General features: G+C 33.4%; 65 protein-coding genes and 3 pseudogenes (1 of these 68 cut by a window edge). 25 read left to right on the top strand and 43 right to left on the bottom strand.

Annotated elements, in window-relative coordinates:
* The first annotated feature begins 232 nt into the window (after positions 1 to 232).
* Positions 233 to 643 (top strand): hypothetical protein, encoded by a 411-nt coding sequence (locus FA727_RS19995; protein ID WP_126410119.1) that lies wholly within the window; start codon positions 233 to 235, stop codon positions 641 to 643.
* 22 nt (positions 644 to 665) lie between these two features.
* Positions 666 to 2,123, top strand: coding sequence for an FtsZ/tubulin family protein (locus tag FA727_RS19990; protein WP_126410120.1), 1,458 nt, complete (start codon positions 666 to 668; stop codon positions 2,121 to 2,123).
* A 56-nt stretch (positions 2,124 to 2,179) separates the two neighbouring features.
* Here FA727_RS19990 and FA727_RS19985 read toward each other — a convergent pair whose 3' ends face one another.
* Positions 2,180 to 2,320, bottom strand: coding sequence for a helix-turn-helix domain-containing protein (locus tag FA727_RS19985; RefSeq protein WP_136833245.1), 141 nt, complete (start codon positions 2,318 to 2,320; stop codon positions 2,180 to 2,182).
* A 133-nt stretch (positions 2,321 to 2,453) separates the two neighbouring features.
* Entirely contained in the window at positions 2,454 to 2,831 is a 378-nt protein-coding gene (locus FA727_RS19980; RefSeq protein ID WP_170209295.1) for a hypothetical protein, read from the bottom strand.
* A gap of 493 nt (positions 2,832 to 3,324) precedes the next feature.
* Between FA727_RS19980 and FA727_RS19975 the strand changes: the two genes are divergently transcribed.
* From FA727_RS19975 to FA727_RS19935, 8 genes are all read left to right on the top strand, one after another.
* Positions 3,325 to 4,251: a hypothetical protein gene (locus FA727_RS19975; protein WP_126410121.1), complete on the top strand. Its 927-nt coding sequence runs from the start codon at positions 3,325 to 3,327 to the stop codon at positions 4,249 to 4,251.
* A gap of 835 nt (positions 4,252 to 5,086) precedes the next feature.
* On the top strand, positions 5,087 to 5,845 hold the full coding sequence (gene tatC / locus FA727_RS19965) for a twin-arginine translocase subunit TatC (protein WP_126410122.1): 759 nt from the start codon (positions 5,087 to 5,089) through the stop codon (positions 5,843 to 5,845).
* A 13-nt stretch (positions 5,846 to 5,858) separates the two neighbouring features.
* On the top strand, positions 5,859 to 6,080 hold the full coding sequence (locus tag FA727_RS19960) for a twin-arginine translocase TatA/TatE family subunit (RefSeq protein WP_126410123.1): 222 nt from the start codon (positions 5,859 to 5,861) through the stop codon (positions 6,078 to 6,080).
* Positions 6,080 to 6,598, top strand: coding sequence for a MauE/DoxX family redox-associated membrane protein (locus FA727_RS19955; RefSeq protein ID WP_170972244.1), 519 nt, complete (start codon positions 6,080 to 6,082; stop codon positions 6,596 to 6,598). The genes FA727_RS19960 and FA727_RS19955 overlap by 1 nt, the downstream gene beginning before the upstream one ends.
* A 13-nt stretch (positions 6,599 to 6,611) precedes the next feature.
* Positions 6,612 to 7,202, top strand: a complete 591-nt coding sequence (locus FA727_RS19950) for a TlpA family protein disulfide reductase (RefSeq protein WP_246010432.1) — start codon at positions 6,612 to 6,614, stop codon at positions 7,200 to 7,202.
* Positions 7,202 to 7,615: a hypothetical protein gene (locus FA727_RS19945; RefSeq protein WP_126410125.1), complete on the top strand. Its 414-nt coding sequence runs from the start codon at positions 7,202 to 7,204 to the stop codon at positions 7,613 to 7,615. The genes FA727_RS19950 and FA727_RS19945 overlap by 1 nt, the downstream gene beginning before the upstream one ends.
* 188 nt (positions 7,616 to 7,803) lie before the next feature.
* Positions 7,804 to 8,412 (top strand): hypothetical protein, encoded by a 609-nt coding sequence (locus FA727_RS19940; protein ID WP_126410126.1) that lies wholly within the window; start codon positions 7,804 to 7,806, stop codon positions 8,410 to 8,412.
* Positions 8,413 to 8,500: 88 nt separating this feature from the next.
* Positions 8,501 to 9,073: a DUF4871 domain-containing protein gene (locus FA727_RS19935; RefSeq protein WP_246010433.1), complete on the top strand. Its 573-nt coding sequence runs from the start codon at positions 8,501 to 8,503 to the stop codon at positions 9,071 to 9,073.
* Positions 9,074 to 9,338: 265 nt separating this feature from the next.
* On the opposite strand, the gene xerS is transcribed toward FA727_RS19935, so the two are convergent.
* The 11 genes from xerS to FA727_RS19880 form a co-directional block, all read right to left on the bottom strand.
* Positions 9,339 to 10,406: a tyrosine recombinase XerS gene (gene xerS / locus FA727_RS19930; protein WP_126410128.1), complete on the bottom strand. Its 1,068-nt coding sequence runs from the start codon at positions 10,404 to 10,406 to the stop codon at positions 9,339 to 9,341.
* 151 nt (positions 10,407 to 10,557) lie between these two features.
* Positions 10,558 to 11,169, bottom strand: coding sequence for a UCP028583 family protein (locus FA727_RS19925; RefSeq protein ID WP_126410129.1), 612 nt, complete (start codon positions 11,167 to 11,169; stop codon positions 10,558 to 10,560).
* Positions 11,170 to 12,245: 1,076 nt separating this feature from the next.
* On the bottom strand, positions 12,246 to 12,635 hold the full coding sequence (locus tag FA727_RS19920) for a DUF3221 domain-containing protein (protein WP_126410130.1): 390 nt from the start codon (positions 12,633 to 12,635) through the stop codon (positions 12,246 to 12,248).
* Between the two features lie 47 nt (positions 12,636 to 12,682).
* On the bottom strand, positions 12,683 to 13,657 hold the full coding sequence (locus tag FA727_RS19915; protein ID WP_126410131.1) for a trypsin-like serine peptidase: 975 nt from the start codon (positions 13,655 to 13,657) through the stop codon (positions 12,683 to 12,685).
* Positions 13,658 to 13,893: 236 nt separating this feature from the next.
* Complete coding sequence (locus FA727_RS19910; protein WP_126410132.1) at positions 13,894 to 14,520, bottom strand: hypothetical protein; 627 nt, start codon at positions 14,518 to 14,520, stop codon at positions 13,894 to 13,896.
* 78 nt (positions 14,521 to 14,598) lie between these two features.
* Positions 14,599 to 16,587: a peptidoglycan DD-metalloendopeptidase family protein gene (locus FA727_RS19905; protein WP_126410133.1), complete on the bottom strand. Its 1,989-nt coding sequence runs from the start codon at positions 16,585 to 16,587 to the stop codon at positions 14,599 to 14,601.
* Positions 16,588 to 16,613: 26 nt separating this feature from the next.
* Positions 16,614 to 18,635 carry a hypothetical protein gene (locus FA727_RS19900; protein WP_136833243.1) on the bottom strand — a complete coding sequence of 674 codons (2,022 nt, stop codon included), beginning with the start codon at positions 18,633 to 18,635 and terminating at the stop codon, positions 16,614 to 16,616.
* Positions 18,632 to 20,785, bottom strand: coding sequence for a VirB4 family type IV secretion system protein (locus FA727_RS19895; RefSeq protein WP_136833241.1), 2,154 nt, complete (start codon positions 20,783 to 20,785; stop codon positions 18,632 to 18,634). The genes FA727_RS19900 and FA727_RS19895 overlap by 4 nt, the downstream gene beginning before the upstream one ends.
* Positions 20,775 to 21,641, bottom strand: coding sequence for a hypothetical protein (locus tag FA727_RS19890; protein WP_136833240.1), 867 nt, complete (start codon positions 21,639 to 21,641; stop codon positions 20,775 to 20,777). Before FA727_RS19890 ends, FA727_RS19895 begins: the two co-directional genes overlap by 11 nt.
* Positions 21,642 to 21,644: 3 nt before the next feature.
* Positions 21,645 to 21,947 (bottom strand): PrgI family mobile element protein, encoded by a 303-nt coding sequence (locus tag FA727_RS19885; RefSeq protein ID WP_136833239.1) that lies wholly within the window; start codon positions 21,945 to 21,947, stop codon positions 21,645 to 21,647.
* An 89-nt stretch (positions 21,948 to 22,036) separates the two neighbouring features.
* Positions 22,037 to 22,405 (bottom strand): TrbC/VirB2 family protein, encoded by a 369-nt coding sequence (locus FA727_RS19880; protein WP_136833237.1) that lies wholly within the window; start codon positions 22,403 to 22,405, stop codon positions 22,037 to 22,039.
* A gap of 281 nt (positions 22,406 to 22,686) precedes the next feature.
* Between FA727_RS19880 and FA727_RS19875 the strand changes: the two genes are divergently transcribed.
* Positions 22,687 to 23,244, top strand: coding sequence for a hypothetical protein (locus tag FA727_RS19875; protein WP_136833236.1), 558 nt, complete (start codon positions 22,687 to 22,689; stop codon positions 23,242 to 23,244).
* Between the two features lie 18 nt (positions 23,245 to 23,262).
* The gene (locus tag FA727_RS19870; protein ID WP_136833234.1) at positions 23,263 to 23,670 is read left to right on the top strand and encodes a hypothetical protein; all 408 of its coding nucleotides are present in this window, start codon (positions 23,263 to 23,265) and stop codon (positions 23,668 to 23,670) included.
* A gap of 150 nt (positions 23,671 to 23,820) precedes the next feature.
* Here the strand turns inward: FA727_RS19870 and FA727_RS25005 are convergent, their stop codons facing one another.
* Together FA727_RS25005 and FA727_RS19855 are read right to left on the bottom strand one after the other, a co-directional pair.
* Positions 23,821 to 24,309 carry a D-alanyl-D-alanine carboxypeptidase family protein gene (locus FA727_RS25005; RefSeq protein WP_281280928.1) on the bottom strand — a complete coding sequence of 163 codons (489 nt, stop codon included), beginning with the start codon at positions 24,307 to 24,309 and terminating at the stop codon, positions 23,821 to 23,823.
* A gap of 142 nt (positions 24,310 to 24,451) precedes the next feature.
* Positions 24,452 to 24,662, bottom strand: a pseudogene (locus FA727_RS19855) (ZIP family metal transporter); the annotation flags it as partial.
* 780 nt (positions 24,663 to 25,442) lie between these two features.
* On the opposite strand from FA727_RS19855, the gene FA727_RS19850 reads away from it, so the two are divergent.
* The 4 genes from FA727_RS19850 to FA727_RS19835 all read left to right on the top strand — a co-directional run bounded on the left by FA727_RS19850 (position 25,443) and on the right by FA727_RS19835 (position 28,382).
* Entirely contained in the window at positions 25,443 to 26,219 is a 777-nt protein-coding gene (locus FA727_RS19850; RefSeq protein WP_136833232.1) for an amino acid ABC transporter substrate-binding protein, read from the top strand.
* Between the two features lie 102 nt (positions 26,220 to 26,321).
* Positions 26,322 to 26,981: an amino acid ABC transporter permease gene (locus tag FA727_RS19845; RefSeq protein ID WP_136833230.1), complete on the top strand. Its 660-nt coding sequence runs from the start codon at positions 26,322 to 26,324 to the stop codon at positions 26,979 to 26,981.
* A 14-nt stretch (positions 26,982 to 26,995) separates the two neighbouring features.
* Positions 26,996 to 27,739: an amino acid ABC transporter ATP-binding protein gene (locus FA727_RS19840; RefSeq protein WP_136833229.1), complete on the top strand. Its 744-nt coding sequence runs from the start codon at positions 26,996 to 26,998 to the stop codon at positions 27,737 to 27,739.
* A gap of 130 nt (positions 27,740 to 27,869) precedes the next feature.
* Positions 27,870 to 28,382 (top strand): hypothetical protein, encoded by a 513-nt coding sequence (locus FA727_RS19835; protein ID WP_136833227.1) that lies wholly within the window; start codon positions 27,870 to 27,872, stop codon positions 28,380 to 28,382.
* 426 nt (positions 28,383 to 28,808) lie between these two features.
* Here FA727_RS19835 and motB read toward each other — a convergent pair whose 3' ends face one another.
* Entirely contained in the window at positions 28,809 to 29,588 is a 780-nt protein-coding gene (gene motB / locus FA727_RS19830; protein WP_136833225.1) for a flagellar motor protein MotB, read from the bottom strand.
* 343 nt (positions 29,589 to 29,931) lie between these two features.
* Here motB and FA727_RS19825 point away from each other — a divergent pair, with 343 nt between their 5' ends.
* From FA727_RS19825 to FA727_RS19810, 3 genes are all read left to right on the top strand, one after another.
* The gene (locus FA727_RS19825; RefSeq protein WP_136833224.1) at positions 29,932 to 31,281 is read left to right on the top strand and encodes an IS1182 family transposase; all 1,350 of its coding nucleotides are present in this window, start codon (positions 29,932 to 29,934) and stop codon (positions 31,279 to 31,281) included.
* A gap of 1,150 nt (positions 31,282 to 32,431) precedes the next feature.
* A complete protein-coding gene (gene spoIIP, locus FA727_RS19815; protein WP_158318927.1) occupies positions 32,432 to 33,406 on the top strand; it encodes a stage II sporulation protein P in 975 nt (324 codons plus the stop codon).
* A 452-nt stretch (positions 33,407 to 33,858) separates the two neighbouring features.
* Positions 33,859 to 34,161 carry an SRPBCC family protein gene (locus tag FA727_RS19810; protein WP_434801644.1) on the top strand — a complete coding sequence of 101 codons (303 nt, stop codon included), beginning with the start codon at positions 33,859 to 33,861 and terminating at the stop codon, positions 34,159 to 34,161.
* Positions 34,162 to 34,376: 215 nt separating this feature from the next.
* On the opposite strand, the gene FA727_RS19805 is transcribed toward FA727_RS19810, so the two are convergent.
* The 8 genes from FA727_RS19805 to FA727_RS19770 all read right to left on the bottom strand — a co-directional run bounded on the left by FA727_RS19805 (position 34,377) and on the right by FA727_RS19770 (position 38,878).
* Positions 34,377 to 35,153: a sulfite exporter TauE/SafE family protein gene (locus FA727_RS19805; protein ID WP_136833220.1), complete on the bottom strand. Its 777-nt coding sequence runs from the start codon at positions 35,151 to 35,153 to the stop codon at positions 34,377 to 34,379.
* Between the two features lie 59 nt (positions 35,154 to 35,212).
* Positions 35,213 to 35,440, bottom strand: coding sequence for a sulfurtransferase TusA family protein (locus tag FA727_RS19800; protein ID WP_136833219.1), 228 nt, complete (start codon positions 35,438 to 35,440; stop codon positions 35,213 to 35,215).
* 22 nt (positions 35,441 to 35,462) lie between these two features.
* A complete protein-coding gene (locus tag FA727_RS19795) occupies positions 35,463 to 36,590 on the bottom strand; it encodes an MBL fold metallo-hydrolase (RefSeq protein WP_136833217.1) in 1,128 nt (375 codons plus the stop codon).
* Between the two features lie 65 nt (positions 36,591 to 36,655).
* Positions 36,656 to 37,216 (bottom strand): sulfurtransferase TusA family protein, encoded by a 561-nt coding sequence (locus tag FA727_RS19790; RefSeq protein ID WP_136833216.1) that lies wholly within the window; start codon positions 37,214 to 37,216, stop codon positions 36,656 to 36,658.
* Positions 37,217 to 37,270: 54 nt separating this feature from the next.
* Positions 37,271 to 37,567: a rhodanese-like domain-containing protein gene (locus FA727_RS19785; RefSeq protein WP_136833214.1), complete on the bottom strand. Its 297-nt coding sequence runs from the start codon at positions 37,565 to 37,567 to the stop codon at positions 37,271 to 37,273.
* A gap of 28 nt (positions 37,568 to 37,595) precedes the next feature.
* Positions 37,596 to 37,955, bottom strand: coding sequence for a rhodanese-like domain-containing protein (locus FA727_RS19780; protein ID WP_136833212.1), 360 nt, complete (start codon positions 37,953 to 37,955; stop codon positions 37,596 to 37,598).
* 44 nt (positions 37,956 to 37,999) lie between these two features.
* Positions 38,000 to 38,482: a DsrE/DsrF/DrsH-like family protein gene (locus FA727_RS19775; protein WP_194138550.1), complete on the bottom strand. Its 483-nt coding sequence runs from the start codon at positions 38,480 to 38,482 to the stop codon at positions 38,000 to 38,002.
* 135 nt (positions 38,483 to 38,617) lie between these two features.
* On the bottom strand, positions 38,618 to 38,878 hold the full coding sequence (locus FA727_RS19770) for a metal-sensitive transcriptional regulator (protein ID WP_136833209.1): 261 nt from the start codon (positions 38,876 to 38,878) through the stop codon (positions 38,618 to 38,620).
* Positions 38,879 to 39,120: 242 nt separating this feature from the next.
* Between FA727_RS19770 and FA727_RS19765 the strand changes: the two are divergent.
* The 3 genes and pseudogenes from FA727_RS19765 to FA727_RS19755 all read left to right on the top strand — a co-directional run.
* Positions 39,121 to 39,496 (top strand): annotated as a pseudogene (locus tag FA727_RS19765) (ATP-binding protein); the annotation flags it as partial.
* Positions 39,497 to 40,006: 510 nt separating this feature from the next.
* A complete protein-coding gene (locus FA727_RS19760; RefSeq protein WP_136833208.1) occupies positions 40,007 to 41,464 on the top strand; it encodes a UDP-N-acetylmuramoyl-L-alanyl-D-glutamate--2,6-diaminopimelate ligase in 1,458 nt (485 codons plus the stop codon).
* 166 nt (positions 41,465 to 41,630) lie between these two features.
* Entirely contained in the window at positions 41,631 to 41,966 is a 336-nt protein-coding gene (locus FA727_RS19755) for a hypothetical protein (RefSeq protein WP_136833206.1), read from the top strand.
* Positions 41,967 to 42,648: 682 nt separating this feature from the next.
* Here the strand turns inward: FA727_RS19755 and FA727_RS24170 are convergent.
* From FA727_RS24170 to FA727_RS19715, 8 genes are all read right to left on the bottom strand, one after another.
* On the bottom strand, positions 42,649 to 42,786 hold the full coding sequence (locus FA727_RS24170; protein ID WP_158318926.1) for a hypothetical protein: 138 nt from the start codon (positions 42,784 to 42,786) through the stop codon (positions 42,649 to 42,651).
* A 294-nt stretch (positions 42,787 to 43,080) separates the two neighbouring features.
* Positions 43,081 to 43,932 carry an ArdC family protein gene (locus FA727_RS19740; RefSeq protein ID WP_136833205.1) on the bottom strand — a complete coding sequence of 284 codons (852 nt, stop codon included), beginning with the start codon at positions 43,930 to 43,932 and terminating at the stop codon, positions 43,081 to 43,083.
* Positions 43,933 to 44,024: 92 nt separating this feature from the next.
* Positions 44,025 to 44,303 carry a hypothetical protein gene (locus FA727_RS24165; RefSeq protein WP_158318925.1) on the bottom strand — a complete coding sequence of 93 codons (279 nt, stop codon included), beginning with the start codon at positions 44,301 to 44,303 and terminating at the stop codon, positions 44,025 to 44,027.
* A gap of 24 nt (positions 44,304 to 44,327) precedes the next feature.
* Positions 44,328 to 45,179 carry a hypothetical protein gene (locus FA727_RS19735; RefSeq protein ID WP_136833204.1) on the bottom strand — a complete coding sequence of 284 codons (852 nt, stop codon included), beginning with the start codon at positions 45,177 to 45,179 and terminating at the stop codon, positions 44,328 to 44,330.
* Between the two features lie 65 nt (positions 45,180 to 45,244).
* Positions 45,245 to 45,706, bottom strand: coding sequence for a single-stranded DNA-binding protein (locus FA727_RS19730; RefSeq protein ID WP_136833203.1), 462 nt, complete (start codon positions 45,704 to 45,706; stop codon positions 45,245 to 45,247).
* A 50-nt stretch (positions 45,707 to 45,756) separates the two neighbouring features.
* Positions 45,757 to 46,611: a Rad52/Rad22 family DNA repair protein gene (locus tag FA727_RS19725; RefSeq protein ID WP_136833202.1), complete on the bottom strand. Its 855-nt coding sequence runs from the start codon at positions 46,609 to 46,611 to the stop codon at positions 45,757 to 45,759.
* Positions 46,612 to 46,831: 220 nt separating this feature from the next.
* The gene (locus tag FA727_RS19720; RefSeq protein WP_136833201.1) at positions 46,832 to 47,494 is read right to left on the bottom strand and encodes a hypothetical protein; all 663 of its coding nucleotides are present in this window, start codon (positions 47,492 to 47,494) and stop codon (positions 46,832 to 46,834) included.
* Positions 47,457 to 47,966 (bottom strand): hypothetical protein, encoded by a 510-nt coding sequence (locus FA727_RS19715; protein ID WP_136833199.1) that lies wholly within the window; start codon positions 47,964 to 47,966, stop codon positions 47,457 to 47,459. The genes FA727_RS19720 and FA727_RS19715 overlap by 38 nt, the downstream gene beginning before the upstream one ends.
* A gap of 381 nt (positions 47,967 to 48,347) precedes the next feature.
* Between FA727_RS19715 and FA727_RS19710 the strand changes: the two genes are divergently transcribed.
* Positions 48,348 to 48,677, top strand: a complete 330-nt coding sequence (locus FA727_RS19710; RefSeq protein WP_126410189.1) for a YolD-like family protein — start codon at positions 48,348 to 48,350, stop codon at positions 48,675 to 48,677.
* 78 nt (positions 48,678 to 48,755) lie between these two features.
* Here the strand turns inward: FA727_RS19710 and FA727_RS19705 are convergent, their stop codons facing one another.
* From FA727_RS19705 to FA727_RS19670, 11 genes and pseudogenes are all read right to left on the bottom strand, one after another.
* The gene (locus tag FA727_RS19705; RefSeq protein WP_158318924.1) at positions 48,756 to 49,448 is read right to left on the bottom strand and encodes a hypothetical protein; all 693 of its coding nucleotides are present in this window, start codon (positions 49,446 to 49,448) and stop codon (positions 48,756 to 48,758) included.
* A 74-nt stretch (positions 49,449 to 49,522) separates the two neighbouring features.
* Positions 49,523 to 49,663 (bottom strand): hypothetical protein, encoded by a 141-nt coding sequence (locus FA727_RS24485; protein ID WP_170209294.1) that lies wholly within the window; start codon positions 49,661 to 49,663, stop codon positions 49,523 to 49,525.
* Positions 49,664 to 49,672: 9 nt separating this feature from the next.
* Positions 49,673 to 49,810 (bottom strand): hypothetical protein, encoded by a 138-nt coding sequence (locus tag FA727_RS24160; protein ID WP_158318923.1) that lies wholly within the window; start codon positions 49,808 to 49,810, stop codon positions 49,673 to 49,675.
* Positions 49,811 to 50,016: 206 nt separating this feature from the next.
* Entirely contained in the window at positions 50,017 to 50,346 is a 330-nt protein-coding gene (locus tag FA727_RS19700) for a hypothetical protein (RefSeq protein ID WP_136833198.1), read from the bottom strand.
* Positions 50,347 to 50,411: 65 nt separating this feature from the next.
* Positions 50,412 to 50,585 carry a hypothetical protein gene (locus FA727_RS24155; protein WP_158318922.1) on the bottom strand — a complete coding sequence of 58 codons (174 nt, stop codon included), beginning with the start codon at positions 50,583 to 50,585 and terminating at the stop codon, positions 50,412 to 50,414.
* Between the two features lie 12 nt (positions 50,586 to 50,597).
* Entirely contained in the window at positions 50,598 to 50,990 is a 393-nt protein-coding gene (locus FA727_RS19695; RefSeq protein ID WP_126410191.1) for a PadR family transcriptional regulator, read from the bottom strand.
* A gap of 117 nt (positions 50,991 to 51,107) precedes the next feature.
* Complete coding sequence (locus FA727_RS19690) at positions 51,108 to 51,707, bottom strand: thermonuclease family protein (protein ID WP_136833197.1); 600 nt, start codon at positions 51,705 to 51,707, stop codon at positions 51,108 to 51,110.
* Positions 51,708 to 51,718: 11 nt separating this feature from the next.
* Positions 51,719 to 52,363, bottom strand: a complete 645-nt coding sequence (locus tag FA727_RS19685; RefSeq protein ID WP_126410193.1) for an HD-GYP domain-containing protein — start codon at positions 52,361 to 52,363, stop codon at positions 51,719 to 51,721.
* A 430-nt stretch (positions 52,364 to 52,793) separates the two neighbouring features.
* Complete coding sequence (locus tag FA727_RS24830) at positions 52,794 to 53,156, bottom strand: hypothetical protein (protein ID WP_246010437.1); 363 nt, start codon at positions 53,154 to 53,156, stop codon at positions 52,794 to 52,796.
* Positions 53,157 to 53,318: 162 nt separating this feature from the next.
* Entirely contained in the window at positions 53,319 to 54,179 is an 861-nt protein-coding gene (locus FA727_RS19675; protein ID WP_126410194.1) for an ATP-dependent DNA ligase, read from the bottom strand.
* Between the two features lie 85 nt (positions 54,180 to 54,264).
* Positions 54,265 to 55,008: pseudogene (locus FA727_RS19670) on the bottom strand (Tn3 family transposase); the annotation flags it as partial.
* A gap of 85 nt (positions 55,009 to 55,093) precedes the next feature.
* Here FA727_RS19670 and FA727_RS19665 point away from each other — a divergent pair.
* Entirely contained in the window at positions 55,094 to 56,185 is a 1,092-nt protein-coding gene (locus FA727_RS19665) for a phage lytic cycle repressor MrpR family protein (protein WP_126411071.1), read from the top strand.
* A 173-nt stretch (positions 56,186 to 56,358) separates the two neighbouring features.
* A protein-coding gene (locus FA727_RS19660) for a tyrosine-type recombinase/integrase (RefSeq protein ID WP_246010485.1) crosses the window boundary here: on the top strand, positions 56,359 to 57,671 show its 5' portion. It continues 550 nt past the right edge of the window; 1,313 of the gene's 1,863 nt are visible here — the first part of the coding sequence; the start codon lies at positions 56,359 to 56,361; its stop codon lies beyond the right edge, outside the window.

The raw sequence follows: 57,671 nt of genomic DNA, 5'->3' as shown, positions 1-57,671 counted from the left end.
CATTTTTGAGAAATTTGCTAGAAAATGAACAGATTTTATATTTGAATTTTGAATGTAATCACCATTTAATCTTATATAGAATCTTAATATAGAGTCTATATTTAAAGCTAATATTATCAATGAAATAATGGATATTTATAAAACAAAAATATTTTACATTATTTAAAATAGAGTCTAGAATTAGACTCTAATATATTGTATGATAGAAAAAAATACTAAAGGAGGATAATTATTGGATATTACTCTTCACAAGAAACATAACACGATACATTTTCAACCTGAAGTAATTCAAATGTTTGCTGATATAGTTGAAGCCGATGAATCCACTAGAAAGATTCTTCTTTTTATCGGCAAAATGGAAAAACAAAGAAAAACAGATAATAGCAGCTTTAAAGGAATCACTATCAAAGAGATCGTTGAAAACGTTGAAGTTGAAAGAAAAACAAAAATCAGGAAGAAACAAAACTCCAAATACGAAGTGACTAAAACTAACCTACATAGAAAGACAGCTGAACACCAAATTGATAAGTTATCTGATATGTCACTACTCTTCCACGAATCAATCAAACCTTATAAGTTGCTATTTCTTACGGGTAGAGGTTGGCAAGTCATCGAAGAATTGGTTAAAAGAAGGCAAAAATAAAAACACACGGAGGTAGAATGATATGTTGTTTACAAATAACTCCCCTGCAATAAATATGACAATGGTTGGTTTTGGACAAGCTGGAACAAGAATGGCTGATGTATTTGCAGGTATTAAGAAAAATGATGGAACACCTGTTTATAATTGTTTAGCTTTAAATAGTAATGATGGTGACTTAAAGGGATTAAAAAATATTCCTGCTAGTAATCAAGTTTCTTTGGATTTAGGTGGTCTAGGCAAAAATCCTGAAAAGGCTATGAGAATCCTAGATGAGAATGGAAATGCAAAGGAAAAACTAAAGCAGTTCATTACAGAGAGAGTTCGCCCAAGCGATGATCTAGTTTTATTCTTTGCTGGACTTGGTGGAGGAACTGGAACATCGACCATTATAAAAGCTATTGAAGAATTTAACGATTTTCATAATAAGCCAATCATTAAAGAAGAGTTAATTAAGATTCAAAAGAAAACAGATCCAGCCGAATTTAAGAATAATCTTAAGAAGTATATGGCACAAGCGGTTAAAAATGCAGAAGAAAAGTCAGTCAAAATAGGTGTTGTTGTTACCTTACCTGTTCGTGAAGATGGACCGGATGTATTAAGACAAGTAAACGATTTTACTCAAACAATTTGGAAATTAGCAAAGGATAAGTCAAAAGGGATTGCGTTCGTTATTTTTGCTGACAATCAGAAGTTTGCAGATGAATTTGATAGTCTACCCGATAATATTAAGCATGGTTTAAAGATTGATAATTATAGAGATTATTCTAATATCCAAATACGTAATGTTATTCATGAATTAAACACAGCTACTACTGGTGGTGGAACTTCGGTCACTTTTGATAAAGAAGATTTCAAACGTGTAATTTTAGAACATCAAGGATGCCTGGTTATTAATAGAATCGAGGCCGATATTCAGAGTGTTAACAATGAACATGATATAAAGAAAATGTTTACTGATTCTATCAAAGATAGCCTACTTCATGAACCTGTTCAATTAGTAGAAAAACAAGAAAATGGAGAGTTAGCGGCTTCAAAAGTACATCATTTAGGATTGCTTGCAGTTATTTCGCCAGATAAAAAGATCCCTAGCTCGTTTATGGATCAATCGAAGAAAGCTGTTATTGAAGAGATTCCTTTAAGTGGTACGGTATTTAATGGTTACCTTGAAGAAAAAAATAATCGTAAGGCTATTGTTTATACGTTTTTCAAAACAGAAGGACTTCCATCAAGATTGGTTAAAGGGTTAGTCGAGGAATATAAGGAATATCGTGAAAAACAACAAAAATTCGCTTTTAAAAACTCTTCAATCGAATCCATTGCAGCAACTATTGAAGAAGATGATAATTTTGATTTTGATATGGATATTGATCTATCTGATTTAGGGATTGTCTTAGACGGTGAGTCAACTAAGGAAGAAGTAAAAAAAGATGAAGAACATTTTGTTGATATTGATGCATTAGACTTTGATAATATAGATTAATTGTTTAAGGAGAGCAAAGGAGAGCAAAGGAGAGCTCTCCTCTTTTTGTTTATACATTACTTCTCTCTATGTTCATTAACGACCTTCCATACATAGTTTGTTCTGGTTTTTAATTTACGAGCAATTGCAGCCTGTGTCATACCTTTACTGTACAATCTTAAAATTTGCTCTTTTAATGTCATTTTTTCGTATAGCATATGAAACTCCCCTTTTACTAGTTTTCCAAATTATAGCTTGTTATTCAATTTTGTGTAAGTAATTGGAGTGTTGTGTTCTTATGTTGTGATTGAAGTGAATAAACAAAAAAAGCCTATCCTAAGATAGGTCATTCTACTTTAAATGCTCATTTACTAGTTCTTGAATTACCTCTATTTCGGATTTTTTTAGAAACTCTTCTAACTTGTTAGTCATACCATCAATTGATTTAAATGTATGTTCTTTCATATAAGATTCTAAATCTTTAGCACTCCGTTTTCTCGATTCCCAAAAGATGAACTCTTTATGTTCATCGAGGAGCTGTTCAAATTCCTCATCCCTGCTTTCATCTAAGTATTTTTGTATCCTACCGGGTGTTAATCCAAGAGCATCCATTAAACCGACACCCTTTTCTCCTAAGATTAGTTTTTCCATGCTGTTTGTTACTTTTTTGATTTCTGGATCTTTATCCATTTGCGTATACTTGATGTTTGTTATTTTATTTTCATCCACATTATCAACCTCTTTTCATGAATACACTAGTATAATTCCCAAAATATTAATCTATTATACATTCTATTCTATCTATAATGGCCATTTACCGGGCTACGAAGTTTTTTTTTTTTGATGTTTTTCGTGAGTTTTCGTGAGTTTTCGCAATAACTAGATTCATCCAATCTTACTATCCACAAGATATTCAATGATTCTTATGAATTTCAACGAATTTTTTCGTTACACTTCGTTCGTTTAACTAACATTAACGAAGTGTAACGAATTATAATTTAGTTAGAATTAGATAATCTTCATTTAACTTGTTTTTTAACTAAGTTAAATTTCGTTGCTCTTGGATATATTGTATTTTTCGTTAATTTTCGTGATTTGGTATATTTTTTTAAAATAATTTGCTATTATTTTAGTAACTAGTCACATTTGTGAGTGATTTTGAACGAAAATATTAGTTTGGATTCGTTTCGAACAAATTCGTGGAGATTGGAGGGGGATCGTAATGGCAAATGAAATTAAAATAATCGAAAATGAATCAGATTTCATATTAAAAATAGAAGAAGATCTAAAGTTTGATAGTCTATATCAATTAATCGTAGAAAGAGATCAATTAAAAAAGGAGTTATTCTCTGAGAGCTTTCTTTCAATATTAGAGAAGGACATTCATAGATGGTATAGTGTTGCAGAAGCAGGGAAGGTATTAGGCGGGGACAAGCCAATTCCTCCAAGTTCTTTGACATATTACATTGATAGCTTAAGAGAATATATAATTCCTGAAGATGCTCCATCAAATAAGTATATTAGATTGAATTACTTATCATTATTAAAAATGAAAATGGTATTGCTACTTAAAGATGAATTTAGACTGAATGGTTTAAGAGCAGAATTGGGGTTAGTAGGGAATCCAAAGCAAGTAGTATCTCGTAACAATAGTAATATACCATCAACAGAGGTAAACGGGAGCCTGGAAGAAAGACTGGAAAAGCTTGAAATGATGAATGAGTTTCTATTCAATTTATTAATTGAAAAAGGAGAAGGGGACCAGCTGCAATTAAAAGGGGCACTTGAATCCTTGTTAAACTCTGAAACAAAGTTACTCGAAGACCAAAGCTCACTTTTTCAAAAATTAGAAGATCAAGAGGAAACAATAGAGCAACTCTTTGAAAGTAACAGAAAGTTGACTGAAATCATTGAGAATACAGAGAAGAAGACTAATAGTATAGTAGAAAAAATAGAAGTAAGCGAAAAAGATAGAGAAAAAATCCAAGAAAGTGAAAAGCAACTTACATTATTAAAGGAAACCTTGAAAGCTCGACAGCAAGCGGAAATGGAGTTTGAATCTAAAGGATTTCTTAAGAGGCTTAAAATAAATAGAAGTGAATTTATAGATGCAAGAGTAAGGGAACTTCTAACAGAATGGATTAAATAAGAGGAGGGGAAGGCATATAATCAATATACTTCATTTTCCATTGCAAATTTTTTCAAAAATTGATAGTATCTTTACAGGGAATGAATATCCTCGTATTCATTCTTCCTAAGTGTGTGTGAAAGCCAGGATCAGATTTATCTGTTCCTGGCTTTCCTTATTTGTATTGAACGCCCGTTGTTAGGGTACTAGTAGACCTGGTATAAAGTTCATTTAATGTAGAGGGAACTGTTCCTTCTTAAAGGAAACTCACTTTTACTGAACTGTATTAAGAAAATAATTTTTAAAAAAATTAGATAATTAGATTTTCATTACTATTCGAGCCGGCAAATTTAAATATAGCAAAAAGTGAGATAACCACTACTGGAAAAGTCCAAATGGTGCGTATCATTTTCCTTCTATAACTCAATTTATAATGAAAAAAACAGATACTTTATCTTATAACCTTCAAGTCTGGCTCATCGTATACGATTTATGAATACCTAAGTTTCTTACAAAAGGAGAAATTGAATACTTACGCGAATCTTGCTTCACGCCAATGGAAAAAGCCTAATTCGAAATTATGTTTTTAACTGGATGTAGTATTGGAGAAATTTCTTTAGAGAAAAACAGCATTAATTGGTCAAATCGATCAGCTGTTGTCAGTGGAAAAGGAGATAAGGAAAGGGAAGATGCACTCACACTCGGAAGTTTCCATAATTTCCACCATTAGCTTTAACGATAGATAGTTTATGAAATAGGAAAAAAGAACTAAATTCTAAATATTCAAAAAATATGTTTGATTTAAATATAGTTTCTATTATAATGTGAAATTAGAATATATGTAAATTAATAGGAGGTGATAGAGATTGAGTTTGAAATTGAAAAGGAAGTAGAGGATACTAATCAGACTTTTTTAGAACATGCTCAAGAATTTCGAAAAAGAATGCTTTATGTACTAGGCTGCTTTATATCATTTTTCGTTATTACATATTTTACTTCTCCTTATTTTATTGATCTCATAAAAAAATCCGCAACAGGTTACAATGTTACCTTAAATATCTTCAAAGTCACCGAGTCCGTCTCAATCTATATAAAGACAATGCTTTTTCAATCCATTTGTATAACACTCCCTATGTTATTTTTCCAACTATATTTATTTATCAAACCAACATTAAATAGACAAACTCGAAGAATAGTTCTAATGACAATTCCATTTGTGTCAGCACTTTTTTTTATTGGAGCTTTATTGAGTTATAAATTAGTTCTACCTCTTTTATTTTCATTCTTTTTTAGCGCATCTGACTCTCTTGGCATGAATACAGTTTATAGTTTTTCGGATTTCTTTCTATTTACATTTTCTATTTGTGTTATATTTGGCGTAATTTTTGAACTTCCTGCAATTTTACTGTTTTTAACAATGATTAATATTGTCACACCACAAATGTTAAAAAAATATAGAAAGTTTTGTTATCCCATTCTAAGTTTATTTGCGGTAGTTGTGACTCCACCAGATTTTGTATCTGATTTAATCGTCATATGCATACTTTTCTTTTTATATGAAATCAGTATCATGTTGAGTAAATTTATTTACTCTAAAAAAAGATTTTCTAAATAGAGGAGGTGTTAAATTGCTGGGACAGATAGGAATACCAGGGATTATTATCTTATTAGTCATTTGCCTTATAGCCTTTGGTTCGAAGAACTTACCAAACATTGGTCGTTCTTTAGGAGAATCTCTTCAAGAATTTAAAAGGGGGATATCCGGATTGAAGGAGGGTATTCAATTAAAGGAAAATGAAAACTCTCAACAGACAAGATCTGCAATTTCAGAAGAAAGGAAGGAATTGTAGTGCAACTATTATATAACATTTTGGTACATTTACTTCTAATCGTACTAATAGTCTCCTCTATTCCCAAAATAATAAATTTAAAAGATTTTCTTAATTTAGTTAAAGAGTATGATTTTCTTCCCTTGCCAATTCTAAAACTCTACGGAACTATTTTGCCTTTCACGGAATTAGCAGGAGCATTTCTTCTCCCTATCAAAGGAATGTTAGTATACGCTAGTATCCTAATCTTTACAGTATTCTTAAGTATTACCATAGGGGTTGTATATATGCTAAAAACTAACAAAACTATAACATGTGGTTGTTATGGTAAATTTTTAGATTCTGATGTCTCTCAATTCACATTGATAAAATTGCTATTTTTATCATCAATTAGTTTAATGTTGGCATTTTTTCATAATCAAATTCAAGTTGAAATCGAACTGTTTTCTCTATTGGCTGGATTATTCTTAGCTACAATCTTAATTTCTACAGAAAAAATATGGAACAATCATAAAGATGTAATTAAAAATTTGAGTTAAGGGAGTGCTTTTTTTGGGGCAGGATATATTACTTTATTCAAACATTCTTCTATGGGTGTTTCAGGTGTTTATGGTATTTTTGATTATCTTGATCTTTAGACAATTCGGAACTGTATACTTAGCCAAATCGGATGCAATCGAAAGAGATGGAATTCCAATAGGTAATTTTATGGGCAAACTTGAAGGTTTATCCTATTTTTCAAACGAGCTAATTACAAACGAAACTTTTATGGGTAAACCTACTTTGCTCGGTTTCATATCACCTGGGTGTGCTCCATGCAAGGAATTGATCCCTGAATGGAATAGAGCATATCAAAAATATAACAACGAAATAAATTTTGTTTTAATTGGAGTTGGAGATAAAGAAAGTTTTTCAAAAGTAAAAGAAATTAAAAAATTGAAAGGCGAGTTATTATTAGATCCTGACAGAAATAATCTTCAAAAATGTAAAGTTAGAGTAACACCTTTCGCCTTTATATTAGATAACGAGGGTGAGGTTAAAGGGAAGGGGTTATGTAATGATATGGGCCATATTAATGGCTTGATTTCTTCACTTAAAAGTAATGTTGAAATCATTGAAAATATAGGGGAGGTAGCTCACTAATGTTTAAGTTGTTAGAGAAAATTGATAATTTCACAAAGTCAATTGCCGAAAATTTAGAAAGAAAGGTTAGTCGATCTACATTTATAAAAACATCTATGTCTACATTATTTCTTTCTATAATGGGGTTAGCCACTACTAAATCAGTTTTTGCTGCAGATATTAGTTGGTGTGAGACTTGGTATCCTCCAGAAACTGGTTGTACATTCCCTAATGGTGGAAGAGTTTGTTCGGGATGTAGTTCATCTCAATCAACTAAATGTCCTACAGGTCATACTAGCTATAAGTATTGGTATCCTACTACAGGTTGTTGGTGTGTAAATTATAGTTGGGGGGCAATGACATGTTGCGATTGTATGCCAAATGGAAAATCTGGTAATTCTAATGCCTGTGGCTGTGCCACTATATTAAGGTAAATTAAAGCTACGAAACTTTATTAGGTTTCGTAGCTTCTTATAGGCTACATTTGTTTTTATGATCTATCATAATATGATTGTAGAAATAAATATAAGGAGGTGTTCTTATGTTTCTTACAGTTGTATTATTAGGCCTACTAGCTATAGTTGCAGGAACTACAAAGATTAGTACAAATTGAGGAATGAATGTGACCTTAGAGGTCAGTCTCTTAGGTGAAGAGACGTTCAAGAAAAAGATAAAAGTTTGTTGTCACTATTTATTGGCTTCTATAATCTCAGGTGCAATTTCTGGCTTTTTTTACACTTTAATTATCTTTGTTTTTTTCTCTTGGATTCCGCATCTTATTAAGATGGCAATATTCACCTTAATGTTAGGTTTATATACTCTTGACCACTTTAATATAATAAAAGTGAAAGTTCCGGAAAGAAAGTGGCAAATACCTGTGGAATGGGTAAAGGGAAAAACGGTTCACAATATGTGGATCTGGGGTCTAATATTAGGTGCTGGTATATTCACATATTTGCCGTATGCAACTTTTTATATTCTTTACATTTATATTGGATTGTTTTTAAACCCAGTAATAGGTTTATTATTTGGAATAATATATGCCTTTTCAAGAGCACTTCCAACTATTCTGGTTGCTTTAAAAAATAAAGAATTAGAACTGATACAAATTAAAAAATTGTACCAAAATAAAACAAAAAAATACAAATATTTTAATGGTTTTTCTTTGTTAATATTTTTCGTTTTTATGATGTATGTATTTTTCAAACAATATATCATTAACCTAATATAAATGATATGTAGTGTAAGAGACACACCTCCAATATTTAGCTGATAGTAAACTATTTTCTTATTAGACCTCAAAGAAAAACTTTCATGTTATGAAAAAATTTAGATATCAACGTCATAGAAAAAAATGGACTTATAAAGGGAAGTGTTATGAAGTGAAAAAGTTTTTAGTGTTTATCATTTGTCTTATTATTTTAAGTACTGCTTGTTCAAATAAGGATACTAAAGGTGTAAATTCTAATAATAATGTTTATGCTGAAGATATTTCTGGTTGGAGTGAGAGCGCTACTTTAATAAGGAAGATCGCAACAACAGAAAATGGTGATACTGAAGAATCAGTATTTCGTATAGGGGATAATGGTAAATTAGGAATCGGTGAGTATGGACCATTTATAACTGGAAAATCCCAAAAATATATGTGGCATTTTTGGGGAAATGAAAAAACATTACTCAAGCCATTTAAGGTAGTTGGAATAAGTAAAGATAGTGATACAAAAATTACACTCTTTGAATTGCCTAAATCAACTTCACTTGCACCAGTAAATGGAGCAAGTCATTCGCTTCCTTCTACATTAAAATTACCTGAACCAGGATTATGGAAATTAGAAGCATATTTTGGAGAAGAATTATTTGGAAGTATAACCGTTTTAGTAAAAGATAAGTAAGGGTAAGATTCACTGGTATCGGCAATGGTTTCAATATTGAAAATATATTGTATTGTAAATTACTGAGTCTATTGATAATTTGGCCAATATTAAAAAACGATCCCAATTAAATCAGAGACGTTTGATAATAGATCATTCCAAGAGGCAACTATACAGGATGGACGTTATTTAAAATCCCAATATTTGCTGAATATATAATTGATAAATGAAAATTAAGAGGAAGAGAGTCTTCCTCTTAATTTTACAATGAATTGTTTAATCATCTTTATTCTTCATCAGCATGGTCTATACTTTCTTGGATATCTGTATCGAATAAATTATTGTATAACATAGTTGTACTTGGGCTTGCGTGGTCTAATATTTTTTGTAAAATCGGTATACTGTTTACTTTTTTCATATGGTTCGTTGCAAAGGTGTGACGAAGTTTATGAGCTGAAATTTGAGGCTTTCCAAAATAAACCGCATACTTTTCAATTAATTTTTGCATAGCCCTTTTAGTTAATGGCTGTGCGTTTCCTTTATAGATGCCCAAAAACAAAGCTTTGTCATCTTTTGTTGCTTTGTATCTTGAATTGCGTATTTCAAGGTAGTTGATCAGGTCCTTTGAAGCAGCTTTTGAATAGCTAACGGATCGTTTTGAACCACTTTTTCTAGATACCATGATTTTACGAGATTGAGTGTCTATATTATCAATGTCAATATCAGCTAATTCCGCGATTCTTAACCCTGTTCCGAGCAACATACTAACTATTGCGGTATCTCGCTCTCGGTTACTCTTCCAACGATTTAGCATCCTAATATTATTTTTTATTTCATCTTTCTCCCCATAATCTTCAGCGACAAACTTTCGAAAGTTCTTTATTTCCTCATCTACAAGAATATTATTCTGTACATACTCAATACGCGTATCGTCGGAATTTTCTACTGCTATAAGAGAAACTTGTGTCATTACATTTCGGTCAATATATGGCTTCCTTGTTTTCTTTATCATAGTCTTATTGAGATAATCAAATAATGACTTTAAGGCTGATAATTTTCTATTAACTGTAGTGTTTGCTAACTTTTTACCCATAAGATAGCTACGAAAATCTTCAACATCATCGAGGAAAAGGTCATTCAAAACAGATACTTTTATGTCCTTAATATCTGTCGTATTTGAATAGCCTTCCCGCTGTATCCAATAAAGAAATTCCCTAATATCACTTGAATAGGAAAGTAACGTTGTAGGTTGTAGGACACCTTTGTGTGATTCTAAAAATCTAATAATATAATACGGGAAATCTTCAATTTTTTTATCAAGAATACCTTGGCTGTATTCCCTTTGAGTTCTCATAAAAACACCCTTTCGACATTTTTCAACAAAAATTCACAGAAAAAAGTATCTATGAACAAATATTAATTACTCAAAAACTAGAATCTCCTTAAAATATATAACAATCTCAAAATCCTATTAAATATTAGATTCATTAATAGGATAGGGGGGATTATCCGAAGAAGGAGTCTATTTCTTTTTTATTTAGTAATTGATTTAAATTATTAAAACTAAAGTTTCTAAGTGTTTGATTGTTTTGTCTCAATTCTGAAATCATCTGTTGTAAAGTTCTTTGTTTTTTATCATGTTTGATAATTGTATTAATAGTTTTTATCTTTGATAAGTGTGGCTCCTTATCTGGGTTTTTCTCTAATTCTCTTTTTATATCACCAACAAACCCTTTAATAGTGGTATTCCAACAAATTACCAATAAATTTATTGCATTATGTAATTCTTTAGCAGTTGGATTCCAACTAACACTAGTAGAGGTAGGAGAATTTCCATTATTCCCACCAGCTGCTATGCTTGAAAGTGGGTTAAATTGACGTAATGATGCATGACCTAGTAAAGATAAAAAATGTGTTGCTGCGTGTGTTCCGCAAAGTAGAGAGCCTTCGGATTTTGTCACTTTATTTTTATATGTAAAACAATAATAACTATCAGTTAGAATATCTCCGGTACAACTTTTTTTTGTTTGTCCATTAAGTAACTTAACGTGTGCTACGGGTTTCAATTGATAATCATTAACAAGCTTAATTCTACTTTCTTCACCGCGGCATTTCATTTATAACGATCCCCCTAAGTTTTTACTCAACTATTGTAGTGTGACAACTCAATCATGACCTAGATGGCCCACAAGTGCCTATTGTATAGTGACTTAATTAGACATCTAACTCAAGATTGACCTGGTATTTAGTCAATGGCGCTTGTTGGGGATAACTTGCTATGACTTATTAAGAGTATAAATGATTGAGAGCCTTGATTTAATAAGGATTAGTAAAGCCACGACCAAGTTGTTTAGGTCATAATTAAGTTGTTATAGTCAGTATTGAATTGTTTGGGTCACTACTGAGTTGTTCGATGACAACTATTAAAGTTGTTTTATATTATACCATTCCTTAATCTAATGTTCATCAAATTAACATTATGTGAACATATGTAAGTTTGTTGAATTAAGAGAAGTAATTTCTCTTGTTGTTTTAAAAGTAAGTTGTACTCTGTTAAAAGTAAGTACTTCCCTCTTTAAAAGTAAGTTGTATTCTGAAAAATCAGCTAAGCTAATTAATGGGTTAAAAAATATATCTAGAGTACAACTTAGTTTTAAATCATTATCGTTTCTTAAAGTTAGAGTAATACTTACTTTTAAAGATAATAAAGGGTTTTCGGTCAGTATCAGAGAACAACTTAGTTTTAAACAAATACTCCTGAGTGTTTTATTGAAACTAAGTTGTACTCTATTTAAAATACGAATTAATTATTGAAAATCAAAAAGTAAAAAAATGGAATTTCAAGTTCTTTTTTTAGTGTACCAGGCATTGTTCTCTTGGATTTAATTCCCGAATCGAAAAGGCAGTCGTACTGTTAGATAAAGACTAGGGTTTCTGAAGTGACTTGGAATGTGAAGGAAGTCAACGGCAAATCCTCTAAACTGCGCCAATGCCTTCTACTATTCCTTTTTTTATACATCCATAAATTTTTAGATGTTCTTTTTATTTTCGTTATTTAAGTGAGACGGGGACATAGGTGAAAAAATCTTTGAAACTGGTTTAAGGCATGAAAGCAAAAAAGCATGAAATCAAGATTTTTTAAATTTGATTTCATGCTTTTTTATGATTTCTACTGGTTTTTGTCTCAGCCACTTTATTCTATTACTTCAATATAGTAGGCATAAGTAATTGGAGGATTTGATTCTCGAATAAAGTCCACATAAATTCTTAATTTTTGATTGTATTTAAGGTTCTTTAAGAGATTTGGATTTGCAGCTTTATTATGCTTTTTTACGATAATATATCGATTTTCATAATTCGAAGTGATATATCCTGTTGCTATTTTCCAGAATTGTAAGGGCTCTTCTGAAATTAATATCTTTCCCACCCGTTTAGAAATCACATAACCCTCTATGACCATTGTATTTTCATGGTCTACATTAGAAAAGTGTCTTCCTTTATCTTCATGGTTAAATATTAATGAAAAAAATAGAGTCAGGAGAGAGGCAATCATCAATCGAACATAAGGTGTGGTTGTATTCAACTTATGACACCCCTTTATCAACTTTAGACGTATTTACTAGAAACAGGTTAATTGTTCAACATCAAATTATAAAGATTAGTAAAATCTCTCCTTATCTTAGGTCCTCCATTAACAAGTCTACTTGTATTATTAGCTGTAAGTGTATAACTACCATTATGAACAGCAATCATACGATGATACATATTTAATATAGGTGAACCAGATTGCCCCCCAAAAGTGTCCATATTGTGGAATAATAAATTAGAATGAATATACGAGTCTGACCGTCCTTCCATCCCCCACATTGACACTAAACCAGTTTCCTCCATTTTATCTCCTGGGTATCCATAAGTACTTAAAATACTATTTGCATTAATTGTTCCAGCTTCCTGCCAGGATAAGATCCCCGCTCTATTTCCTATATGGTTTCCAGAAGAGTCCGTTGAAACTCTTAAAATAGCATAGTCATAGTCAGATGAACCATTAGTCGATGTCCATTGTTCGGGATAAATAATTTCTGTTATAGTGTAGTATCCGTAGGAATAAGTAGAGTCATTTAAGCCTGGGAAAACAGTTCCCACTAATATATCTGCTTCGGTTACACAATGTGCGTTTGTTACAACCAAATCTTGTGCTATAACTCCACCCGAACAGCTCCACGCATTAAATAAATTTTCAAATTGAATATAGGTTAATGCACGATAAGGCATAGAAGCCGTACTAATCACTTTCTGTCTACCATCAGATCCTATTACTTCAAATGGCTTAATTTGATTATTTAGTTCCTCACCCGTTAATGGATCTACCCAAGTCTTATTAGGACTTTTAAAATCTTCAAGGTTCACCTTTTCTAATTCTCCATATCCAATTTTCCCTTGTGAAATGAATGGTTTATCTCCTAATTTAGTAGGATTCTCATTTTTTATCAAGGATTTGGTTTGTGAACCTAAATCGTACTTAATATATTTGAAGTCTTTCTCTACAGAATGCGCTTCTACGTGAGTATTCTCAGCTGCAAAAACATTGCTTGTTGGTATAAACAATGCTAATACTAGAATTAATACGATGATTTTTTTTCAAAAATAAAACCTCCTAAAATTTTCTATTACTCTTTTATATTAAGAAAATATAGATTTTTCTGTAAATAGTACTTTTGTCTCATTTTGGAAAAATGTTCTAATTTATCCCGTAATATGTATTTTTTAATCTATCTTATAATTCTTTTATTCTACTAAAAAAAACACTAGCAATAGATATTGCCAGCGTAAATGAGATACTATTATTTAGTTTGCTCTTTAATTTCTTTTATCATATCCAGGACACTGTTCTCAATATAATAGATATTATCTTTATTGCTATGTTCAGACCCCATCAGAACCAATTTGAGCTTGATTGTGGCCTCTTTTTCATCCGAGTAGACCAGTGTTAAGGAAACGGCCGAATCTTCTCTAGTGGTCTTGTAGCCGTCCATAGTACTTGTATCGTATCGAGCTGAAACTAGCGTGCCATTTCGATTTAAAGCGTGGATAAACTTGATATTCACATTTTCAATGAAAGGATCGTCTGAATACTCCCACATATCTTTTGAATACTGTTCAGGAACAAACATATCTGTAAAGGCTTGCTGATTTTCTTCTTTTAAAGAAGCAACAAAAAATTCTACATTGTTTTCTATATTCTGGAATGTTGTCACCATTTCTTGTTCATATCCATATTCATGTTCGTGAGAGTGCTCTTGTTCTTGACTAAAATCGTCTTCAGTTGAAGATGAATTTTCAATTTTACTTATGAGTGCATTTCCTTCATCAATGTTAACATCCTTACCGTCATATAGAAGTTTATAAGCAACAAATCCCGCAATTATTAATACACCATATACGAGACTCCCGATAATAATTTTCCTCATTCAAATCACCTCGCTTATAAGGTAATAAACTGAAATCCGTAGTAAGTAACCACGGATTTCATATAGTAAATAAAATACTTACCATTTAATAATACCGGATGCTACGGGATCAATCGGCTTTCCGGAACCTCTACCTCCTGGCCAAACTTCAAAATGAAGATGAACTCCCGTCGCTCCCCCAGTCATACCCATTAACCCAAGCACTTGTCCTTTTTCTACCAAATCTCCTTTTTTGACACGTCTTGAACCTGTAACCATATGTGCATATACCGTCTCCCATACTTCTCCGTCAATTGTATGTTTAATATAGACTACTTCACCAAAAGAAGAGGAAACCTCTGAACGAGAAACAACTCCAGTGGCGGCAGCAACAATAGGTGTAACCGATCCGCTTTTTCCTATATCTACGCCTTGGTGTAGTTTGCGTTTTTTGGTTATTGGATGAATTCGGTAACCAAAGTTTGAAGTGATAGGTCCAAGTGTAGGGCGCATAAATGTTCCATCTGTGATAGGTGGAATCCCTCCCGCTGTTGCACTAAATAACTCTGCATAATGAACAACATCGGCAACATATTTTTGTGACTTGTTATAAGAATAGATTGCACCTTTAGGGTCTGAAGCAAAACCATTTCGACTTAATAAGTTAGCTGCGGAATATATCGCATCCTCTAAGTCCCAAGGATCACTTTTTCCGTCGCCTTGCGCATCTTGTCCCAGACCACGGTACTTCTTTATAAGTGAAGGATTGGTTAAATCACTCATAGGAATATTCCCTTTTCCTTTTCCTGAACAAGAATCGTGGGCCCATCCAAGCCACGTACAAGGCATAAATTGCATATGACCGACAGCACCGACCGTTGAGACCATAATTTCAATAGAAGAGAACTTGGTTTCAACATAGTGAATAGCAGCAAGATAGTTCCATTTCACTCCGTATTTTTTTTCTGCTGCTTGATAATATTTGAGGTATTCAGCAGGAACCATCATTCCCGCTCCACCTTCAAGGAAGGTATCAAAGAACGTCCCCATATATCCATCTAGTGGAATATTATTTTCTTTTAGTGATTCAACAAGTAATTGTATAGCCGATTCCTCTAAAGCTAAATCAGTTAAAACTTGATCAAACTTGGTGTAGTTATATTCAAAGTCTTTATGATCAAATACCCACTCTTTAGTTTTACGTTTGTAAATTTCTATCTTTTTATTTCCTTCTTGCTTGGTACTAACTAATTCAAATTCAGTCTTTAATTCAACTTCCTTATAATAAAAAGTTTCAAATTTATTCCACGCATGAGCCGTTTTGAGATGTGAAACTTCTTTCTTTTCTTCTTTAACTTCTTCATCTACTTCCGTAACAGTCTCGGTGACTGGGTGAAGTCCTGTTTTTGTTTTAACCACATCTTCATAAACGGGTACTTGTTTCCAACAACGAATCTCCACTAAGTTCCAGGGCATAACGGAAGCTTCTTCTTCATCACAAATGAATTCCCTCTTAGTTCCTACCTGCTCTCTTACGGTGTAGGTTTCTGTTTTAGTTTCTTCTTTTGTCACTTCGGTTGTTGTAGTTGTTACTGTTTTTATTTCGTACGTATCATCGTAAGATTCATAAGTAAACTCAGGAGTCAAAGTATCGACTATAGGCTTATAATTAACATCTTCCGGCTCTTTGTCCTCTTGAATAATTCTCATCATATCAATAGAGGCAACCAACTCGAAAGGAGGTCGATAATTAGGTTCTTTACTCGATTCTTTTATTAGCGTTTGTAACTCTTGTCTCATTTCTTGCTGTTTAGCTTGATCATCAACTAACCCTAGGTTGGGAGCAAGAATAAACATTGCTCCCCCGATGATTAACACAATCCCTAAGATAATTGCTATTGGAACACCAAGTATTCCAACAAGCCAAGCTACTGCTGCAGCAATCGCTTTTGCGATTGCCAATATCAACTTCTTCAGTAAGGCTTTTAAGATTTTCTTTATGAATTTCTTAATCGCCTGTTTTATTTGTTTCTTAGCAAATCTTTTAAGCTTTTCCTTGCCCGCTTTTAGTTTTTCATTAAAATCCATTTCAAGTAATACCTAGTTCCATATTATTAATTTGGCTTTTGAGTAATAAACTCTTGAATATTCGGTTGTTTAGCGGGAGTAGCAACCTTTTGTCTAGCAAATTGAGAACCTTGATTAGAACCTTGATTAACTTGTCTGATTGAGTATTGCTGTTGCTGAGGTTGGAAACTTCTAATACCAGTTTCACTTGTTGAGACTTGATATTCCTGGATTACCATCTGCCCATTTGCTAGATTCGCATCTCCTGGTTTCATATTGGTAATAGGTATCATTTTATTATTAGGTCCCATTTGTGCAAGATAGCTTCCTCTATTAGAAGTAACAACTGCATACTTTTGTTTATCATCCAATCGAGCGACGTCTACATTATCATTCCCTTTAAAGGCGAAATTCGTTGCCATCTCTGAACCCATCTGATAACCTACACCTCTACCGTAAGAAGCCTCTCCAAGTGCACCACCAATTTTTTGAGCCAATTCATTTCTACGAACAGGGTTTGTGCGTGCATCAGTGGAAATAGCACCCTCCTTCATTCCACCACCTAAACCAGACATAGTAGCTTGGAATGCATTTCCACCATTTTCTCTTGATGAATCATAACTTGACTTAAATCCTTCTAAGGCATTTTTACCTTTCCCAACAATTCCCTTACCACCGGCATAAGAAAGGACCCCTGCACCGTATCCACCTTCTTTACCAACCTGCGCTCCACCTTCTGCAGCTAAGTGTCCGGTTAAAGGATTTATACCCATACCAGCTGTAAATCCACCCGTACGCATCATAGCAGAACCGAATCCCGCTGCCACATGACCAAAACTTCTCATATTACGAGCAAACTTATTAGGGGATCCATTTAGATTAGCACTTCCTCCATACTGGCGGTCTGCGTTTTCTTTAGCAAAACCCATACCAGGAATCGAACTTCCATTTCCATTACCACCTGCATTTTGTCCGTCAAATACCCCTTTTCTCTCCATGAATGCATTTTTAAAGCCATTCTTTATTTCACCGCCAGCTTTCATCATATGCATGAGTGAACCAGCGCCAGCAAGTGTGCCAATCGTAGCCATCTTCCCTGCATTGTCGCTTGTAGCTCCCATTGCAAAGCGGATTGATTCTGACACTGGAATAAAAATAGATAAAGCAAGGATATAAGTTAACCAATCATTAAAATCACTCATACCATCAAACAACCAATAATAGACGAAAAATACAGCTGCGTGTATCGTTTGTGAAATAATTTGAGCCCATAATTCTTTAAAAGCTGTAGAAGTAATCCCTTGTAATTTTGGAAAGAACAATGTTGATAACCATATAGGCGCAAGTATGATCAATCCAGTGATGAAAAACATCCGTTGAATGTAATAAGCCTTGAACCATAAAGCAACCCCAAAAGAAAAGAATGATACAATCGCTGTTTTTATAGGATTTCCTTCATTTCCATCAAGGTCAGTAAACGAAAGTTCTTTGTCTTTATCTTGTTCTTCCCCTGCCTTAGTTAAAGCATCAGCTCCCATATCTACTAAACTTGTCGGGTCTTGAATATGTTTCTCAAACATATTCACGCCGTAAACATTAAGCGTAAAGAAGATATTTACAATAGTGAAGAACTGAAAAATTAGTACCAAGGCAATTAATATCTTAAATCCATTATCCATCATATCGACTTGCATACTTGAAGAGAATTTTCCATATGAGTTTTGTATGGCCATCTTAATAATTGCCCCAACTAACATAAAACTAACTACAACAAGCATCATGTTGTAACCCGCTTGTACAGCATTATTAAATTGCTCTTCGTTGTACATTCCCCAAATTAACCCGTCACCTTGATAAAAGATATAGTGAGCAGGTTCATGTATTCCTGCTACTGGCGCTAAAATGTATTCGAAAAATGCACCGAGCATCCATTCAAAAGGCTTCATGTACCATTTTTCACTTTCAGCCGCGAAAGCAGGTGTTGGAACAATTAATAGAATCACAAATGTGAGTAGAATGTAAATTTTTCTCATTTGTTGCTTCGATTCAGCAAACGACACTAATTTCATACAGAAACACCTTCTTGTTCTGTAACCTCTTCTTCCTCGTCTATTATTTCAATCTCCATTGGTACTTCGTTTTCTTCAAGGGTAGGCATTAGGCCATTTTGCATTAAATACTCAGGGTCAGTATCAATAAACCCTCGCATTTCATCTGAAACATTGACCTTAATATAGGCACTAGAACCACCAACACGAACAATTCCTTCTCCTTTTGTTTGGTCGTTTTCAGATTCAGATGGTTTACGACAAATGATTTCTAATTCCCCTTCAGATAAATTGAAGATAGACTGTAATTCTAATTTTTCTTGTGCATTCATAGCACCGATACGTAAAAACAATGCAGAAGTCGCTTGTTTAACAACTGCTTGTCCGTTCGGATCGTCTAAAAATGGTTTTAAATCCTGTGTAATAATATCAACACCAGCATTGTATTTTCTTGAACGACGAGCTAACTCTTCGACGAATAGCATCGCTCCAACAATATGCTTCATTTTCCATGCTTCTTCTATCTTTAAACGTTTACGGTACTTACGAAGAGATGGACGTTTAATAAAGTACTCCCAACCTAATACGGTTAAAACATAGAATACCGTATCGTAAATATCAGAACCCTCAATTGCTTTAATATTAAAGTTTACCCAAGGAATATCATCTAGTAGATTATCAATCTTTTCTCCGCCGAATTGAGTTTGTCCATCGAAAATAACACCATCTGGACGATCTCGTAAATAACCTCGTAAAACTTTTAATAATCTAGCAGCATCCGGCTCTATAATTTCTTCATAGCTTAATTTTTCTAAATCATATCCCTTTGTCGTATTTTTTAATAGTTGCTTGTAAATATCTGACAAAGTAAACTCCGGTTTTCGTTGTTTCTTGTATACTATTTGTCCGTTTACACGTACTGGTCTCTTTTCTTTTTCGTAAAGTGATTCAGGATCATCCGTTATTCCCCATTCAGTGATAACATCCATGATCGCCTTTTTGATTTCCTCTTTTTCTTGTGTGTTCATTCCTTGTAAAAGTTTATTGTAGAACGAAACAAGACGACCAATTTTAGAACCAATAGGTACAATTACTTTTGAAACGCGCTTACCATTTGGTAATGTAGTTTCGATTTCCTCCTCTGTTAAAGCACATGGGTTGATGGTGTTATCTCCACCCTCTCGAACCTCTACTTCCTTACCACCCATCAGTACACAAATTGGCCCATTTTCACCATCTGGATCAATAGAGAAAATACGATAGCCAAGTAGAACTTGAGAAGAAGATATATATTTATTAGAGAATGATTTACCACTTCCGGAAGCCCCTGCAATAATAGATGAATAGTTTTCTAGATACGGAGCAAATACATTTAAGAATTCCATGTTTCGATTGTGCAAGTTTTCTCCTAAGGGTACACCGCCTGAAAAAGGAATCTTGGAGCTGTAAAATGGAGAAGCGGCGACAATTGCTGTACGGTCTAAGAATCTCTTGTCTACAGTTGACTGTAAGCTGTTTGGAGATAATGGTAAACTAGATAACCACCCGGAACGTTGTCTGTCATATAAAGGACGCAAACTGTGTTCATTGTGTAAGACTGAGTCCTGAATAAGCATCCCCATATTATCAAGCGTTTTATCATTCTCACCGAAAAGAGTAACAACCATTGTACCTAAGAATCCATCATTATATCCGTCTGAGATCTCTTGTAATAGTTGATCTGCTTTTTCTCTTGCTTTATAGGCTTCCTTTGCTTCTAAATCATTTCCTGCCTTTTCTGCTTGTAACGCACGTGCCCCTTCATCCGTTACTGCACGTTTGTATTTGTTAACAGCTTGGCTCTTTGTCAGCTTAGAAAGATGAAAGTTAATATTTAATGCCCCTGCTCTGTATAACGTATCCAGCTCACCTGTTGATAAACTTGTATTTCCTAAATGCATAAGATATGAACGGAAAGGATATTCATTTCCAGCACGTTGTTCGATTTGATAACCACGATCACGAACATCTACAGGAATCGTAAAGCCTTCTAATGCGATTTTTTCCATATACGTCTCTCGTTTTACTACATCATTCTTTGAGTTCTTATCTACATTTTGCTTTATATCATTTAGCTCCATATCTTGTGTTTCATTTAATTTTTTTCTATTCTTAAATTTGCTAAACAGCATGTACTTCACCCTCACCTTCAAAGCTATCAAGTTCATCTGCATTTACACTACTTTTTACTTTCCCTGTGACAAATGGTGATAAGATTCCTTCTTGTTCCATCATTTTCTTAAATCTTTCTAAACTCGCGGTTTGTTTATTTACTGCAAAATAACAAGCTTCATATAAGAGGTACTCGTCACAAATAGTACTTTGCCCACCCATAGCGTTATAATTTCTTTGAATAATCGAAGCAACACGGTTATATTCATTTCGTACTTTCATAATAATTTGTTGTTCATCTAGTCCATCTAAAAGAGCATCGTTATATTTTAAATCGATACGAAAGTAAGACTGATAGTCATATTCGTCAACTGTTTGTTGCCAATATCCCATATAAGGGAAAAACATACTTTCTGCATATCGCTGAGCGACTGGATTTAACTCTGAGAAGTTTTCCTCATATGGACGTAGTTGTTCAGATAAATCTATAGGTCTTGATTGAATATGAATTCCTACATTTACTTCACGTCCAGGACCTAAATTCAGTTGTGCTAATAATGTTTCGAAAGCTAAATCTGTCTGTCTTTGTTCATTTAAACTTCTAAGTAAGTAGTTTATATCGTCTACTTTTATTAAGCCTTGGAAATTACGAACGGCTTTTTTCTCATTTTCAAGTTCTACAATGTCACCGTATATTGCCTTGATACCTAATAATTCCTGAAAATTACCTTCAATCTTAGGAGTCTCTTGCCCACTCCTTTTTACTTTTTTCTTTTTTGATTTAAATTTGAATGGGTATGGCTTTCCCATAACGGGGAATGCAAATACAAAAACTACTACCCCAATCATAAGGATCATCACTAAATTCGTTAGCATAGTTTATTTCCTCCAAATTCCCGCTTGTTTCTTTTTGTGGTTGAATCTGAACCATAGATAATGGTCATAGAATAAATTCGTTTCTTTATCTTGATAAAAAGCAAAAATAACGAAAGGAATGGTTATAGGGATTAAAAGCGCCAATACAATGATAGTTGTAATGAATGGCATTCCCGCGAACAATATTTCAGAACCGATTGATAGGTAGAGAAGTCCTCCTACCAATGCATACAAACTTTGACGCCAGGACATAAATTTTATGACTTTACGTTCTGTTTCCGTATCGAACGGCATTCTTGTTTTCATTTTTTTCACCTACTCTTTAATAAATTTATCTATTCTGTAAAAAAAGCCCCTACTCTTTAAATGTAGTAAGGGCTCCTTTTTGTACACTTTTACGTTTGCGATTGGTTAATGAAGTAGTTCGCCAAGTCTGGAGCCTTCATAACAAGTACTATACCGATAACAGCTGCAATCATTGCCGCGATACCTAGTGCTCTCTTCGTTGCATTTCCTAAAGAAATACCGATAATAATACCTGCAATAATGAGGGCAATTACAATAACTACTACTCCAATGATACGGATTTGAATAATCCAATCTTGCAATAGCTGAGTAATATCCGTAACGTCTCCACCAGATCCACCTTTGATTAAAGGTATCTTTGTACTAGCTGAAGCCATTTCAGGAGCTACTAACCCCAAAGTTACCATGAATCCTAAAACCATGAAGTACGGAAGTAAACTTTTTACCGTTTTTTTCACTACATTTCCTCCTAGTTGATAAATTAGAAATTAAATATATTTAGTAGAAATAAAAAAAGACGCAGATATCCCCTAATGGAGATTATTCTGCGTCTTCCGCCAAAATAAATCTTAGATTTATACTATATTTAATTTCTTAATCATGTACCTATTCTACAAAAAATCACTCTATAAGACAATCCTTTTGTTTACTATTTTTATATTGTAGGCGTTCTGTTAATAGTGTATAATATAATAAAAGATATACATATGTATGTATACTCTGAAGGGGAGTGAAACAAATGAGACTTATATTAGGATTCATATTTGTCTTTATCTTATCTGTTATATTTTCATATTTTCAGGGATTCATTGATTTCCTAATAGATTTAGGTATCTTCCCTACTAAGTATAGAAATAGCACTAATTTTGATATAATGATGATTTTTGTTTTGTATCTAGTATTTATGGCTACTGCTACTGCGATAGGTCTTATTACATTAGCGGGATTACAATTACTACAATTAAAGCATAACGGCAAAATTAAGAAAGCAAAGGCGAAAGCAAAGAAATTATATGGTACAGATTCGCCTTACTTTTATTTGTTAGATGCAAACATCAACGATCCTGGCGTAAATTTGGAAAAGTCCGTTTATGTATATGAAACAATTAAATTTTATTTATATCTTAAAATTAAAGATTGGGATGAAGTGACTAAAATCGTCAGCCAACTTTCAAATATTGACCGTCTAAAGCTATATCATGAAGCAAAAGATTATTATGGCTTACCAAATATCCCTAAAGAATATGGAATCTTTGATAATTATTCCGATACTGAACTGGCTCAATTCAATAAGTGATGTAGGAGGGTTCTCACCATGATTACAAAAGAAATAATTACAGAAATGAGAAATCAAACTCTAGTTCCAATACAAGCCCTTATTTTACCTATCCTATTTACCTTCGGGTATCTAGGATTTTCTCTATTTTTAATCAACTCTGAAATGAATCAATTAACATTTCTTACAGCTGGTTTTCTTTTAACTCCAATCCTTTTTTATACTACCTTTGGAGAAGTGGTGGAATTGATAGGTTACTCATGGAAATTAGCTTCAGAAAGTGGACGTTCTTTAAATGAGGTACTCCCTACGTTCATAACTAAACGCATTCGCTATCAATCAGTTGCCTTATTGATTGGAGCAATCTTTGTCATTAAGCTTGAGCTATTCGTCCCTTACTATGTATGCTTATTCGCTATACTATGGATGGGAGCCCTCTTTTCTTAAAAACATATAAAGGTGTTCAAGGACATTATCGATATAGAAAATATCGTCCTAGAGGCCCTCATGATATATAATTTTTTACTTAACGTATCTTTCTGAAATGGAAAGGTACATTTTTAATTTTAAACGTATAAAACATTTCCTTCTTGTCCATCATGTTCCTATAAAGTTGTCCAGACTTACTTGTTCTCCTTCTTCAAGGTAAACCTTTGTCCCATCTGCTTGCCTCGCATTCTTACTAACAGTAACAATATCATCTATATTTCCTTTTTCAATTGCGTAAATAGCAGTTGCCACTTTAGTTAAACTAGCTGGATATATAATTTTATTAGGATGCTTTTCAAATAAAACTTTTCCAGAATTAGCTTCGATAAGAATTGCTGCTTCTGTTTCTAAATCCACTCTATTATTTTCTGCAATTATCTTTTTTGTAATGGTTGCCATATTAAATAGAAGTAATATGGCAACCATCGATACCGCTACTCCCTCTGGAAAATTTTGAATTCCTATACCAATGGCCAATGCAATAGCACCTGTTAACGTGGCTGATTCAAACCCTGCTGCCATTGCCCCAAAAGCGACCCCTATCGCTAAACCCATTGGTTTTCTGTTGGGTGGTTTATTTTTGTTTGCTGTTGACAAACTACTGCCACATCTACACCCAAACAAACCTTTTGAAAGTGCAGAAGGCATTCATCCATTAAAAAAGCGACGAAGTACACTTCTAGTCCTTTCAATTACACTACACAAAATTCCTGAACCCAGGCAGGTAAGGAATTCCCTTGTGCCATTTTAATCGCTGGAGCAAGTAAAGACCAATAGCTTGCCGCGATCATTACAACCCCTGCAAAACCTAGCATACAATCTAAAAATTTCTGATTAACAGATTTAGTTGTAAAGACTATCGCAGCTCCTTGAGCAGTCATTACCCAAGTAAACAACGTTCCTAATAATGCTTGATTTACAGGAATTAGGCTTGCAAACCAATTGAACATATTATCCCTCCAGACTACAGAGATTAATTGTTTATAAAGATTACTCCATAAAAATTTCTTTTAAAACTACACTATTGGCAAGCTCATATAAAAGCTTTCTTATCTCTAAATTTGTTAAAAATACTCGGTACATTATTTCGTTTTAATTTCAGTAAGTAATAACGTACAACTAATTTATATAGTGTTTAATTTCTCTTTCTTCAATATCTGATTATTAAGAACTTATTATTTATATTCTCATAGTTTAAGAATTATTTAGATTTATAAAAAGCAAAGTTCTTGAGATTGCCATTCAATAGCTTTATTTTGAATCGTTAATCCAAATTGAATTATCAAGTTTCTTGTAATTATATTTAGAACGATCAATTTTTATGAACTCTCCAGTAGTATAGAAACCTAGTAATACACCATTTATAGCTTTATTCGAAAAACTTAGGTTCTCTTCCATTTCTTTCTTTTCTCAATTCCTTACAGTTCAGCTGTTTTATTATTTTTTTCCCTGCAGTAGAGTCATATTATTTACCTTCATTTTTACAAACTTTAGGTCTTACATTCCTATTGTTATTTAGTGACTTTATTAGAATTATACATGTTAATTGTGTAGAAAGATTGTAGTTATTAATTTCAATTCTTTCTTGTTCTAGAACTCATCACTAATTTCTTATACTTCTAAATTATTACCATAAATTTCACTAGACTATCAAACTGAACCATGGTAATATTTTATCACGTTAGCAATTTACCACTTTAACAAACTAAAACATTTTAAAGGAGAACATCATGAAGAAACTTAAAATACTTTCAATTTCATTAGGAATTTCACTAATTTTTGCTGGGTGCTCCAACTCCCCTTCATCTACTAAAATAGAGGAAAAAATTATTGTAGGCATCGATGATAAATTCGCTCCAATGGGTTTTAGAGATGAAAATAACGAAATAGTTGGATTTGACATTGACTACGCTAAAGCTGCTGGAGAAAAAATGGGAGTTGAAATGGAGTTTCTACCAATTGATTGGAGCTCTAAAGAATCCGAACTTAACAGTGGACGTATTGATTTAATTTGGAATGGATATACAATTACAGATGATCGTAAACAAAAAGTCTTATTTACAAAACCATATTTAAAGAATGCTCAAGTAATTGTTACAAAAGCAGATTCTGATCTAACAAAAATGAATGACCTTTCTGGTAAGGTTGTTGGTGTTCAATCCTTATCATCTGCATTAGATGCATTAAATGCTAGTCCTATTAAGAAAGAAGTTAAAACTGTTATAGAGTTTAAAGACAACGTATTAGCATTAAGCGACTTAAAAATTGGTAGAATAGATGCGGTTGTCATTGACCAAATTGTTGCTGATTATTATTTGACATCTGAAAAAAATACTTTCGAAATTTTAGAAGATTCTCTTGCACCTGAAGAATATGGAATTGGTGTTAAAAAGGGAAATGATGAGTTATTAAATAAGCTCCAAATAGCTCTTGATGAATTAAATGAGGAAGGCACGGCAACTGAAATATCTAAAAAGTGGTTTGGTGAAGATCGCATCTTAAAATAGTATAAAAGATAATGCCGATGACATACTATTACTTACACCAAGAATAGACAAGAAGCCCCCTATGATAAATTAGGGGGCAAGTTCTTTTTAGGAGCATAGACAATGAATATCGATTACTTAATTAATATTACTATACCAATGTTAGAAGGAGCCAAAATGACGGTATTATTATTTTTTATCGCCATTATCCTTTCTATTCCATTGGGGTTTGTATTTACGTTAATGGCAATCAGTAAGAATATAGTGGTTGCCTCCATTGCTAAAGGGTATATATATGTAATGAGAGGCACTCCCCTATTATTACAATTACTGTTTTTAGCTTTTGGTCTTCCCATGATACCTGTTGTTGGAGAATACATTGTAATGGATCGTTTTGTTGCAGCCAGTTTAGGATTTACCCTTAACTATGCTGCATATTTTGCAGAAATCTTTAGAGGTGGTCTTTTGGCCATTGCTAAAGGACAATATGAGGCAGCTCAGGTTTTAGGGTTTAGTAAGTTTCAAACAACAACTAAAATCATTCTTCCTCAGATGTTTCGTATCGCACTTCCTGCAGTCTCAAACGAATCAATTACACTAATTAAGGATACAGCACTATTGTATGCAGTTGCTGTTCCTGAATTATTACACTTTGCTCAAACTGCGGTAAACCGGGACTTCACGATTATCCCATTCTTTATAGCAGGACTTATTTTTTTAATTATGACTCTTGTTTTAACAGGTTTCTTTAAATGGTTAGAATCTAAATTAAAATTTGAATAAAGGAATGGCGAAAAGTGAGTATCATTCATGTTTCTAATATAAAAAAATCGTTTGGTAATATAGAAGTTTTAAAAAATATAAGTTTTGAAGTAAATAAACAAGAGGTGGTTGCCGTAATTGGACCATCTGGGTCAGGTAAGAGTACAATGCTTAGAAGTTTAATTAATCTAGAGAGAGTTGATAATGGAGATATTCGAATTAACGGAGACTATCTTGTTAAAAATGGAAAATATTCCAACTCTCAAGATGTAAAAAAAATAACAAGAAACATGGGTATGGTTTTTCAACATTTTAACCTTTTTCCTAATTTAACTGTTATTGAAAATTTGGAGATCGCACCTAAGGTTGTCGCTGGTAAGGGTATTACCGATGTTCACAATAAAAGTATGGAGTTATTAGAAAAGATTGGTTTAACAGATAAAAAGGATGTATATCCATCCAAATTGTCAGGGGGGCAAAAACAACGAGTGGCAATAGCCCGAGCACTAATGATGGAACCCGAAATTTTATTGTTTGATGAGCCTACATCTGCACTTGATCCTGAATTAACAGGAGAAGTATTAAAAGTTATTAAACTTCTTGCAGAAGAGCGTATGACTATGATAATCGTAACTCACGAAATGGAATTTGCTAAAGAAGTAGCAAACAAAATCATTTTTATGGACAATGGTTATATCCTAGAGAACGGTTCAACTGAACAATTATTTGATAATCCACAGTTAGATCGAACTAAAGCATTTTTAAATAAACAATATTAATCTTGCATACTCCCTTTAGAACTCTTATTTAGGGAGTTTTTACGATTCTGAAACTTTTTTCTTCGAACACACATCCAGAAGTTCCTCATATTTTAAGATGAGTACCTAAAAATTAAAAGGAGGAACTTAAATGATTTTACCTGCAATTGATGTTCAATTAATGAATGAACATTTGACTACACACGAAGGTGTATTGTATAAATTAAGTCTATATTACAATCTTGCTGAGCATCCTGCACTAAAACAGATATTTAGTAAACAATTTATGTTAATGAAAGATCACGTTAGAGTAATGTTAAGCTTATTAGATCCAAGTAGAAAAGGTTCTGTTCAGCTTGCTCCTATAGATTTAACAATAGTGACATCTATTCATGAAGGTCAAACAAATAAAAATAGTCAAGATAAATATCTAGCCATAGAAGGAAGATCTACAGCAAAATCTATGGCAAATGACAACTTTATTTCAGCACTAATGATGAAGGATAAACATGTAAAAGATATACACATACAAATGGCAATACAACAAGCAAAGGTTCAAGAAATGTATTCAATGTTTATTTCTAATTTGTTTAATGAAAAACCACAGTTGTCAACCAAAGAAAACCAAATGAAAATCGTAAGTGAATTCCATCATTTAGTATAAGAAAAAAGTAGAAAAAACACTTTCACTCTAAAAGGTCCAAATCTAAAAGTAGTAATTTAAATCAAAAAAACTAAAAATTTATTAGTATTTTTAGGTATGTCTTTGTACTTTATATTTGATATGTCAAATTTATATATGTAAAGTTTACGCATTGATTGTTCCTTTTTTAAAAATCTAAATACAATAAACAATTAATTCCCAATGCAATGGGGGAAATTTAGCTATTCAAATAGTAGAAATCCCACCTTGGAATATGCCCTTTTATTTTTCCCCCATTATATAAATCGTATGCTTTCCTTACTTCCTTTAAGTGAACAAGTAATTCTTCAAACTGCCTGTCCGAAGATTGCTAGAGAAATTGTATCCCGCAAACTCCAAGAAATACAGTGAATGAATTGGAAATTTTCCGATTCCAAATAATAATCTTCAAACTGTTCTCCGCCTAATATTGGTAAGTACATAATTATTCGCTACTATCAATAATTCAACACGCCTATTTTTTGCACGTCCCTCTACTGTAGAGTTTGTTTCAATTGGCTTATATTCACCGAATCCTTGTACACTAAATCGGTCAGGATTGAGTTTATTATTTTCCAGTAAAATAGATAAAAAATTTACAGAACGTATTCCACTTAAGTCCCAGTTCGAATCAAAGGATGAATTTTGTATTGGTGTATTATCAGTGTGCCCAGCTATAATTATCTTTCTTTCGCTCTCAGAAACTAATAAGTTAGATATCTCGCGAATAATATATTGTTTATCTATTTTTATGTCTGCTTTTCCTTCATCAAATAGTGCTCCATTTAGGATTGTTATTAACAAACCATCCTCATTTAGTTCTGCCTTAATCTCATTGTTTAACTTTTTTTCATTAATATAATTATTAATTTTAGTCTGTAACTCAGTTAATTTTTGATCTTCTAATTCAGGTTTTTTGTTGTTTTCATTTTTAGCATCTTCTTTATTTAAGGATTGATTTTGCTCTTTAGGTATAGGACTAGGATAGTCCATCATCCCTGTTCCACCGTTAATCGAGCTATTAAGAGAATCTGCAAGTTGTTTAAATTTCACTGCATCAATTGAACTACTTGCAAATAACATAATAAAAAGCGCTAATAATAATGTGAGTAAGTCTGCATACGGTATTAACCATGTTTCATCTATATGGTCTTCACCGTTATGATTTTTCTTATGTCTTCTTATCATTACCCAGTCCCCTTGATGAGTTATATTTGTTAAGATTATAGAACTAAATTGTGGAGAAAAAATGTATTTCACACAAAAAAACAACCCTTAAGGGTTGTTTCAGACTGTAGACAAACTCGAAGGATTTCAGTTTGCCTACTGTCTTTTTTCTTTTAAAATAGAATTATGATAGATAGTATAGGTTGATTTCCACTCCGGGTGGCGCTTTCCGCGGGCGGGGCCGAGCCGCTTCCCTCGCTACGCTCAGTCCAGGGTCTCGACTTTCCCGCTTTTCCCGCAGGAGTCGCCACCCTCCGTTCCAATCAACTTCAAGTAGGATAAATAATTTTCGAGGTGACGTACCATGATGACGAGAAACCAATCAAATGACCGTGCGCAATTAGAAATACTGACGATAGATCAATTAGTTCCTGACGATCATCTAGTGCGCAAGCTTGAGGTAGCTATTGATTTTTCGTTCATCTATCCCTTGGTTGAAAACTTATATTCAGGGGTTGGGCGTCCAAGTATCGATCCAGTAGTTCTTTTTAAGATGATTTTCATCCAATACATATTTGGGATTCGTTCCATGCGCCAAACCATAAAAGAAATTGAAACAAACATGGCCTATCGTTGGTTTCTAGGATTTGGTTTCTACACTGAAGTTCCTCACTTCTCTACCTTCGGTAAAAATTATGAGCGTCGCTTTCACGATACCGATGTGTTCGAGAACATCTTCTATCATATTTTGAAGGAGATTATGGATAAAGGATTGTTGTCTGCTGACCATATTTTCTTAGATTCCACACATGTAAAAGCCAGTGCGAATAAACGCAAGTTTGATAAGAAAGTTGTTCGAAAGGAAACTCGCGCCTATGAAGAGAAACTTCAATTGGAACTCAATTTAGATCGCGAAGAACATGGAAAAAAGCCATTTCCTCCTGAGAAATTCGAAAAAGAAGAGTGGAAAGAAATTAAGGAAAGTACGACTGACCCTGAAAGTGGCTACTATGTGAAAGATGAACGTACCAAACAGTTTGCCTACTCGTTCCATACAACCACGGATGAAAAAGGGTTTGTGTTAGGCACGATAGTGACTCCGGGGAATGTACATGATAGTCATATGTTACAACCGCTTGTCGAGAAGGTTTTAGAAAAGGTAAAGAAACCACTCGCAGTAGCTGCTGACGCAGCTTATAAAACTCCCGCAATCACGAACTTTCTATTAGAGAACCAGATGTTACCTGTCCTCCCTTACACGCGTCCAAAAACGAAAGATGGTTTCTTCCGAAAACATGATTATGTCTATGATGAGTATTATGATTGTTACCTCTGCCCACAAGGGCAGGTTTTGAAATACACGACGACAACGAAGGAAGGATATAAGCAATATAAATCCAATCCATCGATTTGTGCAGAATGTCCGTTTCTTTCGAAGTGCACTGAAAGTAAAAACCATCAAAAGCTTATACAACGTCATATTTGGGAAGCTTACATAGAAGAGGCAGAACATTTACGTCACAATGAAGAAATCAAACAGATATACGCGAAACGTAAAGAGACGATTGAACGTGTTTTTGCGGATGCGAAAGAAAAGCATGGAATGCGATGGACAACCTTACGAGGTCTTAAAAAATTGTCTATGCAGGCGATGCTTACTTTTGCTGCCATGAACTTAAAAAAGATGGCGACTTGGACTTGGCTAACTACTTGAGTCGAGCCAAACTAGTTGATTGGAGTGGAGGGTGCTTGACTCCTGGGGGATGTGCGGGACAGGTGAAATCCCGCAGGAGCGACTGCGACGAGGAAGTTCACCGCCCGCCCCCCCGGAAAGCAAGTGCCCGGAGCGGAAATCAATGGATTTTTACAGCCAACTATCCAAAAATGACAAAAGCCATCGAGAGGTTGCCTCTCGATGGCTTTTGTCGACACTCTTAAACAACCCTTAAGGGTTGTTTAAATAACTCTATTAGATCCATACATACCAGCTTTTTCGTGACCAGTAATAGTACATATAAAATTATACGCACCCTCCTCAAGTACAACGAATGTCATTTTATTAGTACTCTTGGGTTTAGCATGAATGTGCACTGATTTTGTTTCATTATGCTCATGCTACTTCACTAGGGAATATACTTTTACATTATCGGTTAATAGTTTCAAGTCATGTTCAATTTCATCTGTATTCTCTAATGCTAGTGTCGGAATAAATGTTGGTGGACTTTCAGGGATATCAGTAGGTTTTATGGCATTACTTGATGGGGTATGCTAGGTGAAATAATAGACTCATATTATCATGAGATTAATACTCGGTAAGTATTTATTCTTAGCTAAGTCATTTTCTTTGTCTTATTTGCAATTACAAACAAAGATATAGTTAATAAGAATAGCATAAAGAAATAAATCTTCTTAAATAATATTCCTTTCATTACACCAATTGATAGAGCATTCATCACTACAGATGCCGTAGCAGTCATCATTCCAGACATTGGTGTGATTTCTATACGACAAATTATTTTTGTACCAATTTATCGCAAGTGTCAATAAAGTTATAGAAATAAATATCAATGGATTTGTCAAAACAAACATCCTCACATTTATTAAAATTTATATGAGGACACGCAATAAATTATACTATTTATCCAAGAGCAGACTAAATTATAAGATCGCCTGTGAACTCTTTCTCTAAATAAAGCAAACTAGCTACCGATAATATAATAGTCAATACTTATCCGTAATCGAGGTGGAAAATGAAAAATTTATCCATAAGAAAAATTAGCTGGTTATTATTAATATCTACTACACTCTTACTCTTTCTATTAATATATATCGGAAATATCCTTATTAAGGAATCTACTCATCACTTGGCAAAGAAAATTAACATGAACTTAAATGAATATGCAAAAATTATTAATAAAGAAGATGAGGACTTGGATAAAGCGAAAACAAATAGAGCTAATAGTAAATCGGAAAAAATTAGTAATACAAATGACGTTAAAGGCGAAACCTCTGCCTCTTCTTCATCAGAATCAAAAATAAACCCTAGTAAAAGTCTCGATAATAAAATATCACAGGAATTAGAACCGGATATTGATTCACTAAAAAAGAATGCAACTATAAATCAAAAAAAGATTGATAGTTTAAAGGATATGGAAATAAAAACACCTAAAATTGAACATGGGGAATTTCACAGTACATTTGGAAAAGAGGTAGCTTTCATTTATTTTTCACATAACCGAGAGTCCTTTTTACCTTATTTTAGTGAAGGGACAAAACCTGAAGAAGCTTATCATTCAGAGTTTAATGTAAGCCTTATTGGAGAACGTTTAGGATCAGCATTAAAGTTTAATGGAGTTTGGAACTCTGTAGATCAAACAGATATTATTACAATGCTGAACTCAAGAGGTCTGAACTTTAATAGCTCATATCAAATGTCCAGAGAGCTTGTAATCCAAGAAAAAAGGGAAAACCGTAACTTAGAAATGCTTTTTGATATACACAGAGATTCTCTACCAAAGAAATATACAACGCAAGAAATTAATGGTGAGCCCTTTGCTAAAATATTATTTGTTGTTGGTAGCGGACATAAAAATTATGAAAAAAACTTGGCTTTTACAAATTCACTAAATGATTTAATAAATAAATCATACCCTGGTTTATCAAGGGGAGTAATCATTAAAGATACTACCCAAGGGAACGGAATTTATAATCAAGATCTTACACCAAACAGCGTAATTATAGAAATTGGTGGTGTAGATAATACTATAGATGAGTTATACCGTACAGCTGATGTTTTAGGATATGTAATAGGTCAGTATTATTGGAATTCGAAGCATTAGAAGCTTAGATTAATAAAAGTAAATTACAATTTTAGTAGAAGTTACACGCATTGATTATGTCAATGCGTTTTTATATTTCCTTTTGTTGTGACTATCCACTATCCAACGAAAAAGCGTGTTCCATTGGTGGCTAATGGAATAATTCCTTAAATCGATAAACAGAACGCTTTAGTTAAAGAAAAGATAATAAGAGTATAATCCCTTCTGAAAATTACCAATAATGTTACTATTTTAAGTGTAATAATTTTACAAAAGGAGAGGTATCTTTGACAAAAAACTAAAAACGAAAAAGCTATTATTAAAGAGGTAACTATTAATGCACCATTAAATTTAGTATGGTTTGCCTGGACAATCTCTGAAAGAGTTTCTGAATGGTTTGCACCTGAAGCTATAGTAGAGGCTATGGAGGTGGTGCATATGAACTTTATTTTATACCTGGTAATAGTGAAGGTATGAATACTAAAGGTTGTAAGATCACAAAACTAATAAATGAAAAAGAGTTGCATTTTACTTGGAAAGCTCCAGACCAATTTGAGACATTAATGAACGATGAAAATGAATTATCAAATGTTAAAGTAAGTTTAAAATCAATCAATGATAATTCTACAAAAGTTATGGTTGAACAAAATGGATTTAAAGAGAATGAGGACTGGACTGAAGCAATTAACTCGCACCAAATGGCTTGGTCAGGTGTTCTTGATAGTCTAAAATCTGCTCTAGAAAAGGGCGAAGGAAATTTATGTTGCCAACCCTGAAATATTATAGATTAATGTTTTTTCATTTTGTTACTTAACAAACCTGTGCGTTACTTGAATAAGACAAAAGCCACCTTCCTATTAAATAATCACCCCTTATTTCAAAATCATATTCTTACTAAATTAAGTTCCTCGTCCGTATTAAGCCCTCTACTACACATTTAAGTAGTAAAAAAGCACAGCTCAAGGGCTGTACTTTGCGATTAATCAAGCTTCTATAGAATGTCGATCCAAATTTTTATTGCTGTTGCTGCAATTAATATCGCTAGTATTACTTGTAATACTTTTGTATTTACTTTCTTGCCTGCCATCGCTCCTAGTGGAGATGCGATTAAGCTCGCAATTATCATGATAAATGCAGGGAAGTAATCAATTTGGCCTGTAGAAATCTTGCCTATAGTAGCCCCAATTGACGAAATAAACGTAATCGCTAAAGAGCTGGCAATGGTCATTCTGGTTGGAATCTTTAATACAACTAACATAATTGGAACTAATAAAAATGCTCCCGCAGCTCCAACAATACCTGCTCCTATACCAACTATTAATGCGAGTATTGCTGCCAGCCATTTGTTGAACTTTACTTGATCAAATGGAATATCATCGATTCCCTTCTTAGGTACAAACATCAAAACAGCCGCTATTAATGCAAGCATTCCATAAATAACATTAATGCCACCTTCGGACATCATTTTCGAACCAAATCCACCTATGAAACTACCAATTAAAATAGCTGAACCCATATAAATAAAAAGAGTTATATTTAAATATCCACCTTTTCGATATGCCCATACTCCTCCAATTGTTGCAAAGAACACTTGAATGGCACTAATTCCAGATACTTCGTGTGCTGAAAAAGCAGCAAGTCCAAACAACGGTGGAATATAAAGAAGCATTGGATATTTAATGATGGAGCCTCCTATCCCTAGCATCCCTGAAATATAGGAACCAATAAATCCAATTAGAAATATGGTAATAATAAATGCATAATCCATTTCCAACCCTCCTTTTTAAATAAGATTAAAGGGAACCTAACGTGGTCCCCTTATATCAATCAACCTTTTTTAATCCAAAACTTTAATACATCACTTTCTTCTTCATGTTTCATTAATTCGTGTCCTCCAGACTTCGCCCAAGCAGCAAGGTCATTTTTTGCCCCTTTATCTGTTGCATGAATCTCTAGAACTTGTCCAGTTTCAAGTTCATTCATAGCCTTTTTTGTTTTTACGATTGGCATTGGGCATGCTAGTCCCTTTGCATCTACTACTTTTGTTGCTTCCATTAATAATTCCTCCTCCTATTTCTTAGCGAACCGCACAACGGTTAGGTCCGATTTCCATTTCACGTTGCTTTTCTTCATCTGGGTTGATTTTCCCCATATTTGTTTCACGAATTTCTTGGTAAGCATTTGGTTGTGGTGGTAAGTTTTCGGTAACCAACTTTCTAAATACTTCTTCGTCTTCAATGTTTAAACCATGGTTTTTAGCGAATAACGTACCTAGTTTTTCTGCTACACTTCCATCTTCGTTTAGTTCTTCTAAAATCATAAAGTGTGCTGGAAGAACTACTAATTCTTCAGATAATTCTCTATAACGCTTGTATAAGCTTTCTCTTAAGTCAGCTACCCAATCTTCTGCTAAACCAGCTAAGTCAGGTCTTCCGATTGAATCAATGAATAAAGTATCCCCGGATAATAGGTATTGATCATCAACTACGAAAGTGGTTGATCCGATTGTGTGTCCTGGTGAATATAACGCATGAATGTTGATTGCTGTGGTTCCAATCGTTACTTCAGTTCCATCTTCTAAAGCTCGATATTCAAATGTGACTTCCGCAGCATCCTTTGGTGGCAACCAGTAAGTTGCATGTGTCATTTCAGCAATTACTCTACCACCAGAGATGTGGTCAGCATGAAGATGAGTATCAAATACGTGTGTAATTTTTGCATTAATGCTATTTGCAAAATCAATGTAAACATTTGTCATACGTGTAGAATCAATAATAGCTGCTTCACCATTTGATACTACCATGTATGATAAGCATCCCTTACCAAGACGGACGAATTGATAAATTTCTCCACCGTCTTTTAAGTTACCAATATTAATTGGCTCTAAATGTTCACTCCATGCCTTCATACCTCCAACAAGATATGAAACGGATAAACCAGCTTCCGATAAGAACTCAGCTATCATTACGGAAGATCCTTCTTTTGCGCACACGACCAATACTTCTTTATCAGTAGGGATTTTATCCATAATCACTTCTACCCCATCAAGCAATTCAAAATATGGGATATTGAAGTAGTCAAAGTTTTCACCTTCAATTTTCCAATCAGCGAAATCACCTTCGTTTCTTACGTCTAGAATAAAGAATGGCTCTTTATTCATTACCTTTTTGGCAACTTCCTTTGATGTCATTGGTTTTACTGCCACTTCACCTTACCCCCCTAGGTATGTTTTTATTAAAAAACTTTTACTTTTTGTTTTATCCGGAATGATTAAATACTTGTCGTTTTACCAGTCCAATACATCATTCCCGGGACTACATTAAATACAGTTGTAAAACCTTTTTCCGTTAGCTTTTGAGCGGCAAGATCACTTCGGTTCCCAGTTCGGCACACAATGAAGATTTCTGTGTCCTTATTTAATTCATCCATACGTGCTTCTAATTCACCAAGTGGAATAGAGAGGGTACTTGGAATATGATTAAATCCATATTCAGCTGATTCTCTAACATCTAGTACAACAATATTGTCATTGCTTTCTAAACGTTTTTCTAATTCTTCATTACTTATAACATGTGGATGTTTTCTTTCTTCTTTTTCTTCATTAGAAGATTTTCTTAAATAATGCTTTAAAACTTCACCTTCTTCAAGCGTTCCTAAATATTGATGACCTGTGCTTTCTGCCCAGGCTTTGATATCTGCTTTAGAGCCTTTATCTGTTGCTTGAACTTCGATAACATGACCTGGTTCTAGTTCATTCATTACTTTTTTCGTTTTAACAATCGGCATTGGACACGCGAGCCCTTTTGCATCAAGAATGACATTTGCTTTCATACGATAACCTCCAACCCATTTATACTCTATGGGGTATTGTTTTTTGTAAAAAAATTATTCAACCTTACCTTCCCAAGCAAGCATACCACCAGTCATATTAATTACATTGAATCCATGATTGCCTAGAAATTGAGTAGCACGACCACTTCTTCCACCTGAGCGACAAATCATGATATGTTCTTTCGATTTATCAAATTCATGCATGCGAAACTCAAGTAAACCAAGTGGGATATTGATTACTCCAGGAATTTTCTCAGCAGCTACTTCCTCAACTTCTCTAACATCTATTAAATTTAACTCAATACCATCATCTAATAATGTTTCTACTTCTTTTACACTAATTTCTTTCATTTTAAAATGCCTCCTTATCGTTTATTTTTTATGACCAGGTGCTCATTCCGCCTCTAACATTTGTTACTTGCGTAAAACCATTCTTTTTAAGGATCGTACTTGCTTTGTTACTTCTCATACCACTTTGGCAAATAATTATTACTTCTTTATCTTTTGATAGTTCATTTAATTTTTTTGGTAATTGTTGAAGTGGGATATTCTTAAAACCTTGAATATTGTTTGCCTTATACTCTGCTGGAGTTCTTACATCAATATATTGTTTATTTACATCATTAAGCTGATTTTTTAGTTCAGCTGTAGTAATATTTTTTATCCCTTTTACTCCAAGAATTCGTCTTATGATAAAGAACATGACAAGAACTAATAGCATGTAGTTTACGTATTCCATTCTGATACCTCCAATCTAAAACAAGGGAAAATTACCCTACTATATTAGATAAATAAATTTACATTACCTTCCTGAGCATCTGCTAAGTAAGCAGCCACACCAGCGTATTCAATACCCTCTAATAATTCTTCTTGTTGTAGTCCAAGTAAATCCATTGTCATTGTACAAGCTACTAATTTAACATCTTGTTCTTGAGCCATTTCAATAAGTTGTGGTAATGGCATAGCGTTATGCTTTTTTATAATGTTTTTGATCATTTTAGGTCCAAATCCACCAAAGTTCATGTTTGAGAGGCCCATTTTATCAGCACCTCTTGGCATCATTTTCGCAAACATCTTTTCGATAAATCCTTTTTGAACTGGTACATGCTCTTCTTTTCGAAGGGCATTTAATCCCCAGAAAGTATGAAATATTGTAACCTCATGATCGAATGCTGCTGCACCATTTGCAATAATATAAGCAGCCATTGCTTTATCATAGTCTCCACTAAATAAAATAATCGTTGTACGCTTCTTGTCTGACATCATAATTCCTCCTATTGTTCTTCATTTATATCCACATAGGTATATTTGTGATCATAATAATATACTGAATCAATTTTTTAATTACCAATACCCGTATAGGTATACTAACGAATTAAAAAAATGACTGTCAATCATTTTTTATCTACTTCTTACTAAAAGATTGACAGCTTCTTTAATAAGTTCATCTGTATTTTCACCATTTTTTTCAGCCTCTAGTACACATTCAACTAAGTTGGAACTAACGATGACACCTACTGTACGATCAACAGCAGATCTTACTGCAGATAATTGTGTAATCACTTCTTTACAATGCTTACCTTCTTCCATCATCTTTAAGATTCCTCTTAGTTGGCCTTCCATACGTTTTACTCTATTAATTATTTGTTCATTGTACTCCATTATTATTCTCCTTCCTTTACTTTTCGTTCATTAAACATCTTAAGAACATCTTAAGACATATATTCATACTAAAACATATTTACTTGATTTATACTATTAATATTATTTATTAATATCTTAACAATATAGTAACCGATATTAGTATAGGTTACACACCCATAATATACCCTCATAGGTATATTCGTCAACTTCTTATTGCTTTCAGTCATAATTAAGTGGACCATGAAAAACATGGTCCACTATCCGTTCACAGAGGATTCTATGTTTACTTCGCTACAATGGGTGAGCTTGTACAGCTTTTAAAGACAGAAGTATACCTGAATAAATCTAAAGTACAACTCAAACTGATTAGAAATGCCGATCTTGTGATTTTCGATGATTTGATGTACATGGCGATGGATCAGAGAGAAGCAAACTTATTTTTTCATTTAATCAATCATTTATACGAACGAAGTTGATCATCCTGACTTCAAATAATAGTTCAGATGAATGGGGTAATTTAATTGGACAGCTATTTTAGAACGTTTACTTCATCGTGTGGAAGTCATACATGGTGGAGAGGATGAGGAAAGTCATCGGTTGAAAAACCGGAAGAGCATTTTTTCAGCAGAAGTGTAAAAAGGAAACGAGCAAAAAGTGTAAAATTCGACTTGACGTCTACAATTTTAGAATTGTTACTTTTAGATTTTAAAAATATTAAGTGAAATCTATTATAAAAATTGAAAAAGAATGCCGAATTTATATCGGACAGCCTATTCGAAAAAATTCACACTATATTTTTTATCTCAAAACCGTAAAACTAGGACATAAAAAGTATAAAAAACAATTGTGGAGATTTTATGAAATTGCATTAATTTTAAATCGAAGAGATAAAAATTTTATATTTTTCTAATAATAACTATTTTACTTAATGACTAATAAAATTCTTGGACTTCTTATTGAAAACACACAATTTCTACATAATGAATTGTTAGTCTCTATAAAGTATTAAGCCCTATGTAAGAATAATTTAATCTTTACTTGTAAAACATAAGTTATCTAACATTTTTTTGAAAATGAAATTTAAATTAATTACAGAGCTTTTTATTATATACAAATTAACTTTTCGATAGGAGGTTACTATGATTAATGAAACTCAAATTATTGCTCGAACCTCTATATATTACAACTAGTAACATTCCTGACATTGAGATTAAAGGTATTAAATTTAAATCCGATACTATCCGTAAAGGTGATATGTTTGTTGCTATAAAAGGGTTTAATGAAGATGGACATAACTATATTCAAGATGCAATTTTAAGAGGAGCAACTGTTGTAGTGGGTGAAAAAGAAATGGACAATATATCAGTCCCTTTCTTTAAAGTACACGATGGCAGAGAAGCCCTTGGGTTACTTTCTTCTGTGTTTTTCAATTTCCCTTCCTCTTCTCACAACATGGTTGGCATTACTGGCACTAATGGAAAAACAACAACCTCTTATATGCTTCACCATATTTTAAGGACTTCTAGACGTTCGTGCACTCTGATTAGTACTGTGGCTAATTATATTAATGGACAAGAATCAAGTTCAAAAGCAACTACTCCAAGTTCATTGGAATTGCAAGAAATGTTAAGCATAAGTAAAGATAAGTATGTTGTAATGGAAGTTTCTTCACATGGCCTAGACCAAAAACGAGTTGAAGGAATTGGTTTTGACTTTACTGTTTTTACCAATCTTTCCCATGAACACTTGGATTATCATAAGGATCTTGATGATTACTTTAATAGCAAAGCCAAGTTATTTAAAAAGTTAACAACTAAAGGAGAATCGATTGTAAATTCTAATTGTTCTTGGGGAAAAAAGTTAATAAAGCAACTGCGGAATGATGGAGTTCCTGTATTTACTTATGGAAGTAGTGCTGAGGATAATTTACAGTTACTTTCGTGTACTAAGGATTCCCTTAATAAAGTAAGATGGTTAGGTGAAGAATGGCAATTTCATCTTCCGATCCCTGGGGATTATAATGTTGAAAATGCACTTGCAGCAATAACTGTTGCATTAAGAATAGGAATGGATGTCCCTACAATTCAAAAATCCTTTATGACCTTTTCTGGTGTTTCAGGCAGATTTGAGGTTCATAAAAATAACTCAAATGTTACTTTTGTTGTTGATTATGCACATACTCCTGATGGATTAGAGAAGTTTTTGAGTGCAGTAGTAAATTACCCCCATCGAAAATTAATTCACATTTTTGGATTTAGGGGGAAAAGAGATATATCTAAAAGAATAGACATGTTGAATATTTCCACACATTTTTGTGATGAAATTATTTTAACCATCGATGATCTAAATTGTGTTGCTTTAGATAGTATGATTTCAGAACTAAATGAATTAGCTAAGATTTTTAGAAATAGCAAAATAACAATAATTAATGATCGTACAAAAGCCATTGAATATGCCTGGAAAAATGCTAAAGCAGATGATTACGTGGTGATTACTGGAAAAGGGCATGAATTATATAAGGAACCGTTTATTTTACCAACTAAAACTGATACTGAAACTATAAAATATTTATTCAAGTCTCAAGTCATTCCTATTACATCTTGATGTTTAGACTACCTTCGTTTTTAATGAGGGTGGTCTTTTGTAATTAATTTTCCCTAGTAATTTTTCCTAGAAGAAAATGAAATTTTTAATGATTAATCAAGGGGAATGATTATTAAAAAATTGTAAGAGACTATAAAATATTACTTAATCATAAAGGGGTTAGTATATGGATTACTATCAAAGACACGAAATCAAGAAAATCAGCTCGGAGAATGATGAATATACAATCTTCATTTATCCAGCTGAGCATTTATCCGAATTCACAGATGAACTAGGTACTATACCACGAGAAAAAAAGGATGTTGTTACTTTAGCAAAGAAAATTATAAAGGAACGATATCCAAATGTTAAAGTAACCATGGTAAAGGTAATAATTGGTGGGATTGCTGTGACATCTATTCCATTAATGGGAGCTAACTCACCTTCTGTACATGCAGAAGAACCCATTACTAGTAACTCACAGTTTCACAATCAAACTCCATCTACTATAAGGTATCTCTAGGAGATACGCTTTGGAATTTATCTAGGAAGTTCAACACCTCAATTGATAGTATAAAGAGGGCGAACAAACTAAACTCGGATACTTTACGTCTAAATCAACAATTAATAATACCTAAAGCATTTCATCTAATTGGGACAGGTGATTATTTATCAGTTTTAGCCAAAAAATACGGTACTACAATTGATTCTATAAAAGAAGCAAACGGACTACTAACTGGCTCAACTCGTCTCGGTCAAACACTTATTATACCTCAGACCATAATTGGTGAATTAACAAATACCTTATCAGATACTCCCCCATCCACTCAGCAAACAACAAAAAATACGGTTGTATCTGGAGACAGCTTATCAGTAATTGCTAAACGTTTTGGAACAACTGTTGAATCACTGAAAACAGTTAATAACTTTAATAGCGATCTGATTACTATAGGTCAAACTTTACTAGCCCGACAGGAAATTCGGAAAAAACAACACAAACACCGATTCCTGAACCGGAAACAGTTGTTGATGAAAGAACTACTTTTACTTATACAGTTCGTTCCGGGGACAGCCTTTCTGTGATTGCAAAACGGTCGGTGTAACAGTTGAAGCAATACGTATCTCCAATAATGTACGGTGAATCAAAAATAGGTACATAGGAAAACGCTGTAATGTTTGATATACAGTGTTTTTATTTTATGTATTCAATTTTGGTTCACCGTACAATATTGTTCAGGAGTTAGTTGGTTTCCAGTCATGAATTCTAGTAATTCTATGCTCTTTTCATCAAATAGTTCTTCCTTTGAAACTGTTAAAATGCTCCTAATGTGAATATTTTTCATCTTTATTCCTCCTATGTGTGTTTGAGAGTTGCTTAAACAGAAAAAGCCAAAAATGAAATAAGTGTTCATTTCAAATAAGGCTTTTAACAAGTAACTCTATACAATTTTCCTAGTATGTAATATTTGCTGATGAACACAAAAAAGCCCAACTGATACAATTCTCTTAAAAGAAAATGGTACCCGTAGGGCTTGAAACTTCAATGTCAGGCTCATAAGAGCAAATAAAAAATACTATGGGTCTAGTATATAATAAAAAAAAACCAAAGAATAGTATCTTTGGCAAATTGAATGTCCTCATTGTGTATTGTCTTCTTTAGGTAAATAGGTTTTTTCGAAATCAGAAAGGATCTTCTTTGCTGTCAGATTAATTCTTTCTTTGCTATCCTCAACAAAATTCATTGTAGCTTTACCACCGTAACTTGCTAAATAGCCAAGAGAATTAACGGACGTATCAATACCTAATGCATGACAGACGATAAATCCAACTGATTCTGCTTCAATTTCCATTACAGTACGACTTGGCTTGTTTTTTCTGTCACTATGTAGCAATCCATGCGCCATTTCATGAATAAGTGTTAGCAGTTTATGAGCGGTTGAGTTGGAAGAAAGAATCTTTATTTCTTTTGTTTTAAGTGAAATGTATCCATCAGCTCCTTTACAATCATCCAATTCTTCAACTGGAAATGGGCTGATTTCCCTTATCATTGAATAAAGCTCTGTTTCCCCTTCAACTTCTTTTACAAATTCATGTAACGATGGAACAGGTACTTCACCCTTTGTCTGAGATATGTCAAATACAGAAATCATTTGATATCTATTAAACTTAATTACCTCTTCTTCCCCATCTTCATTCACTTTGTTGACTGATACTTGAACAGGTGCAAGAATCCTTATTCCTTTTTCCCCTTTTTTTACAGGCCTACCCATCTTCTTCCACGTTTGAAATCCTGCAACAAATGTAGCATTAGGCTTCTGGACCCAAATGAGAATCTGATTATTGATTGAATAGTTATAAAATCGAGAAGAAAATTTAAGGAATTCTTGATATCGGTCTGAAGAAGTAATAGATTTTACTCCTTCTTCGATCAGTTTAAATGCTTCTTTTACTTTTTCTTGTATATTTTCCTTCGTTTTTGTAAATGTCATATTAATTCCTCCTAAGTGTATGATTTTTTCAAATAAAAAAAAGACCTCTTTATTCACTGTATTAGTGAATAAAAAAGTCTTCCTTCATGTAATTATTTGATTCCATACTTCTCCAAAAACTTTTGTACGGCTTTATCTGCATGTTCAAAGAATTTCCTACCTTCATCTAGCAATGATTCTGCTTCTTCAGGAGAGATCTCATCTTTACCAATCGTCTTTACTATGTCTAGAGCATAATCTCGTCGATTAGAACGCAAACACATATAACAATCTCCGTAATCAACCAGCATATAAAAATATGGAGTCTTCTCAGTACGAGAGATATTAACAATATTCTCGTCGTTTCGTAATGGTTGAGAGATAGTAAACACGTCCTTTCAGTTATACATAAACTCCTATGCAAACCGTCTCATCTGAGCTTTTCTCATTTTTTGTTTATGGTGAAAGTTGAGTTGCCGATCCTCACTTTCTTTCTCCATAATAACAAAACGCAAGTCTATATTTGTCATTTTTCTAAACTTTTGAATATCCTTGTGTGAGAAATAACCTTTTGCAATATACTCTTCGACAGCACTCATAGATATTTGTCCAAATTCTATTAGGAAATCGTTACCGAACTCATTGTACACTGATTTTGAGTTGAATTCTATAATCTTTTCCCTCAATTTACAAAGTCCAAAATTAGATCTCATCGACTTACTAGCTTTTAAAAATGGACAGTTCCCTATTTCTTGCATGAACCTCTGATACCTGGATTGACTTTCCTCAAAGTTTGTTTTTTGTTCAAGGAAATAACCTGCCAATCGTTCGAGGTCACCCGAAAAAGAGTATTCTTCCTTGTCGAGATGTAACTTCCCCACTGAATTCAAATAGAATTGGGGGTAGAATTTTCTAGGTAATTGAAATGGCCTTAGAGCTTTCAATATTTCGGGCTTTTCTTTAAAGGTGTTTGCTTTTATGGAAACGATTTCGGGTAAGATACCATAATCATCTAGAAACTCTTTTAATCCTTTTTCATCTGTTTCATAGGATGGAAAAGAAACGTATTTAGCAACTAAATTATGTGATAGATCATACCGTTTAGAATCACCATTATCAAGATGCTTTCTAATTGCACCTTTAATACAGTTAATCTTATTTTCAGCCGTCTTCATCTTTCGATATAGCCCGCTAGTAAAAACCTCTTCCATTAATTGAGCGGCACCGACAAGTACAATTTTTTCCATATTGTTTTTATTCGTTACCATTTCCAATATTCCTCCTTACAAAGTAAATGAGAGTTCGAAAATTTCGAACTCTCATACATTCTTCCTTATCTCTGAAACGGATTTTGATTGTTTCCACCATTTGCACTTCCACCAAATGGATTGGAGAATGGGTCGACACCTCCACTTTGTCCAAATACTTGTTCGTGTGGACTTTGGTTTCCAAATGGATCTTGTGGAGCATCATTTCCGCTGTTACTATTAGCAGGACCTAAGAATAATACGTTATCTGCATGGAATTCTGGCACCGGAATATTCTTCCCATCGTAGTTACGCTTACGCACAACAACTTTAGCCTCCACATAGACTTGTCTACCTTTAGTTAAAAACTTCGCACAGTCTTCTGCTCTTTTCTTCCAAACAGTAATTTGAATGTACTCCGTTTTCTTTTCATTACCTGCAAAATAATTTAATGCAAGGTCTAAATTAGCAACCGGAGTTCCCTCAGTAGTATGCCTTAATTCAACATCTTTTGTAAGATTTCCTATAAAACGACATTCATTTAACATAATAATTTTCCTCCCAAGTGTGTGTAATGTGATAGTTTACTAAATCCTTTTTAGGCAGCTGCAATCTGAACAATATCGTTAATGAAGAAAGATCCATTTTCTGTATGACTTGCAATAGCGATACTGTCACCATCTTGAAGGTCAAGAGATAGAATACGATTCATCACTTCACCTATCGCAAATATTTGAGCTACATCGTCATTACTTTGAATCCAAATCTCTAAATACTTACCCGTATTTCCTTCACGTTCGATAACACCTCTATACGTACACTCAATCATTCCTTCTGGAACTCTGTTTCGTGTCGTAGGATGATATTGGGTTTGTTTATTTGATTGGTTAGTATGACTCGTTTGTATTTGTTGTGATTGTGGACTTCCTTGTGTGTAAGAAGAAGCTTCGTTACTGTTGCTACCACTTAATTTCGGTGGAGTAAAGTAACCAGTTACATTCTGTTTTTTGTCCTTAATATACTGATCATTCTGATTCACTTTATTCGGGGTTATTTCTACCCATCTAGCAGTTTCAGAATAAAGGTATCTACCAATATTTAAAAGTACCGCAGCTCTCTTGAAAGCTGAACTGATACCCCCTTTAGTAGATTCGATATTAGTACGATCCGCACCATCCCATTTAGTAATTGAATGTGTATCAGATAACCAAATCCTAATACCTTGAACAATTCCTCCTCCTGGAAGTTCCTGTACAAGATTCTCCCATTTATCCCAACCAATAACGTCATCCAACCTATTCATAATGGCTCTTGATTGCACGTATGGTACGACTAGAGCTTTGGGACTTTGACTGCTATTACCTTGAAATATTTGTTGAGCACGCCATTCTAATTCATCATCTGTGAATGGTTTACCCAGCTGTTCAAAGATTTGTTGAGAATTGTTTGACATAAAAATTCCTCCCAAGTGTGTATACTTAATAAAATTTTTCCTTTAGAATGCAAAAATGCCCTATCAAGTAGACAGATTTCTTCCGAAAATCCATGCTACCCGATAGGGCTTAATACTTCTAAAGACCAGGCTCATAAGAGCAAATAAAAAACTTTATGCAACTATTCTATCAAATTTCCATTAATCCTTCAATACTCCAACCATATATAAGTATATCTAGTTAGTTGTAATACTCATAAGCTGACACAATCGATTTCATTATTCTTTCGTCGTTCCCCTCAGCTTTAATCTTACGGATAAAGTCTATATATAATAACGAGATAATCTCCTCTAAGGTGAGGTCAAATTCTTCGTTTACATTACAAAGATCATGAATTAATATTTCACCACGATATATTTGGTTAGACTTCATTCTTATGGTCAAATAAGCGTTTTTCTCTGCTTTTGATATTTTCCTTTCGACTTCTTCTTCATACTCTTCTAAACCCCAACTATTTGGTGTGAGTTGGTTAAATTGTTCAATCTTAATTTTTTCAACGAACTTTGGGCCATATATACTTTCTTTCAAGTTAATAAGTTTATGACTTATGGTTAGTAAATCTAAGCCCTGTTTCCGATTATTGACTGTGGTGACACCTTTCTTGATTTGTGAGAGAAATTGAATATACAACAAACTAATTAGTGACACCAGGTTTAAACTAGTTGGGCAGTCCTCGGTGATTTCAAATATGTCTTCAATTAGTACATTTCCCCTCAGATAATCATAATAAGGCAATTCGATTTCAACATATCTGTAATGAGGTTCCATTAACGCTGCCCAAAACCCTTTACTTTCTTCTTGTATTTTATTTTTCAAGAGTTCCAATTTGCTGTATTTCTGCATAATATCCTCCTTTCTCTATGTAGTGAAGGGCTGATGTGGTCAACATAAAAACAGTCTCTCTATACGATAGTCCCTTGCTCATAGCAAGACCATATTCCCCGCTAATATCCTCAAATTTGTATTCAGGTAGTTTTGTCGTCATGTGAAATGTAGATGTACCTGGATATTCTAGGTTCCAATCTATGATGTGAAGATTATTCAAAGCGTATAGCAGCAACAGAGTATTATATTTGGTTTGTTGAATCTCTATTTCAGGAAAATGATACTTAAACCGTTTTAATGAGGTTTTATATTTCATTTGTAGTTCCAAGGGAACAGGAAATTTACAATCATGTCCCTTGTCCTTTCGTGGTGATCTTTTCCTTTTTATTGGTGCTGTGACTGGTTGAAGTTTTGTTAATTTGTGTCCGGTCTTTTGTTCTTTCGTTTCATTGAAGATTGGATTCAAGTTATCGACCATATCCCCTTCCACTCCCCCGCTCAATTTTTTGCCTAATGTCAGAGTCACTTTTCCACTTTTCCACTTTTAATAGATTCATATGGGGGAGAGAGGACCTTTAGAACAAGCCATTGTATATTTCTTATAAAACTTGTCCATAATATTAGCAACCTAGCAAAATTAGGATACGAGGTGAATAAAATGAAAAAGAAAAGTAACGTAACGAAGAAAACAGCCGCTTCATTTTTAAAGGCCGCTACAGATGCGAAAAAAAAAACCGGAGCGAAATTAGTAAAAGTAAAAATCAAGTAATTATCGTTAAATAAAATTTATCTCTACACCAACCTTGAAAAACGAACGTACATTCGTATAGAATAGAGGTTAAATAACTTTATTCACTAGCGGGTGGTAAGAATGATAAAAAGCCGAAAAGATAAATGGCAACCAGCGTTTGCAACGCACGAACGTACGAGCATGTTGAGAAAACATATTAGTGAACTAGAACGCATTAGAAAACCAGAATTGATTGAGGATCGTTTAGAAGAGATGAATTATTTGATAGCTGAAGCAATGGAATACAATCAGTCTTTATCATTTACGTACTATGTTGAAGGTGAGTATAGGTCATTAATCGGCAATATCCACTACTATGATTCTAATAAGGGTTTACTTCACATTATCGATAACTTCCATGTACCAAATAAACTTGAATTAGCTGATATTGTGGATATGCATACCCTTTAATTTATCCAGGACTTTTATCGAGTACTGGGAGAATTTCCATGAATCTAAACAATAAAAAAGAACCCTTCGGTTCTTTTTTTATATTGAATATAAATCAGCTAAGACTTCGTCACTTTCAATAGAAAGCCCCTTCTCATAGAGAAACTTTAAATGATTCAGATTACTATGCATTTTATAAAGCAAACGATGGACATTATGAAACATCGCTTCCATCGTTTGGTTAGAATCCAGTATTACAGATTTAATAAGCGGGTTATTTATTCCTTTTTTTCTAGCTTGAAAATCTTTAGCTGCCGCTCTATGACTTCCATCGATAATAAAATGAAAAAACTCCGGACTAAAGTATCTGAACGCTTCATAAGTAATAAGTATAATCGGCTTTTTATTTGTAATAGCAACTGGCAAATAATCAAAATGTAGTTCATCATAATCGATATTTAACTGTGATATCTCTCTCATTTCAGTCTTGATTTTGTTCTTCTCCACAATTCTTATAGCTTCAGGTATGTACCAAGTAAGATTCATAAAACTATTATTGGGCAAGTGAATAATACGTTGATAACGTTGTTTATTATTCTTCAAATCTTCAAATTCCTTTTCTATCGAAAGATTCTTCAAAAAATCATCAGCAAGAAAATGAAATTTTTCTTCATATTGTTTTAATAAGATCTGGATTTTTGGGTGATTTTTCATTACGTCATTCATGTAATTAAAGTAGCTATCTAACTTAAATAATTGTTCAAACGTTGGTGTACGGTACAACTTCTTCATCCTCTCTTCTAGTATAAATACTCTCCATTCGTGTATTCGTATTTTTTGGTAGAAGGCTTTTTTGTTTTATCGATTTAAGGCTCAACGATAGGAGATGAATCAAAGTCTTCTTTTCGGTAATCACAACGATTACAGAAGGTGATCCAATTTGGAAATTCTTCATACATCGGCATCATATCACCACCACAATAACATTTGCTGTATCCTATATCCATATCTGTTTCTTACATATCTCTATAACTAAATACTTCCTGCAGCGATACTTTATACTCTACAAAAGGTATTTTAAAAATTCCATCAACTAAATTAAATTCTTCATCAACGACTTCATTATAAATTGCGAGAGATAATGGTAAATCCAATCCGGCAAAAGGATAAATAATGTCAATATGTCCAATTAATTCACCTATAGTTTGTCCGTTTCTTTCATGAATCTTACTTTACTGAAGTATATACTAGTAATCTAACCGTCAATAAGTTTAATGTTTTGTTCATATTCCAATGATTCTATTCGCTTTTTCGCTTCAGTAATCATAACAATTCAACCTTTCTTACAACTAATATAATATTACTTTTTTAAATTAATAGGTTTTTTGAATAAAAAACGTAAAGTTAGAACTAAGAGGAAGATCCACCACAAGATCTTAGCTCCGTTTAAGTATGGTGCCAATTGATTACTAATTTCGAATAATTTAGGCGTAAAAGATTGTCCGCTTTCAATAGGAACAACTTTATAAAATTCGAACGAAAATAGGAACGTTACAGCCTCTCCTAACATAGTTAATTGCTGTTTGTTAAAGACTGCAAAAATCGTTATTCCAAAAAATATAAGCAAAAAGAAGATGAATCCAATATCTAGAGTTTTCAAATTATATAATGGACGCTTTAGTATTTTCAAAAAAAATTCCCTCCAGGTATGTATGATTTGTAAGTAGCAATTTTGTTTATATATAATGCACTTACTCAAAACATTAAGTAAATTTTCAAGATACCCAGTAGTGCAAAAACCAAAGAAATCAATTTTGCAACCATTTTCTTCACTTTTATCAGGACCCATACAGCCCCTATTAGAATGAGGAGTAAAAACGGAGTACTTAAAGACTGAATCCAATCTATAATCGAAATAAAAAAACTCACAAGACGTTCCCCCTATTTATATACTTCCCTTAATATTCTATCGATGGTCGCTTTCTGTTCATCAAAAAGAATTTTGTATTTTTTCTTTAGAATCTCAAACTCTTCTTCCCCTTTTAGAGAGATACTGTAATTGTAAACAACCTGGCGTGTACCGCGAATTTCTTTTCGTTTTGTTAATAGCCCTAGTTCGTCCGACATTTCATGCAGCGCATTTAATAGGGTGGAAGGAGCGGGTTGCCAGTTACGGCTAATCGTCTTAAATTCCTGCTTGAATTCTTCGGCAATCATAGTTGGCCGTTTGTGGAGTAGATGTAAAATATAAAACTTGGTGAACTGTGATGCGGTCATATTTAATGCGAATTTTTTGGGATTTTTATGCTTTGTCTCTCTAGGTTCTTCAGACATAAAAAAAGCCTCCTTTTTGAAGATTCAATATATTACCATTATACCATGTATTCATAGTAGGTAGTAACTCAGAAAGGTTGAAAAAGAAGGAAAAAAACGCCGTTAGGGAGGTTTATTTTATTGAATTACGCTCATATCGTACCCGTTCGATTCTTCATCTACATAATTGGGTATTGACCATATTCCCCTCCTCTCATTTTTCGCAATTTCCTCTGATTCTTTATATAAATCGATATATTTATAATCGTCATAAACATAAGCAACTCTTGCTAATCCTTGTTCAACTAAGAGCTGATTAATATTTTGGCCATCATAGAAGACATGGATCAATTCACGCCCGTATTTATCGGTTGAGTCCTTATCTCTTTCAATGGTTATTTTTTTACCTTCGATTAGGTCTTTTAAATATTTGGTACTAACATCCCCTAGTAGTTCTTTCTTGGAAGTATTTTCAGGAGCGTTTATCCCAATCAACCTTCCCTTCACTTCCAAGGAACCACCTCTAAAAAATGAAATTGTATCTCCGTCAGTGACATATTTCACAACCACTTCTTCTGCATCTTCTGAAGTGTTACTTTCATCGGTAGTTGATAACAAACTTTCTGTAAGTTCTACCCCTGTTTCGACTGCTTCTAACGTATTAGAGATTTCCCCTTTAGAGCAGCCACACAAAATCAAGATAAATGGTACAGAAATAACTAGAAACTTTTTAAACATAAAAGGCTCCTTTACGCATATTGCAATTTATCGATTAAGTCCTGGTAAACAATTTCTTCAAATAGGCTTAAGATGCTATGGTCATATGCATTTTTGTTCTTCATTTCGTCCTTCATTATTTCAAGTGCTTGTTCTAACGTAAATGACTTTTGATTCTCTCTATATTCCCTTGTACTTGTTAAAGCACTAAATACATCAGCTACTTGTGCAATCTTTCCTTCAAGCGGGATATTTTCGTTATCAACCCCGAACGGATAACCATATCCATTCTGTCTTTCGTGATGGCGAAGACAAAACTTAACAACATCCTCTCCGAAACCTAATTCAGATAGAGTTAATACTCCATTTAGTACATGATCATGCAATTTTAAACGTTCCTTTTCTGAAAGAACCTCACTAGTTTTTAAAGGATGGTCTTCCATGCTAATTTTTCCGATATCGTGAAGAAGACCAGCAAGGTAATATCGTGATGCATCTAATCCTAATTTATCTGCTATCTTAGCTGCATAATAAGCGACTTCAATACTATGTTCTGCGGTTGCTAGATCACGAAGCGTCAAGCAATGAAATAAAGCAAATGCTTTTTCCCATTCTGATTCTCCTTGGAAGATTTCCTTCATTCGAATAAACTCGAATTTGGCTTGAAAAAAACTCATTTAAATACCCCTCTTTAATTTGTTTTATATTTACTTTAGTTTACTTGAAATGTGATTACTATAAGCAATAAAAAAGCACACAAAATCCCCCTCTTTGTAGGGTGAATCTTGCGTGCTCCGCCTTATCGATTCAATATTATAACTACAATATCCATGTTATTAAGAATGAGATTAAAAATCAATAACATATGTGAATGACTTTGTATTTTTATATTTACTTAGTTTTAGATGAATTAAAGTCAATAAAGTTAATTTTGTTATCTATAAATAGATTTGCGCCTTTTTCTAGATAAAACTTTTCAGCAGAAAGGCAAATACATTCACACAATTTATCTATACTTATTCGCACAGTTTTTGTTTTTGTTATTTTTAAGTTATAGTTGGTGGGGTTTTCCCAATATACACTAGTTGAATCTGCACCGCCTACTGATTATTGAAATTTGTATAAATAATGAAAATCACTATCTTCCTTTTCGTCCCATTCTGGTATATCCGAGTTTCCTTCATGTAAAAATGAACAACGCAAAGAATAACACATTTCACCTGTAAAAATTGGACTTTTCGCTTTTGAGTAATCATCTGTCCAACCAGTAGGATCTGCGTAATAATGATTAACCCAATCATTAAACCAAGTTGCATATTGCTGTCCTATATTTCGTCTACCGTCACGCCTTTTTAAATTCGGATATTCAATCTGTCCGCAAATATCAGGTAAAGTTAACGATAATGCAAGAGCTGCTTGATAGTTCTGATTATAAAGAGCAAGTCTAATATCCTTTATTTTTTCTAACATAGTAACTCTCCAATCAAACTTTATTTAAAATAATCGAACTTGGTTATAAATGTTCAATCCATTTTATTAACCTACATATATGCTAGATTCTACCATAATTCTCAACCTATCTTCTTGGCAAATAAAAAAGTAGAGTAATTAAGATGAATATTCTACCAACATTTAATTATTAAATATAAAGTTCTCAAAGACAGGTATTCGAAAATGTCCTTTTGAAGTAATGTTACGATATTTGATCTTACATTGAACTACTGGCTCAATATATATAAAATTTTTGTCTTCCTCTGTTATAATCTGTTTAGAAATCTGATAAAATGCCTTTCTCTCATCAGGAGACACACCAAACTCCATAACACCAGCTGGTCTAATTCTCCCGTTCTCCTTACGACCTAATAGCCAACCGAATTTCCCCTTACGCAAGCCAAGTATATATACCTGAGAGGTCAAATATGCAATTTTCTTCTGCCAAGCTTCATGACGCTTATTATAATAGCGGGATTCAGGGTTCTTTAAGACAATCCCCTCTAATGAATGCTCTTTTGCTAAATTAAATAACTCTTGGCCATTACCGATACTCCACTTTATCTTACAAGCTGATTCCTGGTCTCCTAGGGCTAAATCGAGTAATCTTTTTCGTTCCAATAAAGGTAAGTGCATGACTGATTCACCTTTCCAATAAAGGATATCAAAAAATACAGCCATACAAGGTGTTTCTTTGCTTAGTATAGCTACCTTTCTATCATCCTTTACATTAATCCTGCTCATTACCTTTTCAAAGTCCGGTTTACCTTGATTGTAAGAGTCAGAGTATATTAATTCTCCATCTAAGATGGTCCCTTTATCAATTCCTAGAGAGTGCAATTCAGGAAAAGAGGTAGTTATAACGTTATTATGGCGTGTATAGATCACAGGCTCCTTCTCTGAAGACATAGTGCTATATAAAATCCTTACCCCGTCCATCTTTAATTCCTGGATTACTGATAAGGATAAATCTAATTTATCTGGAGCTACTTCAAGTAGCATTGGTTCTATAAGGGGTACCGTCAGGAAAATGCGGATTTACAACGCTAAGCACATTTTCGAGACGATTCCCCCATTTTTAACAACGTTAAGAAAATTTCAATGGTCTTAAAGAATCTACCGAGACCATTTTCTCGGAATTAAAATGGTACTCTCCTAGCAAATTAATATGTTCCCAACCTAGAGGTGATATATGGTGCAATAATTCTTCATTAAAACTACCACCCTGTTTTTGATATTCAACTGCTTTTGTTAGATGTAAGGTATTCCAGATACTGATGGCATTAATGATTATGTTTAAGGCACTGGCCCTTTGCAATTGATGCTGTATGGTTCGTTCTCTAAGCTCACCTTGTTTTCCAAAGAAAATAGCCCTTGCCAATCCATTCATGGCTTCTCCTTTATTCAATCCTCTTTGTATTTTTCTTCTTAATGATTCATCCGATATATAATTCAAAATAAAGATCGTTTTTTCTATTCGGCCCATCTCACGTAAGGCGGTAGCTAAGCTGTTTTGTCTTGAATAGGAACCTAGTTTCCCCATAATAAGGGAGGCTGAAACTGTTCCCTCCCTTATAGAATGAGCTAATCGCAAAACATCCTCATAATTTTCTTTAATGACCTTTGTATTTATTTGTCCACGTAAAATGGCTTCTAATTTTGGATACTCACTTGCTTTATCTATTGTAAATAATTTCGAGTCTGATAAATCTCTTATTCTAGGAGCAAATTTAAATCCTAATAAATGAGTCAGTCCGAATATTTGGTCTGTGTAACCAGCCTTAATTGTACTAGTATTAGAAGTAGTTATTAACGTATCTTGCGATAGTAACTACTTCTTTTATATTTCATTAAAGAATTATTATTTGTACTATTAAATTTATGAATATATAGTATCTTACGAATTAGGGGGTGGAATGTTGAAAGTACAAGAAGTTCTCATTCAAGAGAAGAAAAGATATCTGTTAATTGATAAGAGAGGCTATCCGGTCATACCGGTTGCAAAGTATATAAAGTATTTAGATAACATTGGAAAAGCTGAAAATACACTAAAGTCATACTGTTACCATCTAAAGCTTTATTTTCAATTCCTAGAGGAAAGTCGGTTAAGATATCAAGAAGTGAACCTTGATATCTTGGCTCAATTCATCGGTTGGCTGAGAATTCCCGATCAATCTATAAAAGTCATTTACTTTGAAGAAACCTTAGCTAAACGATCAGAAAGAACAGTCAATACCATCATAACTTGTGTCATAGGATTCTATGACTATTTGACTCGTAATGAGGATTACGTGGGAAATGTAAATAATCAATTAAAAAAGCAGGCCCCAGGGCGTTTTAGGACGTTTAAACCCTTCCTCCATCACATTACAAAAGGGAATTCTTATGATAAAAACATTTTAAAAGTTAAGGAGCCAAAGCGTACAGTTAAAACGTTAAATAAAAACCAATTACAAGTAATTCATAATGCTTGCAGCAATATACGGGATGAATTATTGTTCCGTATTTTATATGAAGGTGGATTACGTATTGGAGAGGCCCTTTCTCTGTGGGTAGAGGATTTTGATATTGGTAAAAATACTATTTCGGTTAGGAGATCCAAAACATCCGATGGAGAAAAACGAAAAGTCTATGTATCTATTGAGACTATGAATCTCTTTCAAGATTATCTAATAGACTTTCATTCTTACGAAATTGATAGCAATTATGTGTTTATCACCTTAACTGGACCAAATCGTGGTAAACCAATGACTGATGGTTCTGTACGTTCTTTAATTAAACGGATGAAGAAAAAAACAGGAATAGATTTTACCCCTCATATGCTTCGGCATACATATGCCACAGAGTTACATGAAGCAGGAGTAGATATTGCCATCATACAGAGATTATTAGGGCATGCACACGTTCAAACAACGATACAGACTTATATCCATGCATCCGATGAAACCATACGTGGAAGCTGGGAACAAGCTCAATCAAACAAAAAAATAGGAAGAAGAGATAAATAATGACACAGAGTACATTGAAAATAAAACCCCTTCCCCACCATCTGGAACAGATAAATGAACCATTACATGGATATTGGGCAAATGATGTATGGAATGTACAAGAATGTCCCATCCTGGATAAACATTATGATTGGAATAGAAAATTGATTTTTGATAAGGTACACAATCTTAGATTGAAAAATGAATTAAAATACTATTTTTATAAGGGATTAAAGGAGACAAGGATTTCGATTACCTATGCTTTCATGCATTATTCTCCATGTCTTAAAATTTTTACAGAATTCATCTCTCGATACTATGCCAATTTAGATTCTATTATTGATATACAGAAGGAAAAGTTTCTAACAGAATATCGAACATTTCTTGTAGAGAATGGAAAATCAGTTGAAATTGTACACCGGAAAAAGTCATCACCATGGTTGTCACCAACAGTTCAACCATCTTTGTATATTAGACTCTTTCTTCAAGTTTATGAATTTTATTATCAGCTTTATGATGAACGTGATGAAACAGACAAGGATTGTTGGGATGTACGAAAATTGAATATTAATTATAACAATACAATTAGTAGATATTCATTAGACTTTTCGAAGGTTCCACAACCTTATAGACAATTATTTAAAAAATATATAAAGACTCGCCTAGTTGTTCAGCAATCCATTAGCTTTTCTACAGCAATATGTTATTTAAATAGACTTTCGTTTTTCTTCACCTTTTTGAAGGGTAAACATCCTGAGTGGAAAGAATTAAACCAGCTATCCAGAATGGATATTGAGGAGTACATTGAATACTTGCGACATTCCACTATTAAAAAGGGAAAATATTTAATTAATCCAGATCACAATTATGTAAATCGTTTTTTAATAGACCTTAAAACGTTTATCTCATACATACAGAAATTCGAATGGGAAGAAGCTCCGACAAAGTCAGTAATTTCACTATTGTCAATTGAAGATATCCCTAAAAAGAAAAGAGCAAAAGCTGATGAAATTAAATATATCCCGGATGAAGTATGGGAACAGTTAATTTACCATATTAACCAACTTTCCTCAGATCATATACCTATAATTCTTCTAATGGAAGCTACAGGTTTTCGAATAAGTGACGTTTTATCACTTAAAATTGACTGCTTAGTAAATCAAGAAGATGGCTGGTGGATTATCGGAGATCAAAGAAAAGTAAGTTATAAAAATCATAAAGTTCCTATTTCAGAGGAAATTGCAAATGTGGTCCTAGCGCAGCAAGAACTTACAAAAAAGAGATCAACTTTGGACACGAACCCTAAGAAATATTTGTTTCCAACACTTAAAGGGAAAAGGATGGGTAATCCCATATCGCAAGATTCCATTAAGTTGAACCTTAATAAACTAGCTAACAGATGTAATATTAAGGACAAAGATGGAGAAATTTATTGGTTTAAAAATCATGCGTTCCGACACCGTTACGGTGTTAATTTGATTAATAACGGAATGAATATTCTTCATGT

It is taken from the genome of Robertmurraya kyonggiensis (genome assembly GCF_005116465.1).
Lineage (GTDB): Bacteria > Bacillota > Bacilli > Bacillales > Cytobacillaceae > Robertmurraya > Robertmurraya kyonggiensis.
Note: the sequence above shows the minus strand (reverse complement) of the source record. Positions and strands in the feature narration are given on the sequence as shown.

What these genes read in the sequence shown, in the direction of transcription:
- FA727_RS19990 (WP_126410120.1), top strand. Translation starts at nt 666, where the DNA reads ATGTTGTTTACAAATAACTCCCCTGCAATAAATATGACAATGGTTGGT.
- FA727_RS19985 (WP_136833245.1), bottom strand. Translation starts at nt 2,320, where the DNA reads ATGCTATACGAAAAAATGACATTAAAAGAGCAAATTTTAAGATTGTAC.
- FA727_RS19975 (WP_126410121.1), top strand. Translation starts at nt 3,325, where the DNA reads ATGGCAAATGAAATTAAAATAATCGAAAATGAATCAGATTTCATATTA.
- FA727_RS19945 (WP_126410125.1), top strand. Translation starts at nt 7,202, where the DNA reads ATGTTTAAGTTGTTAGAGAAAATTGATAATTTCACAAAGTCAATTGCC.
- FA727_RS19935 (WP_246010433.1), top strand. Translation starts at nt 8,501, where the DNA reads ATGAAAAAATTTAGATATCAACGTCATAGAAAAAAATGGACTTATAAA.
- xerS (WP_126410128.1), bottom strand. Translation starts at nt 10,406, where the DNA reads ATGAGAACTCAAAGGGAATACAGCCAAGGTATTCTTGATAAAAAAATT.
- FA727_RS19925 (WP_126410129.1), bottom strand. Translation starts at nt 11,169, where the DNA reads ATGAAATGCCGCGGTGAAGAAAGTAGAATTAAGCTTGTTAATGATTAT.
- FA727_RS19910 (WP_126410132.1), bottom strand. Translation starts at nt 14,520, where the DNA reads ATGAGGAAAATTATTATCGGGAGTCTCGTATATGGTGTATTAATAATT.
- FA727_RS19905 (WP_126410133.1), bottom strand. Translation starts at nt 16,587, where the DNA reads ATGGATTTTAATGAAAAACTAAAAGCGGGCAAGGAAAAGCTTAAAAGA.
- FA727_RS19900 (WP_136833243.1), bottom strand. Translation starts at nt 18,635, where the DNA reads ATGAAATTAGTGTCGTTTGCTGAATCGAAGCAACAAATGAGAAAAATT.
- FA727_RS19895 (WP_136833241.1), bottom strand. Translation starts at nt 20,785, where the DNA reads ATGCTGTTTAGCAAATTTAAGAATAGAAAAAAATTAAATGAAACACAA.
- FA727_RS19890 (WP_136833240.1), bottom strand. Translation starts at nt 21,641, where the DNA reads ATGCTAACGAATTTAGTGATGATCCTTATGATTGGGGTAGTAGTTTTT.
- FA727_RS19885 (WP_136833239.1), bottom strand. Translation starts at nt 21,947, where the DNA reads ATGAAAACAAGAATGCCGTTCGATACGGAAACAGAACGTAAAGTCATA.
- FA727_RS19875 (WP_136833236.1), top strand. Translation starts at nt 22,687, where the DNA reads ATGAGACTTATATTAGGATTCATATTTGTCTTTATCTTATCTGTTATA.
- FA727_RS19870 (WP_136833234.1), top strand. Translation starts at nt 23,263, where the DNA reads ATGATTACAAAAGAAATAATTACAGAAATGAGAAATCAAACTCTAGTT.
- FA727_RS19850 (WP_136833232.1), top strand. Translation starts at nt 25,443, where the DNA reads ATGAAGAAACTTAAAATACTTTCAATTTCATTAGGAATTTCACTAATT.
- FA727_RS19845 (WP_136833230.1), top strand. Translation starts at nt 26,322, where the DNA reads ATGAATATCGATTACTTAATTAATATTACTATACCAATGTTAGAAGGA.
- FA727_RS19835 (WP_136833227.1), top strand. Translation starts at nt 27,870, where the DNA reads ATGATTTTACCTGCAATTGATGTTCAATTAATGAATGAACATTTGACT.
- motB (WP_136833225.1), bottom strand. Translation starts at nt 29,588, where the DNA reads ATGATAAGAAGACATAAGAAAAATCATAACGGTGAAGACCATATAGAT.
- FA727_RS19825 (WP_136833224.1), top strand. Translation starts at nt 29,932, where the DNA reads ATGATGACGAGAAACCAATCAAATGACCGTGCGCAATTAGAAATACTG.
- FA727_RS19810 (WP_434801644.1), top strand. Translation starts at nt 33,859, where the DNA reads ATGAATACTAAAGGTTGTAAGATCACAAAACTAATAAATGAAAAAGAG.
- FA727_RS19805 (WP_136833220.1), bottom strand. Translation starts at nt 35,153, where the DNA reads ATGGATTATGCATTTATTATTACCATATTTCTAATTGGATTTATTGGT.
- FA727_RS19800 (WP_136833219.1), bottom strand. Translation starts at nt 35,440, where the DNA reads ATGGAAGCAACAAAAGTAGTAGATGCAAAGGGACTAGCATGCCCAATG.
- FA727_RS19790 (WP_136833216.1), bottom strand. Translation starts at nt 37,216, where the DNA reads ATGAAAGCAAATGTCATTCTTGATGCAAAAGGGCTCGCGTGTCCAATG.
- FA727_RS19785 (WP_136833214.1), bottom strand. Translation starts at nt 37,567, where the DNA reads ATGAAAGAAATTAGTGTAAAAGAAGTAGAAACATTATTAGATGATGGT.
- FA727_RS19780 (WP_136833212.1), bottom strand. Translation starts at nt 37,955, where the DNA reads ATGGAATACGTAAACTACATGCTATTAGTTCTTGTCATGTTCTTTATC.
- FA727_RS19775 (WP_194138550.1), bottom strand. Translation starts at nt 38,482, where the DNA reads ATGATGTCAGACAAGAAGCGTACAACGATTATTTTATTTAGTGGAGAC.
- FA727_RS19770 (WP_136833209.1), bottom strand. Translation starts at nt 38,878, where the DNA reads ATGGAGTACAATGAACAAATAATTAATAGAGTAAAACGTATGGAAGGC.
- FA727_RS19760 (WP_136833208.1), top strand. Translation starts at nt 40,007, where the DNA reads ATGAAACTCAAATTATTGCTCGAACCTCTATATATTACAACTAGTAAC.
- FA727_RS19755 (WP_136833206.1), top strand. Translation starts at nt 41,631, where the DNA reads ATGGATTACTATCAAAGACACGAAATCAAGAAAATCAGCTCGGAGAAT.
- FA727_RS24170 (WP_158318926.1), bottom strand. Translation starts at nt 42,786, where the DNA reads ATGAAAAATATTCACATTAGGAGCATTTTAACAGTTTCAAAGGAAGAA.
- FA727_RS19740 (WP_136833205.1), bottom strand. Translation starts at nt 43,932, where the DNA reads ATGACATTTACAAAAACGAAGGAAAATATACAAGAAAAAGTAAAAGAA.
- FA727_RS19735 (WP_136833204.1), bottom strand. Translation starts at nt 45,179, where the DNA reads ATGGTAACGAATAAAAACAATATGGAAAAAATTGTACTTGTCGGTGCC.
- FA727_RS19730 (WP_136833203.1), bottom strand. Translation starts at nt 45,706, where the DNA reads ATGTTAAATGAATGTCGTTTTATAGGAAATCTTACAAAAGATGTTGAA.
- FA727_RS19725 (WP_136833202.1), bottom strand. Translation starts at nt 46,611, where the DNA reads ATGTCAAACAATTCTCAACAAATCTTTGAACAGCTGGGTAAACCATTC.
- FA727_RS19720 (WP_136833201.1), bottom strand. Translation starts at nt 47,494, where the DNA reads ATGCAGAAATACAGCAAATTGGAACTCTTGAAAAATAAAATACAAGAA.
- FA727_RS19710 (WP_126410189.1), top strand. Translation starts at nt 48,348, where the DNA reads ATGATAAAAAGCCGAAAAGATAAATGGCAACCAGCGTTTGCAACGCAC.
- FA727_RS19705 (WP_158318924.1), bottom strand. Translation starts at nt 49,448, where the DNA reads ATGAAGAAGTTGTACCGTACACCAACGTTTGAACAATTATTTAAGTTA.
- FA727_RS24485 (WP_170209294.1), bottom strand. Translation starts at nt 49,663, where the DNA reads ATGGATATAGGATACAGCAAATGTTATTGTGGTGGTGATATGATGCCG.
- FA727_RS19695 (WP_126410191.1), bottom strand. Translation starts at nt 50,990, where the DNA reads ATGTCTGAAGAACCTAGAGAGACAAAGCATAAAAATCCCAAAAAATTC.
- FA727_RS19690 (WP_136833197.1), bottom strand. Translation starts at nt 51,707, where the DNA reads ATGTTTAAAAAGTTTCTAGTTATTTCTGTACCATTTATCTTGATTTTG.
- FA727_RS19685 (WP_126410193.1), bottom strand. Translation starts at nt 52,363, where the DNA reads ATGAGTTTTTTTCAAGCCAAATTCGAGTTTATTCGAATGAAGGAAATC.
- FA727_RS24830 (WP_246010437.1), bottom strand. Translation starts at nt 53,156, where the DNA reads ATGTTAGAAAAAATAAAGGATATTAGACTTGCTCTTTATAATCAGAAC.
- FA727_RS19675 (WP_126410194.1), bottom strand. Translation starts at nt 54,179, where the DNA reads ATGCTACTTGAAGTAGCTCCAGATAAATTAGATTTATCCTTATCAGTA.
- FA727_RS19665 (WP_126411071.1), top strand. Translation starts at nt 55,094, where the DNA reads ATGTTGAAAGTACAAGAAGTTCTCATTCAAGAGAAGAAAAGATATCTG.